The sequence below is a fragment of the uncultured Williamsia sp. genome, assembly GCF_947494875.1.
Lineage (GTDB): Bacteria > Actinomycetota > Actinomycetes > Mycobacteriales > Mycobacteriaceae > Williamsia_A.
This window is the reverse complement of record NZ_CANLWM010000002.1, coordinates 570858-628528: the sequence shown is the minus strand read 5'-3', so window position 1 is coordinate 628528 and position 57671 is coordinate 570858. Positions and strand designations below refer to the sequence as shown.

The 57671-nt window shown below is 69.4% G+C and carries 56 protein-coding genes and 1 pseudogene (2 of these 57 cut by a window edge); 34 read left to right on the top strand and 23 right to left on the bottom strand.

Going from position 1 to position 57671, the window contains the following annotated elements:
• The 6 genes in view from Q1A98_RS08110 to Q1A98_RS08085 are tightly spaced (at most 44 nt apart) and all read right to left on the bottom strand, a layout consistent with a single transcriptional unit that may run on beyond the window.
• A protein-coding gene (locus Q1A98_RS08110; protein ID WP_299571776.1) for a cytochrome P450 crosses the window boundary here: on the bottom strand, positions 1-544 show its beginning. The gene continues 710 nt to the left of window position 1, outside the view; 544 of the gene's 1254 nt are visible here — the first part of the coding sequence; it begins with the start codon at positions 542-544; its stop codon lies beyond the left edge, outside the window.
• A 20-nt stretch (positions 545-564) separates the two neighbouring features.
• Complete coding sequence (locus tag Q1A98_RS08105; RefSeq protein WP_299571774.1) at positions 565-1203, bottom strand: PaaI family thioesterase; 639 nt, start codon at positions 1201-1203, stop codon at positions 565-567.
• Positions 1200-1598, bottom strand: coding sequence for a carboxymuconolactone decarboxylase family protein (locus Q1A98_RS08100; RefSeq protein ID WP_299571773.1), 399 nt, complete (start codon positions 1596-1598; stop codon positions 1200-1202). The genes Q1A98_RS08105 and Q1A98_RS08100 overlap by 4 nt, the downstream gene beginning before the upstream one ends.
• Positions 1595-2524 carry an NAD(P)-dependent oxidoreductase gene (locus tag Q1A98_RS08095; protein WP_299571771.1) on the bottom strand — a complete coding sequence of 310 codons (930 nt, stop codon included), beginning with the start codon at positions 2522-2524 and terminating at the stop codon, positions 1595-1597. Before Q1A98_RS08095 ends, Q1A98_RS08100 begins: the two co-directional genes overlap by 4 nt.
• Positions 2521-3258 carry an SDR family oxidoreductase gene (locus tag Q1A98_RS08090; protein WP_299571770.1) on the bottom strand — a complete coding sequence of 246 codons (738 nt, stop codon included), beginning with the start codon at positions 3256-3258 and terminating at the stop codon, positions 2521-2523. Before Q1A98_RS08090 ends, Q1A98_RS08095 begins: the two co-directional genes overlap by 4 nt.
• Positions 3259-3302: 44 nt before the next feature.
• Entirely contained in the window at positions 3303-4805 is a 1503-nt protein-coding gene (locus Q1A98_RS08085; RefSeq protein ID WP_299571768.1) for an aldehyde dehydrogenase, read from the bottom strand.
• Positions 4806-4869: 64 nt separating this feature from the next.
• Here Q1A98_RS08085 and Q1A98_RS08080 point away from each other — a divergent pair, with 64 nt between their 5' ends.
• Genes Q1A98_RS08080 through Q1A98_RS08040 form a run of 9 tightly spaced genes read left to right on the top strand, consistent with a single transcriptional unit; the run spans position 4870 to position 13434 of the window.
• Entirely contained in the window at positions 4870-5457 is a 588-nt protein-coding gene (locus tag Q1A98_RS08080) for a TetR/AcrR family transcriptional regulator (RefSeq protein ID WP_299571766.1), read from the top strand.
• A gap of 32 nt (positions 5458-5489) precedes the next feature.
• Positions 5490-6701 carry a cytochrome P450 gene (locus Q1A98_RS08075; protein ID WP_299571871.1) on the top strand — a complete coding sequence of 404 codons (1212 nt, stop codon included), beginning with the start codon at positions 5490-5492 and terminating at the stop codon, positions 6699-6701.
• Positions 6701-7513: an SDR family oxidoreductase gene (locus Q1A98_RS08070; protein WP_299571762.1), complete on the top strand. Its 813-nt coding sequence runs from the start codon at positions 6701-6703 to the stop codon at positions 7511-7513. Before Q1A98_RS08075 ends, Q1A98_RS08070 begins: the two co-directional genes overlap by 1 nt.
• Entirely contained in the window at positions 7510-8865 is a 1356-nt protein-coding gene (locus tag Q1A98_RS08065; protein ID WP_299571760.1) for a cytochrome P450, read from the top strand. The genes Q1A98_RS08070 and Q1A98_RS08065 overlap by 4 nt, the downstream gene beginning before the upstream one ends.
• Positions 8862-9056, top strand: coding sequence for a ferredoxin (locus tag Q1A98_RS08060; RefSeq protein ID WP_299571759.1), 195 nt, complete (start codon positions 8862-8864; stop codon positions 9054-9056). Before Q1A98_RS08065 ends, Q1A98_RS08060 begins: the two co-directional genes overlap by 4 nt.
• 39 nt (positions 9057-9095) lie before the next feature.
• On the top strand, positions 9096-9647 hold the full coding sequence (locus Q1A98_RS08055; protein ID WP_299571758.1) for a nuclear transport factor 2 family protein: 552 nt from the start codon (positions 9096-9098) through the stop codon (positions 9645-9647).
• A gap of 4 nt (positions 9648-9651) precedes the next feature.
• A complete protein-coding gene (locus Q1A98_RS08050; RefSeq protein ID WP_299571756.1) occupies positions 9652-10905 on the top strand; it encodes a hypothetical protein in 1254 nt (417 codons plus the stop codon).
• A gap of 10 nt (positions 10906-10915) precedes the next feature.
• A complete protein-coding gene (locus tag Q1A98_RS08045) occupies positions 10916-12544 on the top strand; it encodes an AMP-binding protein (protein ID WP_299571754.1) in 1629 nt (542 codons plus the stop codon).
• A complete protein-coding gene (locus Q1A98_RS08040; RefSeq protein ID WP_299571751.1) occupies positions 12541-13434 on the top strand; it encodes an SDR family oxidoreductase in 894 nt (297 codons plus the stop codon). The genes Q1A98_RS08045 and Q1A98_RS08040 overlap by 4 nt, the downstream gene beginning before the upstream one ends.
• A 19-nt stretch (positions 13435-13453) precedes the next feature.
• Here the strand turns inward: Q1A98_RS08040 and Q1A98_RS08035 are convergent, their stop codons facing one another.
• From Q1A98_RS08035 to Q1A98_RS08025, 3 genes are all read right to left on the bottom strand, one after another.
• Positions 13454-13897: a nuclear transport factor 2 family protein gene (locus tag Q1A98_RS08035; RefSeq protein ID WP_299571748.1), complete on the bottom strand. Its 444-nt coding sequence runs from the start codon at positions 13895-13897 to the stop codon at positions 13454-13456.
• A complete protein-coding gene (locus Q1A98_RS08030) occupies positions 13897-15084 on the bottom strand; it encodes a cytochrome P450 (RefSeq protein ID WP_299571746.1) in 1188 nt (395 codons plus the stop codon). The genes Q1A98_RS08035 and Q1A98_RS08030 overlap by 1 nt, the downstream gene beginning before the upstream one ends.
• Before the next feature lie 159 nt (positions 15085-15243).
• A complete protein-coding gene (locus Q1A98_RS08025; protein ID WP_299571745.1) occupies positions 15244-16419 on the bottom strand; it encodes an aromatic ring-hydroxylating dioxygenase subunit alpha in 1176 nt (391 codons plus the stop codon).
• A gap of 70 nt (positions 16420-16489) precedes the next feature.
• On the opposite strand from Q1A98_RS08025, the gene Q1A98_RS08020 reads away from it, so the two are divergent.
• Entirely contained in the window at positions 16490-17086 is a 597-nt protein-coding gene (locus Q1A98_RS08020) for a TetR/AcrR family transcriptional regulator (RefSeq protein WP_299571743.1), read from the top strand.
• Here the strand turns inward: Q1A98_RS08020 and Q1A98_RS08015 are convergent.
• Positions 17029-17688: a TetR/AcrR family transcriptional regulator gene (locus tag Q1A98_RS08015; protein ID WP_299571742.1), complete on the bottom strand. Its 660-nt coding sequence runs from the start codon at positions 17686-17688 to the stop codon at positions 17029-17031. The genes Q1A98_RS08020 and Q1A98_RS08015 overlap by 58 nt on opposite strands.
• A 104-nt stretch (positions 17689-17792) precedes the next feature.
• Here Q1A98_RS08015 and Q1A98_RS08010 point away from each other — a divergent pair, with 104 nt between their 5' ends.
• Positions 17793-18815 carry a Rieske 2Fe-2S domain-containing protein gene (locus Q1A98_RS08010; RefSeq protein WP_299571740.1) on the top strand — a complete coding sequence of 341 codons (1023 nt, stop codon included), beginning with the start codon at positions 17793-17795 and terminating at the stop codon, positions 18813-18815.
• A 14-nt stretch (positions 18816-18829) separates the two neighbouring features.
• Positions 18830-19918 carry a dihydrodipicolinate reductase gene (locus Q1A98_RS08005; RefSeq protein ID WP_299571739.1) on the top strand — a complete coding sequence of 363 codons (1089 nt, stop codon included), beginning with the start codon at positions 18830-18832 and terminating at the stop codon, positions 19916-19918.
• A gap of 8 nt (positions 19919-19926) precedes the next feature.
• Here Q1A98_RS08005 and Q1A98_RS08000 read toward each other — a convergent pair whose 3' ends face one another.
• From Q1A98_RS08000 to Q1A98_RS07990, 3 genes are all read right to left on the bottom strand, one after another.
• On the bottom strand, positions 19927-21090 hold the full coding sequence (locus Q1A98_RS08000) for a DUF6297 family protein (protein ID WP_299571736.1): 1164 nt from the start codon (positions 21088-21090) through the stop codon (positions 19927-19929).
• Complete coding sequence (locus Q1A98_RS07995) at positions 21087-21698, bottom strand: ATP-binding cassette domain-containing protein (RefSeq protein WP_299571733.1); 612 nt, start codon at positions 21696-21698, stop codon at positions 21087-21089. The genes Q1A98_RS08000 and Q1A98_RS07995 overlap by 4 nt, the downstream gene beginning before the upstream one ends.
• A gap of 80 nt (positions 21699-21778) precedes the next feature.
• Positions 21779-22129, bottom strand: coding sequence for a hypothetical protein (locus Q1A98_RS07990; RefSeq protein WP_299571729.1), 351 nt, complete (start codon positions 22127-22129; stop codon positions 21779-21781).
• Between the two features lie 52 nt (positions 22130-22181).
• Here Q1A98_RS07990 and Q1A98_RS07985 point away from each other — a divergent pair, with 52 nt between their 5' ends.
• From Q1A98_RS07985 to Q1A98_RS07945, 9 genes are all read left to right on the top strand, one after another.
• On the top strand, positions 22182-23108 hold the full coding sequence (locus tag Q1A98_RS07985) for a hotdog domain-containing protein (RefSeq protein ID WP_299571728.1): 927 nt from the start codon (positions 22182-22184) through the stop codon (positions 23106-23108).
• A gap of 195 nt (positions 23109-23303) precedes the next feature.
• A complete protein-coding gene (locus Q1A98_RS07980) occupies positions 23304-24110 on the top strand; it encodes a TIGR03084 family metal-binding protein (protein ID WP_299571725.1) in 807 nt (268 codons plus the stop codon).
• Entirely contained in the window at positions 24107-25837 is a 1731-nt protein-coding gene (locus Q1A98_RS07975; protein ID WP_299571723.1) for an acyclic terpene utilization AtuA family protein, read from the top strand. Before Q1A98_RS07980 ends, Q1A98_RS07975 begins: the two co-directional genes overlap by 4 nt.
• Positions 25834-26994, top strand: coding sequence for an acyl-CoA dehydrogenase family protein (locus Q1A98_RS07970; protein WP_299571721.1), 1161 nt, complete (start codon positions 25834-25836; stop codon positions 26992-26994). Before Q1A98_RS07975 ends, Q1A98_RS07970 begins: the two co-directional genes overlap by 4 nt.
• Positions 26991-28589, top strand: a complete 1599-nt coding sequence (locus Q1A98_RS07965; protein WP_299571719.1) for an acyl-CoA carboxylase subunit beta — start codon at positions 26991-26993, stop codon at positions 28587-28589. The genes Q1A98_RS07970 and Q1A98_RS07965 overlap by 4 nt, the downstream gene beginning before the upstream one ends.
• A gap of 8 nt (positions 28590-28597) precedes the next feature.
• Positions 28598-30589 carry a biotin carboxylase N-terminal domain-containing protein gene (locus tag Q1A98_RS07960; RefSeq protein WP_299571716.1) on the top strand — a complete coding sequence of 664 codons (1992 nt, stop codon included), beginning with the start codon at positions 28598-28600 and terminating at the stop codon, positions 30587-30589.
• Positions 30586-31785: an acyl-CoA dehydrogenase gene (locus tag Q1A98_RS07955; RefSeq protein WP_299571713.1), complete on the top strand. Its 1200-nt coding sequence runs from the start codon at positions 30586-30588 to the stop codon at positions 31783-31785. Before Q1A98_RS07960 ends, Q1A98_RS07955 begins: the two co-directional genes overlap by 4 nt.
• Positions 31786-31790: 5 nt before the next feature.
• Positions 31791-32585, top strand: a complete 795-nt coding sequence (locus Q1A98_RS07950) for an enoyl-CoA hydratase family protein (RefSeq protein WP_299571710.1) — start codon at positions 31791-31793, stop codon at positions 32583-32585.
• Positions 32582-33178 (top strand): TetR/AcrR family transcriptional regulator, encoded by a 597-nt coding sequence (locus Q1A98_RS07945; protein WP_299571708.1) that lies wholly within the window; start codon positions 32582-32584, stop codon positions 33176-33178. Before Q1A98_RS07950 ends, Q1A98_RS07945 begins: the two co-directional genes overlap by 4 nt.
• Before the next feature lie 208 nt (positions 33179-33386).
• Here Q1A98_RS07945 and Q1A98_RS07940 read toward each other — a convergent pair whose 3' ends face one another.
• The 7 genes and pseudogenes from Q1A98_RS07940 to Q1A98_RS07910 form a co-directional block, all read right to left on the bottom strand.
• Entirely contained in the window at positions 33387-33836 is a 450-nt protein-coding gene (locus Q1A98_RS07940) for a nuclear transport factor 2 family protein (protein WP_299571706.1), read from the bottom strand.
• Positions 33826-35612: pseudogene (locus Q1A98_RS07935) on the bottom strand (amidohydrolase family protein). The gene Q1A98_RS07940 and the pseudogene Q1A98_RS07935 overlap by 11 nt, the downstream one beginning before the upstream one ends.
• A 57-nt stretch (positions 35613-35669) precedes the next feature.
• Entirely contained in the window at positions 35670-36059 is a 390-nt protein-coding gene (locus tag Q1A98_RS07930) for a DUF427 domain-containing protein (RefSeq protein WP_299571703.1), read from the bottom strand.
• Between the two features lie 16 nt (positions 36060-36075).
• Positions 36076-36846, bottom strand: coding sequence for a phytanoyl-CoA dioxygenase family protein (locus Q1A98_RS07925; RefSeq protein ID WP_299571702.1), 771 nt, complete (start codon positions 36844-36846; stop codon positions 36076-36078).
• A gap of 50 nt (positions 36847-36896) precedes the next feature.
• Positions 36897-37994, bottom strand: a complete 1098-nt coding sequence (locus tag Q1A98_RS07920) for a glycosyltransferase (protein WP_299571701.1) — start codon at positions 37992-37994, stop codon at positions 36897-36899.
• 36 nt (positions 37995-38030) lie between these two features.
• A complete protein-coding gene (locus Q1A98_RS07915; protein WP_299571700.1) occupies positions 38031-39077 on the bottom strand; it encodes an alpha/beta fold hydrolase in 1047 nt (348 codons plus the stop codon).
• A gap of 47 nt (positions 39078-39124) precedes the next feature.
• Entirely contained in the window at positions 39125-40096 is a 972-nt protein-coding gene (locus Q1A98_RS07910; RefSeq protein WP_299571697.1) for a DMT family transporter, read from the bottom strand.
• A 436-nt stretch (positions 40097-40532) separates the two neighbouring features.
• Between Q1A98_RS07910 and rpsL the strand changes: the two genes are divergently transcribed.
• From rpsL to tuf, 4 genes are all read left to right on the top strand, one after another.
• Positions 40533-40907, top strand: coding sequence for a 30S ribosomal protein S12 (gene rpsL / locus Q1A98_RS07905; protein WP_214242689.1), 375 nt, complete (start codon positions 40533-40535; stop codon positions 40905-40907).
• Entirely contained in the window at positions 40907-41377 is a 471-nt protein-coding gene (gene rpsG, locus Q1A98_RS07900; RefSeq protein ID WP_299571695.1) for a 30S ribosomal protein S7, read from the top strand. Before rpsL ends, rpsG begins: the two co-directional genes overlap by 1 nt.
• Before the next feature lie 84 nt (positions 41378-41461).
• Positions 41462-43567 carry an elongation factor G gene (gene fusA / locus Q1A98_RS07895; RefSeq protein WP_299571692.1) on the top strand — a complete coding sequence of 702 codons (2106 nt, stop codon included), beginning with the start codon at positions 41462-41464 and terminating at the stop codon, positions 43565-43567.
• 111 nt (positions 43568-43678) lie between these two features.
• Positions 43679-44869: an elongation factor Tu gene (gene tuf / locus Q1A98_RS07890; protein WP_299571689.1), complete on the top strand. Its 1191-nt coding sequence runs from the start codon at positions 43679-43681 to the stop codon at positions 44867-44869.
• 82 nt (positions 44870-44951) lie between these two features.
• On the opposite strand, the gene Q1A98_RS07885 is transcribed toward tuf, so the two are convergent.
• Both Q1A98_RS07885 and Q1A98_RS07880 read right to left on the bottom strand, forming a co-directional pair.
• Positions 44952-45203 (bottom strand): hypothetical protein, encoded by a 252-nt coding sequence (locus tag Q1A98_RS07885; RefSeq protein ID WP_299571687.1) that lies wholly within the window; start codon positions 45201-45203, stop codon positions 44952-44954.
• Between the two features lie 11 nt (positions 45204-45214).
• Positions 45215-45856: an HNH endonuclease family protein gene (locus tag Q1A98_RS07880; protein ID WP_299571684.1), complete on the bottom strand. Its 642-nt coding sequence runs from the start codon at positions 45854-45856 to the stop codon at positions 45215-45217.
• Positions 45857-46013: 157 nt separating this feature from the next.
• Here Q1A98_RS07880 and Q1A98_RS07875 point away from each other — a divergent pair, with 157 nt between their 5' ends.
• The 6 genes from Q1A98_RS07875 (at position 46014) to Q1A98_RS07850 (ending at position 52089) form a co-directional block, all read left to right on the top strand.
• A complete protein-coding gene (locus tag Q1A98_RS07875; RefSeq protein ID WP_299571681.1) occupies positions 46014-47540 on the top strand; it encodes a carboxylesterase family protein in 1527 nt (508 codons plus the stop codon).
• A 111-nt stretch (positions 47541-47651) separates the two neighbouring features.
• Positions 47652-48137, top strand: coding sequence for a GNAT family N-acetyltransferase (locus tag Q1A98_RS07870; protein ID WP_299571678.1), 486 nt, complete (start codon positions 47652-47654; stop codon positions 48135-48137).
• Between the two features lie 55 nt (positions 48138-48192).
• Complete coding sequence (locus Q1A98_RS07865) at positions 48193-49170, top strand: o-succinylbenzoate synthase (RefSeq protein WP_299571676.1); 978 nt, start codon at positions 48193-48195, stop codon at positions 49168-49170.
• A gap of 66 nt (positions 49171-49236) precedes the next feature.
• A complete protein-coding gene (locus Q1A98_RS07860) occupies positions 49237-50574 on the top strand; it encodes a cytochrome P450 (protein ID WP_299571674.1) in 1338 nt (445 codons plus the stop codon).
• Positions 50571-51155 carry a TetR/AcrR family transcriptional regulator gene (locus Q1A98_RS07855; protein WP_299571671.1) on the top strand — a complete coding sequence of 195 codons (585 nt, stop codon included), beginning with the start codon at positions 50571-50573 and terminating at the stop codon, positions 51153-51155. Before Q1A98_RS07860 ends, Q1A98_RS07855 begins: the two co-directional genes overlap by 4 nt.
• Positions 51156-51204: 49 nt before the next feature.
• A complete protein-coding gene (locus Q1A98_RS07850) occupies positions 51205-52089 on the top strand; it encodes an SDR family oxidoreductase (RefSeq protein WP_299571668.1) in 885 nt (294 codons plus the stop codon).
• Positions 52090-52161: 72 nt separating this feature from the next.
• Here Q1A98_RS07850 and Q1A98_RS07845 read toward each other — a convergent pair whose 3' ends face one another.
• A complete protein-coding gene (locus tag Q1A98_RS07845; protein WP_299571666.1) occupies positions 52162-52515 on the bottom strand; it encodes a LuxR C-terminal-related transcriptional regulator in 354 nt (117 codons plus the stop codon).
• A 207-nt stretch (positions 52516-52722) separates the two neighbouring features.
• Here Q1A98_RS07845 and Q1A98_RS07840 point away from each other — a divergent pair, with 207 nt between their 5' ends.
• From Q1A98_RS07840 to Q1A98_RS07830, 3 genes are all read left to right on the top strand, one after another.
• The gene (locus tag Q1A98_RS07840; RefSeq protein ID WP_299571664.1) at positions 52723-56568 is read left to right on the top strand and encodes a hypothetical protein; all 3846 of its coding nucleotides are present in this window, start codon (positions 52723-52725) and stop codon (positions 56566-56568) included.
• A gap of 79 nt (positions 56569-56647) precedes the next feature.
• Positions 56648-57229 (top strand): hypothetical protein, encoded by a 582-nt coding sequence (locus Q1A98_RS07835; protein WP_299571662.1) that lies wholly within the window; start codon positions 56648-56650, stop codon positions 57227-57229.
• Positions 57226-57671, top strand: partial view of a hypothetical protein gene (locus Q1A98_RS07830; protein WP_299571661.1) — the 5' portion only. The gene runs 175 nt beyond the window's last position; 446 of the gene's 621 nt are visible here — the first part of the coding sequence; the start codon lies at positions 57226-57228; its stop codon lies beyond the right edge, outside the window. Before Q1A98_RS07835 ends, Q1A98_RS07830 begins: the two co-directional genes overlap by 4 nt.

Genomic DNA, 57671 nt, shown 5'->3' with positions numbered 1-57671 from the left:
CGAACAGCTTCTCGCGGTCGGCCTCGGGGACACCGATCAGGTCGGCGATCGCCGACAGCGGCAGGTCGACGGCGACGTCGTGCACGAAGTTGCCGGTGCCGGCGGCGACCGCCTTCCCGACGATCGCCCGCGCGCGCTCGGCGAGGATCTCGTGCAGCGCGTTCACCGCGCGGGGCGTGAAGAGCCGCGACACCACCTTCCGGAGTCGCGTGTGCTCGGGCGGATCGTGGTTGATCAGAAGCGCTTTGGTGTACTCGAGCAGCTCGGGTGTCATCACGTCCGGCACCCGCATGACGGCGCCCTGGGTGTTGTTCGACCAGTCGACACTGTTCTTCGAGATCGCCCGGATGTCGGCGTGCCGCGTGACGACCCAGTAGCCGTCGTCCTGGAACGGGGTGCTGCCGGGTTCCTGGTCGATCCAGAAGATCTTCCCCGTCGCCCGCATCTGCGCGAGTTCGTCGACGGGCAGGCCCTGTTCGAGGAGTCCGGGATCGGTGAGATCCCAGCCGGCGCCGAACGGGCACCGCGTGGGTAGATCGGTCACGAGGGTTCCTTTCTGGGGGATCAGGTCGCGGTGGGCTCGGTCGGCCGGGCCCAGCGGGGGATGACGAAGACCGCGTCTGCCTCCACGCAGACGTCGTCGCCGGAGGAGAGCGTTCCGCTCACGAACTTCTTGGGGCCGCTGATGCGGTCGGTCCGGGCGCGCAGATGCACCGTGCCCAACGGCGCTGCGGCGACATATCGGAGCGTGATGCTGCCCGTGAACGACGGCGTCCCGTCCGCGCCGGCCGCCTCACCCAGCAGATGGTCGAGCAGCAGGGCGCTGACGCCGCCGTGGACGAGGCCGGGCGGCCCCTCGTAGGCGGCTCCGAGATTCACCTCGGAGCACCGCGAGCCGTCGTCCGCGACGTCCACCCGCATGGGAGGCGCGACGGCGTTGCGCACACCCACGGCGGGGTTGCCCCAGGGCATCCCCGTCCGTGTCCGCGTGTACTCGACGCCGTACGGGCCGTCGCGCTGTACGCGACGCAGCCGCTCCGTGACCGCTCGGACGGATTCGGCGGCGTCGGCGATCTCCGAGTCCGGCACCTCGGTCCGGATGACGGCGTCGAGGAGGTCCCGCACGGCGTCGGTGAGCGGTTCGACGACCTCGCGACGCCGGGTCATCTCGGCGTCGTCGATGTCCACGAACCGGAAGCTCACGAGTCCTTCTTCTCGGCGTCCCGCAGTTTCCTCCGGTGGTCGGATATCGCCTTGCCGACCGCGAACTCGACCTTCGTGCCCAGCGGCCACCCGATGTAATAGGTGAGGAAGAGGGCGATCTCGCGCAACTGGTCCGCGTCGACCTCGCCGTTGGAGAGCGCGGCCCCGGCCTGCAGGGCGACCACGTCGTCGAGGCCCGCCGCACCGAGCGCACCGAACAGCAGCAGTCGGCGGTCGCGGTCACTGAGGCCCTCGCGGGTCCACACCTCGCCGAAGAGCTGGTCGGCGGTGTGGGCGAACTGGTCGCCGGGCCCGTCGCTGACGTCGAACCCGTAGACCTCGGACATGCGCGCGAGCCCCCGTGCGCGACGCTCCTGCGGTGTGGGGTCGGTCATGTCGGCGACTCCTCGGTGCTCTCCGCGCGGGCTGTGGTCGCGATGGGCCCGGGTCCGATGCCCAGCGCGTCGCCGATGCCGTCGAGGGCGATACGCCCCATCGGGAGGTCGACGCCGAGCTGCTCGGCGAGCTGCAGGGCCAGCGAGACATCCTTCTCGGCGAGTCCCCGCGTGTGTTCGAAGTACGGGACCAGGAAGTCGTCGGCGGCCATCGGTGCTGCGGTGTCGCGCACAATGATCGCGCTCACCCCTCCGGTGATGGAGTCCGTCTGCCGGACGACCTTGCCCAGCTTCTTCACGCTGATCCCCGCGGCCTCGGCGAGGCGGGAGGCCTCGGCGGCGGCGGTGAACGAGATGAAGTGCAACAGGTTGCGCGCCAGCTTCATCCGGGTTCCCTGGCCGACCTCGCCGGCGTACATCACCATGTCCGAGGCGAGGGAGAGGACGGGCCTGATGCCATCGAACACGTCGCGATCGGCGCCGACCATGAACACGAGTCGGCCCTGCTCGGCGGCGGACGATCCACCCGACACCGGCGCGTCGACGAACGCGAGTCCATGCTCGGCACAGAGGCGGCCCAGCTCCTCGGCGGTCTCCGGCGAGATCGTCGAGTGCACTGCGACGACAGTGCCGGGGCGGGCGGTCTCCAGGATCCCACCGGGTCCGGCGATGACCGAGCGCACCTGGTCGTCGTCGACGACTGTGATGGACACGAGGGCGGCGTCAGCGGCGACCTCGGCTGCGGACGACACGGCGCGCGCGCCGGCCGCGACGGCCTTCTCGGTCGCCTCGGGCCGCGCGTCGCAGACGACGAGTCCACCGGGCCAGGCCGTGAACCGTTGTGCGATGGGGGCTCCCATGTTGCCCAGTCCGATGAACCCCACCGGGGTGTCGTCGCCGAGGACGACGCGGTCGACGTCGCTCATGAGCGGATGATCTGTCCGCCGTCGACGTTGAGGATCTGACCGGTGATCCACGATGCGTCGTCGGACAGGAGGAACAGCAGGGCGCCGGCCATGTCGTCCGGGGTGCCCATCCGCGAGAGCGGCAGCTTCTTCACCATGTCGTCGACCATGCTGCCCGGCGTCGTCGTCTTGGTCGCCTCGGTGTCGGTGGGTCCCGGCGCGATCGCGTTGACCCGGATGCCCTGACCGCCGAGCTCGGTGGCGAGCTGCTGTGTGAGGCCGTTGATGCCGACCTTGGCCAGACCGTAGAAGCCGCTGTACAGCCATGCGGCGGTGGAGGACTGGTTGACGATGGCCGATCCACGGGACATGTGCGGGTACACCGCGCGGGTGACGTTCAGCGCTCCGTCGAGGTTCACGCTCATGAACTTCTTGTAGTAGTCCCACGGGACGGTGATGAGGAAGTCGAGCTTCATCCCCCCGTAGATGGCCGCGTTGTTGACCAGGTGGTCGATCCGGCCGTGCTGCTCCACGACGGACTTCGCGAGCTGCTCGGCGGACTCGGGATCGGAGACGTCGCAGTGCACGTAGGTCCCGCCGAGGTCGGCCGCGACCTTACCGCCCGCCTCGTCGGCGACATCGGCGACGACGACGCTCGCGCCCTCCGCGGCCAGGCGCCGCGCGTACACCTCACCGATCCCCCCGGCTGCGCCCGTCACGATGACGACCTTGTCGGTGAAACGCTGTTCTGTCACTGGTTGATCTCCTCGATCTGCGGGTGTGGGAAGCGGTTGACGGATCAGGACTTCGGGGTCGCGACGGACTTCGTCTCGAGGTACTCCTCGAACCCGGCGACCCCCATCTCGCGTCCGACGCCCGACGCCTTGTAGCCCCCGAAGGGCACGTCGGCCGAGTACCAGACCCCACCGTTCACACCCATGGTCCCGGTGCGCACACCGTCGACGACGTGCTGGATGCGATCCGGATCGGTCCCGTAGACCATCCCGGACAGGCCATAGGGGGAGTCGTTCGCGATGCGGATCGCGTCGTCGTCCCCGTCGTGCGGGATGACCACCAGGACGGGTCCGAAGATCTCCTCGCGCGCGGCACGAGAGCTGTTGTCCAGTCCCGAGATCAGTGTCGGTTCGATGAAGAACCCCTTCTCGCGCCCGGCGGGGCGTCCGCCCCCGACCTCGACGGTGCCCCCCTCGGCGACCGCGAGGTCGATGTAGGACTGCACGCGGTCGCGCTGCACCGCCGAGATCAGGGGGCCGCACATGGTCCCGGCGTTGCGCGGGTCGTCCGGGACGATGCCGGACATCGCGTCCCGCGCCGCTGTGACGGCCTGGTCGTGGCTCTCGCGCGGCACGAGCAGTCGTGTCGTGATCGCGCAGCCCTGGCCCGCGTGGATCGAGACGGAGATACCTGCCATGGCGCACGCGCCGGCGACGTCGGCGTCGTCGAGCACGATGAACGCCGACTTGCCGCCGAGCTCGAGGAACACCTTCTTGAGGGTGGCCGAGGCCGCCTCCATCACCTTCCGGCCCGTGTCGGTCGAACCGGTGAAGGACACGAGGTCGACGCGGGGGTCGGTGCACAGTTGCGCACCGAGTTGATGATCGGTGGAGGTGACGACGTTCAGGACGCCGGCGGGGATGTCGGTCTCGCGGGCCGCGATCGCACCGACGACCGCCGCGCACCACGGGGTGTCGGGCGCGGGCTTGAGCACGACGGTGCACCCGGCGGCCAGGGCGGGCCCGATCTTGGCGAAGTTGATCTGATGGGGGAAGTTCCACGGGGTGATGGCACCGACGACGCCGACCGCCTCGCGCTGCGTGTACCGCGTGGTCGGCATGCCCATCGGCGACGCCTCGCCGAGGTCGGTCCGCCACGCGTAGCTCTCGGCCAGGTCGGCGAAATACCCGAGGTCGGCGATCGGGCCTTCGAGTTGCGGCCCGCTGGTGAGCATCCTGGGTGCACCCACCTCGGCGATGGTGATGTCGCGGAGTTCCTCGATGTGGCCCTGCAACGCATCTCGGAGCTGCCGGAGACAGCGGGCACGGAACGCGTGGTCCGTCGACCAGGTGGTGGTGTCGAACGCGGTGCGCGCGGCCCCGATGGCGGCGTCCATGTCGTCGGCGGTCGCGTCGGCGGCGTGTCCGACGACCTCCTCGGTGGTCGGGTCGACGACGGGGAACGTGCCACCGGATCCCGGGACGAGGTGGCCGTCGATCAGGAGCGCGGACACCCCGTCGGACACCAGGTCGGTTGACCGCTCGGACTGCTCGGTTGCGGAGGACATGGCCTCGACTCCATTCTGGACACGTGTCTGGACTGGTGCTCAAACGTAGTGCTAGCGTGGGCCCATGTCCAGCCCCTCGTCCCACGAGTCGACGCGCCGTCGATTGACCGACCAGCAGGCCGAGACCGTCCGTCGACTGACCGAGGCAGCGCGAGAAGTCCTGCACGAGGACGGTTTCGAGTCGATGACGGTCCGCATGGTCGCCAAGCGCGCCGGCGTCGCGCCTGCCACCGCCTACACGTACTTCAGCTCCAAGAACCACCTCGTCGCCGAGCTGTTCTGGCGGATGTTGGTGTCGTCGGTCCCCGAGCCCGACCACTCTCTCGACATCACCGAGCGTGCCGCCGTGGTGCTGCGGGACGTGGCGTTGGTGGTCGCCGGCGAAGAGCAGCTCGCCGGTGCGGTCACGGTCGCACTGCTCGGATCCGATCCGGATGTCGCGCACCTGCGCATCCGGGTGGGCGGCTTCATCCGTGAGCGGCTGGCGTCGGCACTGGGCCTCTCGGTCGACACCGACGACGAGCGCGTCGAGTTGCTCGAGATGCTGTACTCCGGCGCGCTGGTCCGCGCCGGCATGGGGTACCAGACCTACTCCGACATCGCCGACCGTCTGGCCGGAGCGGCGAAGCTGCTGTTGGAGGAGCATCGGTGACCGCGGGCACCGAGGCGGCCGGGGTGCCGGGGATGCAGGACCGGGTCCCGTTCGACCCCTACGACTACGCCTTCCACGACGACCCGTACCCGACGTACACGCGGCTTCGAGCCGAGGCGCCCGTCTTCTACAACAGCGAGCTCGACTTCTGGGCGTTCAGCAAGCACGACGACGTGCGGACGGCTTTCCGCGACGCGCAGCGGCTCTCGAACAGCTGGGGTGTGTCGATGGACCCGTCGGCCTACGGCCCGGACGCCCATCTGTCGATGTCGTTCCTCGCCATGGACGACCCGAAGCACATGCGGATCCGCAAGCTGGTCTCGAAGGGCTTCACGCCCGCACGCGTCAACCATCTCGCGGACCGCGTCAAGCAGATCACCCACCAGCACTGGGACAGGTGTCTGCAGATGGGCGAGTTCGACTACGTCGCCGAATTCGCCGGTCTCCTCCCGATGGACGTCGTCTCGGAGCTGCTGCTCGTCCCCGTCGCCGACCGCGCTCGGCTGCGGGAACTCTCCGATGCGCTGATCCACCGCGACGAGGGCGTGTTCGACGTGCCGGAGGCCGCCGTGTCCGCCTACTTCGAGTTGGTGACGTACTACTCCGAGCTCATCGCCGAGCGCAGAGACGATCTCGGCGACGACCTCGTGTCAGCGTTGATCCGCGCGGAGATCGTCGACGAGGAGACAGGTCAGCCGACGTCGCTCACCGAGGGCGAGATCATCGGCTTCATGATCCTGATGATCGTCGCCGGCAACGAGACGACCACCAAGCTGCTCGCCAACGCGGCCTACTGGGCCTATCGCAACCCCGACGAACTGGCCACGGTGCTGGCCGACAGCGACACGGTCCCGCAGTGGACAGAGGAGACGCTGCGCTACGACAACTCGACGCAGATGGTGTTGCGGCGTGTGATGGAAGACGTCGATTACGGCGGTTACACCATCCCGGCCGGCCAGCGCGTGCTGTTGCTGGTCGGGTCGGCGAACCGCGACGAGGACGTGTTCGACGCCCCGGAGGAGTACCGCATCGGCCGCGACAGCTCGCAGACGCTCACCAGTTTCGGTCTGGGCACGCACTTCTGCCTCGGCGCGCACCTCGCACGCCTCGAGGCGAACGTCGCACTCGCCGAGGTCGTGAAGTCCCTGCGGTCGTTCGACCTCGACCTCGACCGCGCCGAACGCTTCCACTCGATCAACGTCCGCGGATTCGCGGCGTTGCCGATGACGGTGACGGCGCGCTGATGCCACGCTTCGGACCTCACCCCGACCGCCGACCCGTCCTCATCGCCGGCGGGTCATCCGGTATCGGTGCGGCGACCGGTGTGATGCTCGCGGCCGCAGGCTATCCGGTGGCCCTCGGCGCCCGTCGACTCGAGAGATGTCAGGAGTACGTCGACCAGATCGTGGACGCCGGCGGTGAGGCCGTCGCGGTGTCCCTGGATGTCACCGACCCCGCCTCCGTCGACGATTGCGTCCTGAAGGCGGAGGCCGCCCTCGGGGAGATCGAAGTCGTCGTCTCGGGCGCCGGCGACATGTCGCCGGGGCGCACCTACGAGGTGTCGACCGACGAGTTCGCCGCCCAGGTGAACATCCACCTGACCGGAGCGCAGCGCCTCTACCGCCGCATCGTCCCCGAGATGATGGCCCGTCTCCGAGGTGATTTCGTCTTCATCTCCTCGGACATCGCCGCCGACACGCGTCCGCACATGGGCTCGTACGCCGCGGCCAAGGCGGGCCTCGAGGCGTTCGCGCACACCGCGCAGATGGAGGTCGAGGGGTCAGGCGTGCGAGTCAGCCTCGTCCGCCCCGGACAGACGCTCACCGGCATGGGGATGAACGTCGATCCCGAGACCACGACCGCGATGCTGACCGATTGGGGCCCTTTCGGTTTCGCCCGCCACGGCAACTTCATGAAGCCGGAGCACCTGGCCACGGCGATCACCGCCGTGGTCGGGATGCCGCGCGGCGCGCACATGCGTCTGGTGGAGGTGGAAGCAGAGGCCCCCCTGCCGCGTACCCCACGTTCTGCGACCGATACAGGAGAGACCCGATGACACTCACGAAGCCGGCACGCGTCTCCGGCGGAGAAGGCGAGCACGGCCACCTCGACGAGTTGGCCACCGATCCCATCGGCCTGTTCTGGCGTGTCCGCGAGGAATGCGGCGACGTCGGGATGTTCCAGCTGGCCGACCGTGAGGTCGTGTTGGTGACCGGTGCGGTGGCCAACGAGGAGTTCTTTCGCGCACCCGAAGAGGATCTGGACCAGGCCGCCGCCTACCCGTTCATGACGCCCGTCTTCGGTGAGGGCGTGGTCTTCGACGCCAGCCCCGAGGAGCGGTCGTCGGCGATCCACAACTCCGCACTGAAGGCCGCGCACATGCAGGGCCACGCGGTGACCATCCCCGAGGAGGTCGAGCGGATCATCGCCGGCTGGGGTGACCGGGGCGAGATCGATCTGCTCGAGTTCTTCTCCGAGCTGACGCTGTACACCTCGTCGTCGTGCCTCATCGGGCGCAAGTTCCGCGAGCAGTTGAGCGGTCACATCGCCCATCTCTTCCACGATCTGGAGAAGGGCACCGATCCGATCGCCTACGTCGACTACCACGCCGACATCGAGAGCTTCCGTAAGCGCGACGAGTCCCGGGCAGAACTCCAGGAGTTCATCCAGGGCATCATGAACGACCGCATCGCCAATCCTCCAAAGAGCAAGGAGGATCGGGACCTCATGGACGTGTTGGTGTCGGTCGGTTTCGACGCCAACACCATCACGGGCATGTTCATCTCGATGATGTTCGCCGGACACCACACGACGTCCGGCACGGCTGCCTGGACCCTCATCGAGTTGCTGCGCAACCCTGACTACATGGCACAGGTCTACGAGGAGCTCGACGAGATCTACGGGGACACCCCCGAGGGTGAGCGCCCGGAGTACACCTTCGCCCACACGCGTCAGATGCCGAAGGTCGAGGCGGCACTGAAGGAATCGCTGCGCCTGCACCCGCCGCTCATCATCCTCATGCGTGTGGTGCAGAACGACATCCACATCGAGGACGTGGAGATCTCCGCCGGTCAGTCGATCGCGGTGTCGCCGGCCATCTCGAACCGGCTGCCCGAGGACTTCCCGGACCCGGACACGTTCGACCCCGATCGGTACCAGAAGCCGCGCCAGGAGGATCTGGCGAACCGATGGACCTGGATCCCGTTCGGCGCGGGTCGCCACCGTTGTGTCGGTGCGCAGTTCGCGATGATGCAACTGAAGGCGATCTTCTCGGTTCTCATGCAGAACTACGAGTTCGAGATGTCGCAGCCGTCGGAGTCCTATCGGAACGACCACTCCAAGATGGTCGTGCAGCTGCAGCAGCCGTGCCGTGTGAAGTACCGTCGTCGTTCCCGGGGGCGGAAGTGACGAGGGTCGAGGTCGACCTCGACATCTGCCAGGGGCACGGGGTCTGTGAGATGGAGGCCCCCGAGGTCTTCAAGGCGCACCGCGACCACGTAAAACTGCTGCAGACCGAGATCGACGAGGCCGCACGCGAGGACGTCGAGCGCGCCGTCACCTACTGCCCGACGGCGGCTCTCCGCCTCGTCGAAGAATGAGATCGCCCCACGACAACGAAGTGAAAGGTGCTTCATCGCATGGCTTTCGATCGCGCTGAGATGGACGAGATGGTCGAACGGTGGTTGCAGGCCAACCGTGACGCCGAGAAGGCCGGGAACTGGCGTCCGCTTGCGGAGTTCTACGCCGAGGACGCGACCTACGGCTGGAACTACGGCCCGAAGGACGACTTCATGGCCGTTGGTCGGGGCGAGATCCGCGACATCGCGATCGGTCTGGAGATGGACGGACTCGACGGCTGGACCTACCCGTACCAGTCCTGGGTGATCGACTCGACGACCGGTGACATGATCGGCTTCTGGAAGCAGATGTACGACGGGTACCGCCCGGACGGCACGCAGTACGGTCTCGAAGGCATCCAGGGGAGCTGGTTCAAGTACGGCGGGAACTTCCAGTTCGCCTGGCAACGCGACTTCTTCGACTACGGCAACGTCATCGCCCTCTTCATGGAGATGATGACGAACGGTGACCTGTCCGAGGGCATGAAGGGCCGCATGGACCGGGTGGCGAACGCGAAGGAACCTCTGCCGGGGTGGTACCCGCTCGGCCAGACCCCGGTCCCGTTCTGGTGACCCGGTGACCTACGGCGAGCTGACGCGGGAGCACCTCGCGATCCTGCTCCCCGAGCTCCTCCTCTCGGGACAGTTGATCGATCGCAGCGGGATGGCCCACGTCATCGGTGCGTTCGGGCGCGAGGAGATGGCCCAGGTCGCGATCGAGGAGTGGATGGCGGCGAGCCCGGTCTACACCGCGCGCATGCGCGCGGCGATGGGCGTCGCCGGGAACACCGTGCCGGACATGTTCAAGTGCCTCCAGCTCGACATCGGTGCGCCGCCTCAGTTCATGGACTTCCGCTACGAGGTCGTCGACGACCACACCGGCAGGTTCGTGCTCGACCACTGCGGCGCACTTCTCGACGTGGAGCCCCTCGGAGACGACTACGTGACGTCGATGTGTCACACCATCGAGGACCCGACGTTCGACGCGACCGCGGTGGCGACCAACAGGAAGGCCCGGATCCGTCCGGTTCACCGGCCCCCGCGCCGTCCCGCGGACCGGACGCCCCACTGCGAGTGGACCGTCACCATCGACGAGAGCCGCGAGGACCTCGAGCTGCCGGAGTACACGGCGGCCATGTTCGACACGGCGGCAGCGTCTCTCGTGCTCTCGGAGATCGATCACGACGAGCCCGGGTGGACCGACTACTCCGGTGACCTGGTCGACGACCTGCAGTTCCGCGACTGGGCCCGGAGCACGTTGGTGCGCACCGCGGAGGAGGTGGCGCTGCAGCACCAGCTCCTGGCGCTCGGGTACATCTGGGCGGTTCGTCGCCGGACAGACGAGGCCGGCGTGGACAAGCTGGTCCGCAAGCAGCTGACCGGCATCTGTGGGCTCGCGGCCGATCGCGTCCGCGCCGCCCTCGACCTCCCCCGCGACGCCGAGGGTCTCGCCCGTCTGTTCGCGCTGCACCCCGTGTTCGGTCCGAGCCAGTACGTCGGCCTCGACGCCGCTGCTTCCGGTGATCGATCGGTGACGGTGCGTGTCCCGCAGAGCGGCCCCGCCGTCGACGATGCGGGATGGGTGACGTTCATCGACCCCGACCATCTCGCGCCGCTCCAGGCGATCGCGACCGCCGTCGACCCGCACTGGCTGATCGACGGCGCGCGCGTCGCGGACGGCGTGCTCGTCGTCGACATCGTCTGGGGTGACGAGGAACTGGCCGAGTCCGGGGAGGTCGCCGTCGCCCGGTTCAGCGGCGGTGCGACGTTCGAGTTCACCGATCGTGGGTCACCGCGACCGCTGATCCCCATCACCCCCGTCGGGACCTAGGAGGTCAGCCGTGGCGCAGAATCTGGCCGACCTCTTCGAGCACGCCGTCGACGCCGTGCCCGACCGCGTCGCGGTCATCGACGCGGGGACGTCGTACACCTTCGCCGCGGTCGAGGACCGTGCGAATCGGATGGCGCGTCTGCTCGCCGAACACGGCGTGGGTGCAGGCGATCACGTCGGCGTGCACATGCACAACGACGTCGACGCGCTCGTCGCGTTCCTGGCGTCCTACAAGGTGCGCGCCGCGGCGGTGAACGTCAACCACCGCTACCGGGTGGAGGAGGCGCGACACGTCTACTCCGACGCCGGGGTGACCGCGGTCGTGACCCAGCCCGACCACGCCGACGTCGCCCACGCGGCGGCGATCGGCGTCGGTGCGACGGTGCTGGTGACCGGACCCGACCTCGATGCCACCCTCGCGTCGTTCCCGTCCGACCGCGCCGCCGTCGAGCGACGCGACGACGACCGGTTCCTCATGTACACCGGCGGTACGACGGGTGCCCCCAAGGGCGTGATCTGGCACCACTCCGACATCTGGCGGGTGCTCGGCGGCGGCATCGACTTCTACTCCGGAGAGCTCCTCGCCGACGAGTGGCAGCAGTCGCGGGCCGCCGCGGAATCCGCGGCCGCCGGTGCGACACAGGGGATGCGGTTCCTCATGCTGCCGCCGCTGATCCATGTGTCCGGCCTGCTGCCGTCGCTGGGGGCGCTGTTCTCCGGCAACACCGTGATGTACGAGCCGCGGTTCGACGCGCCGTCGGTCTGGGATGTCGTGGCCCGACAGGAGGCGAACATCCTGGTGATCACCGGTGACGCCATGGCACTGCCGCTGATCGAGGAACTGCGCCGTCGTGCCGACGACGGCCGCCCGGTCGTGGTGCCGTCGCTGCTGGCGATCAGTTCCGGTGCCGCACTGTTCTCGCCGGCGTTGAAGGCGCAGATGCTGGAACTGCTGCCCACCGCGGCGATCAGCGACTCGATCGGGTCGTCCGAGACCGGATTCGGTGGGATCACCGTGTACTCCGCCGGGGACACCTCGTTCGCGGCCACGGCGTACAGCGGCGGACCGCGGGTGCCCGCCGGGCGCGGCGCGACGGTCATCGACGATGACGGCGCCCCCGTCGAGGCGCCGGGGGAGGGCTGGTTCGCGAAGACCGGGTACCTCCCGGTCGGATACCTCAACGATCCGGAGAAGACCGCGACCATCTTCCGCGACCACGACGGCGTCCGCATGGTCGTGAGCGGGGATCGCGCACGCATCGACTCCGACGGCACGATCACGCTGTTGGGCCGAGGGTCCCAGGTGGTGAACACCGGTGGTGAGAAGGTGTTCGTCGAGGAGGTCGAGGGGCACCTCAAGTCCCATCCGACGGTCGTCGACGCCACGGTCGTCGGTGTCCCCGACGACCGCTTCGGCCATCGCGTGGCCGCCGTCGTGAGTGTCTCCGGACCCGACCCCGACTTCGTCGATCTCGAGTCGCACCTGCGGGACCGGTTGGCCGGGTACAAGATCCCGTGCGCGTACTGGGTCGTCGACGCGGTGGTGCGGACACCCAGCGGCAAACCGGACTACCGCTGGGCCAACGACGTCGCCGCGACGTCGGCGCCGACGCACGACCGACTCCACCCCGCTACGTGACGGACGACCCAGACGTCCTGTCGGGACAGGTGTTCGCCGTCGCCGGGTCCAGTCGCGGTATAGGTGCCGCTCTGGTGGTGCGTCTCGCGGAACTCGGCGCGGCCGTCGTCGTGAACGGCCGCGATCGCTACGTCGTCGAGCAGACCGTGTCGATCGTCCGGGCTGCCGGTGGCCGAGCGGAGCCGGTGGTCGGCAGTGCCTCCGACGCCGCGGTGGCGCACGCGCTGGTGCGCACCGCGGTCGAGTCGTTCGGTCGCCTCGACGGCGTGGCGAACTGTGCGGGAGTCGCAGAGCCACCGGCATCGTCGGTGCTCACGATGGACTCCGAGGTGTTCGCCGACGTCGTCGCGAGCCACCTCACCAGTGCCTTTGAGGTGACGCGCGCCGCGGCGCCCGTCCTCGCCGAGGGTGGTGGCGGATCGATCGTCCTCAGCGGTTCCGCTGCGGCACTGGGCATGTTCGGCGGGTCCGCCTATCCCGCGGCGAAGGCCGGCGTGACGAGCCTCGCGCTCGCGGCGGCCGCGGACCTGCGACACCTCGGGGTGCGCGTGAACGTCGTCATGCCCGGGGCGCGGACGCGGCTGTCGACGGGGGAGGACTACCACCGCCACATCGACGGTCTCCGGGACCGCGGGATCCTCGACGCCGGGACCCACGCCGCCGCAGCAGATCCTGCCCCCGCCGAGTACGTGACGAGCGCGTACGCGTATCTCCTGTCCCGGGCCTCCGCGCCGCTCACCGGCGAGGTGTTCAGCGCCGCAGGGAACTTCCTGGGGCGGTACGCCCCGGCCGAGCTGCAACTGCTGGCCTACGCCGACCACGACGACACCCCACCGATGACACTCGCCCAGGTGGGCGATGCGATGGCGGCGGTGTCCGGACCACGGTGACCGATCACGCGTTCGGCGATCACCCCTGCTCCCGCGGGGCACGGAGATGGCGAGATGTGTCACCGACGTAGGTGACGTCGCCGTAGTCGCGGCTCGCGAAACGCCAGGCGCCGTCGTCGACCGTCATCGCGTCGTGGTGGCGCCCGACCATGACGACGCACGCTCCGTCGGGACCCGCCTGCAGCACGGTGAATTGCGATCGGACCGTGGCGTGGGATCCGTCAGCGACGTCGATGACGGGCTGCGCGATGACATGTCGGGTCCGAGGCGTCCCGTCGGGATGGATCATCACGGCACTCCGCAGGAATTCCTCGACGAAGTCGCGACCGGACCCGATCACCCTGCCCGACACGAGGATCTGCGCCCGGTCGAGCAGCGTGGCGACTCCGCCGAGGTCCCCGGCATCCAGACGACGTGCGTAGTCGTGCAGCAGAGACGTGATGCCCGAGACAGGCGGAGGCACTATGCGCCGACCTGCACCGGCAGGCGTCGGAGACGGCGCACGAGCAGGCTGCGTTCCCAGTCGGGGTCCGCGGTGTCGACGGTGAAGCCGTTCGGGGTGCGGTCGAGAAGATGGTCGATCGCGACCCGACCCTCCAGGCGTGCCAGGGCGGCTCCCACGCACAGGTGCAAGCCTTTGCCGAACGCCATGTGCGAACGACGCGCGGCGGGATCGAGGTCGATCTCGTCGGGTCGGTCGAAGTTCGCGGGGTCGCGGTTCGCCGCACCCCACATGAGGTAGAGATGCGACCCCGCGGGCAGGGCGACGTCCCCGAGGGTGGTGTCGGCGACGACGTGGCGGTAGTGCCCCCGGAACGGCGACTCCAGACGCAGTGCCTCCTCGATGAACACCGGTACGAGATCGCGGTCGTCGCGGATCGCCTGCACCACATCCGGATTGCGTCCCAGGAGGTACACCGCGTTGCCGAGAAGGCTCACCGTCGACTCCGCGCCCGCCGCGACCAGTTGCACCCCGATGATCACCGCGGTGCCCTGGTCGAGGTCCCCGGCGTCGACGAGCCGGGCGAGGTCGCCGAGCACGTTCTCGCCCGGGTTCGCCACGGCGGCGTCGAAGGCCTGCGACAGATACACGGTGAGCTCGCCGACCTCCCTCCTGGCCGACTCGAGCTGGGCCGGGGTGACGACACCGTCGAGCAGGACCGTCGCGGCGAAGGACCATCGCACGAGATCGTCGATGTCGTAGGTGGGGAACCCGAGGAGTTCTGCCACCACGGCCATGGGCAGACGCTGCGCGATGGCGGACATCCAGTCGAGACGGCCGTCGACGACGCCGTCGGACCACAGGCGCTCCAGGGTCTGACTGATGAACGGCTCCAGGGCGCGGACGCGCTTGGCGACCAGAGACGGCATGACCAGGGCACGGTGAGCCTTGTGGTCGGGATCGTCGGCGGTGGCAAGGACATGGATCGGCGAACCGAGCTCGGCGATCGGGTACTCCTCGACCGTCCCGTCCTCGTTCCACACCATCGTCGCCGTGAGGTTCGACGAGAAATTGTCTGTGCGGGCGACCGCGTCGGCCAGCAGATCCCACGCGGTGACGGCGAAGAACGACGAGTCACCGATACGGCTCACGGGTGCGGTCCGGGTGAGCTCGAGGAGTTCGGGGTAGGGATCGGAGAGATCGAACACCCCACCAGAGTGGACCTCGTGGCGCCGCCCGTTCAACGATGACGCCGATGTCGACACGGGCCATCTCGTCGGAGCAGGCGGGCCCCCTCACGTCAGGGCTCTGACCAGCGGTGACGCCCCCCGACACCACGCGCCGAGTCTCACGATGAGATCGGCACGTCAGGCGAGGGAGATGCCGAGGGCCCCCGACAGCACCCGGACCATGTTCTGCACGCCGATCTCGTTGCGGCCCAGCAGCATGTGGTCGTGTTGTCCGCGCTGTGCACCCTGGCTGCACTGCGGCAGCATGGTGAAGTCCTCGTCGCGGACCGCCGCGTGCACCTGGGCGAAGATGCCGTCGTAGAGTTCGCGCTGCTCGTCGGTCGTCGCCGGGTACTTCGCCATCCAACTATGCCGGATGCGGCACCTGCCCGCGGCCCCGTCGGGGAGGATGTCGATCACCTCCACGCCCACCGGACTGTTCGCCAGGATGAGGTTGGGGTAGATCCAGTAGATCAGGCCCATCTGCGAGGTCGGGTCCCAGTGCTGCGCATCGGGCTCTGTGCCCTCGAGGGCGGTGATCCAGGTGAACGGGAAGCCGATCCGATGGTGTTTCCCGAAGGCGTCGTAGACATGCGTGTTCGCGATCGTGTTCTGTCCGATGACGCTGTCTCCGTGGACGAACGGGAAGTGGTATCCCTCGGCGAACGCCTCGAGCGCACCCTTCCAGTTCACGTCCGAGTCGAGGAACCGCTCGTCGTGGTACTGGTACGCCCCGAAGTCGAACTGCTCCAGTTCGGGTCCGATGCTGCCGAGATGGGCGTCGAGGTCGAGTTCGGCGCCGGCGGTGAGGACCGCCCACACCCACCCGTGCCGCTCCTCGCTGGGCAGTTCGACGAGCCCGTAGGAGTCGAGGTCGACGTCGTCGAAACCGGCCCGCCCGGGAACCCCCTTGAGGCGACCGCGGTTGTCGTAGACCCAGGCGTGATACGGGCAGGTGAACCGGCGCGCGTTGCCCGCGCCGCAGGCCGGCATCGCTCCGCGGTGACGGCAGTAGTTCAGGAAGACGTGCGCGGTGCCGTCGCGGTCACGGGTGATGAGCAGCGAGTCGCCGATGACCTCGCGGACGACGTAGTCGTCGACGACGGGGATCTGCGCCGACGCGAGCACGGCCAGGGGCGTGCGACGCAGGATCGTCGTCTGTTCGATGTCGGTCAGCTTGTCGTCGGAGTAATAGCTCAGCGGCACACGCATGGTCGTCGGGGCCATGTCCGTCGTCCCCGCGAGCGCGAGATCGAGTCCGCGGCGCGTCAGATCGGGGCCGAGGGGAGTCGTGGAGCCGAGCGTGGACGTCATGATCGTGACCATACACTGGCGCGCCGTACTGTCTACCCGTTTTGGCTCCGTTCACTGGTTGACTGATTCGATGCGGACTCACGGCTGGGGTGGTGACACCCCGGCATCAGACGACGAGGCTGTCGAGCGGATCCTGCGTGTGACCGGCGAGCTCATCGATTCCGGCGCGGCGAGTCCGTCGATCCTCCAGGTGGCCAAAGCGCTCGGGGTCACGCGGCAAACCGTCTACCGGTACTTCGCCGGTACCGACGAGCTCGTGCGCGCGGCCGCCGAACGCGCTGCCGAGCAGCTCGTCCGCGACCTCGCCGCGGCGACGAGCGGGATCACGGACGTGTCCGAGGCCGTCGTCGAGGCCATCGCGCGGACGGTGGAGATGCTGAGGGCCAACAGGCGTTTCGCACTTCTCTTCACCGGTGGCGATGCGGTCGCCGCCGTCACGTCGCCACGGGCCGTGGCACTGGGCCGGTCCATCGTCGACGGCTACGGCATCGACTGGACCGGGTGGACCGACACCGACCGCGACGAGCTGGTGGAACACATGCTGCGGACGGTGCAGTCGTTCCTCGTCGACCCCGGTGACCCCCCGCGCGACGGCGCAGAACTGCGCCGCTACCTCCGGCGGTGGGCAGGTGCCGGGGTGGGTCGGGCCACGCCCGGGTCGAGGTAGGCGACGATCGCGTTCGTGAGTCCGACGCGTGCGAGGTCGAGATCGTTGTAGGAGCCGAGCTGCCGCTCGGAGACGATGCCGCGCATGGCGCCCGGGATGAAGGCGGCCACCTCGGCCAGGCGGTCGGGGTCGACGCCGAGTCCGGCGAAGGCGCGTCGACACGTGTCGAGCCACGCCTCGCGCCAGGACGCGAATTCGGCTGCGGTGAGCGGGAACAGACGCTCGAATTCGTCGCGGTCACGAGGCATCGCCGCGCGCAGTGTCTCGATGGCGCGGGAGTCGGTGCCCGACAGGCCGTCGTAGAGGTTGTCGACGATCGTCGCGACGCGTTCGCGCAGCGTCGCGCCCGGTGCCGACTTGGCGGGGAGGTCCCCGCGACGTTCCGCGGTGTACCGCAGCACCGCTGCCCAGAGGCCGTCGATGTCCCCGAACTGGTACTTGATGGCACCCCATGTCGCGCCGGCGTCCTTGGCGATCCGGTTGCCCGACACCGACCCGGGGTCGCCTGTCGCCAGGGCGTGCAGCGCCGCGTCGAGCATCGATTCGCGCGTCGCCTGGCCGCGCTTGTTCGCGCGGCGTTCCGCCACACCGGTCTCGACCATGACCGAAGGGTACTGGTCAGGCTGTTTCGCAGACACCTCTGTCTTTTTTTCACAGAACCCTCTACGGTCGGAGACGTCGCCCGAGGGACAGCGGAAGGACAGCGATGGCGAAGACGCCCCTGCCGATGAGGCCGACCGGATGGTTCCAGGTCGCGTGGTCGGCCGAGATCGCTGTCGGCGCCGTGCACCGCATGCACTACTTCGACACCGAGATGGTCGCGTGGCGGTCGGCCACGGGACAGGTGACCGTCATGGACGCCTACTGTGAACACCTGGGTGCCCACCTGGGATTCGGCGGCACCGTCGACGGGGAGATCGTCCGGTGCCCCTTCCACGGATGGGAATGGAACACCGAGGGGCGCAACGTCTGTGTGCCCTACGAGAAGCGTCCGAACAAGGGTCGGAAGATCCGGACCTACCCGGTCGAGGAACACAGCGAGTCGATCTTCATCTGGCACGACGAGCAGCGCCGGGATCCCTACTTCGGCGTCGCCGCGGCGCTCACCGGGTTCGACGACGGGAAGAGCGAGGCCGACTACTACCCCGCGTACGGCCACAGCACCCTGTACGAGCCCGGCGTCGAGATCCACCCGCAGTACGTGATGGAGAACGGGGTCGATTTCGCGCATTTCACATACGTGCACGACACCCCGCTGGTCCCGGAGTTCACCCGACACGACTTCGACGCACCGGTGTCCTACGTCGACTTCACCGTCGCCTTCGACGATGTGCCCGCCGACGAGATCAACAGCGGTGTCCAGGCGATCAACTCGGGGATCGGCGTCGCGTGCACCAAGAGCTGGGGGATGATCGACAACAGGACTCTCACCGCGGTCACCCCTATCGACGCGACCACGTCCGACGTGCGGTTCACCACCTGGATCGGCCGCAAGCCCGGTGACGACAGCCCGGAACCAACCAGTCGGGCACTCCGGCACGCCGCGGGTGTCATCGAACAGTTCAGCAACGACGTCCACATCTGGAAGCACCAGCGCTACTCCGACCCGCCGGCTCTGTCCCCGAAGGAGTTCGCCGGCTTCACCGCCATCCGACGCTGGGCGACGCAGTTCTACCCCGACGACTTCGATCCCGTCGCCGCCGCCGCCCGCGCGCACACCACCCGCTGACCGAGAGGCTCACCATGACAACACCATCGACACCCATCCGCGTCTTCCAGGTGGCCACCGGCAACGTCGGCTCCGAGATGATCAAGCGGATCGCCACACACCGCGATCTCGAACTCGTCGGCGTGCACTGCTATTCGCCGAACAAGGTTGGTCAGGACGCGGGTGTGCTCGCCGGCCTCGAACCCAACGGGGTGATCGCGACCGGCAGCATCGACGAGATCATCGCCGCGAAACCGGATGTCGTGACGTTCCACGGCGTCTTCCCGGACGAGGATCTGTACGTGCCGGTCCTCGAGGCGGGTATCGACGTCGTCACCACCGCCGACTTCATCACCGGGCACCACCGCAACGCCAACCACAGCCATCCGTCGGGCAGGCCGATCACCGAGGTCCTCGACGCCGCCTGCCAGAAGGGCGGATCCACCTTCTACGGCACGGGCATGAACCCGGGCCTCGCGCAGATCCTCGGCATCGTCCACACCGCCGACGTCGCCGAGATCGAGAACATCACCGTCACCGAGTCCGTCGACGTCTCCTGCCACCACTCCGTCGAGACGTGGAAAGAGGTCGGCTACGGGCGCCCCGTCGACGACCCGACCATCCCCGACTCGTTGTACAAGTACACCGCCGTGTTCGAGGACAGTGTGCGGCTCATGGCCGACGCCTTCGATCTCCCGCTCGACGAGGTCGCGTTCTCCTACGAACTCGGTGCCTGCACGAAGGACGTCGACCTCGGCTGGTACCAGATGCCGAAGGGATCACTGGGGGCGAACTACATCAAGTACCAGGGGATCGTCGACGGGGTGCCGCGCGTCGAGACCCACCTCGAGTGGCAGATGACGCCGCACACCGATCCTGCGTGGGACATCAAGGGCTGCTACATCACCCACATCAAGGGTGACCCGAACATCTACAGCAAGCACATGATCTTCCCCAAGCCCGGCGTTCGACTCGACGACCCGAGCGATTTCGCGTCGATCGGCATGACGGTGACCGGCCTGCCGGCCATCAACTCGATCCGATCGGTGCACGAGGCCCGGCCCGGGATCATCACCAGCGCGGACCTCCCGCTGCGGGCGTTCGCGGGACGGTTCCAGCGCTGAGGTCGTGATCACATCAGGCAGGCCACCACCGCCACGACGACGACGGCGATGTGGCCGCGCAGCAGTGCCAGCAACAGCAGAGGTTGTGCCACACCGCCCTGACCGGTGACGTACACCGGTGCGTCCCAGGGCAACTCGGGACGCGTCGTGCGGCGCAGCGCGGCGACGACGACCCCGATCGCGATCACCGCCCAGGCGAGGGGAGACACCCCGCTGACGGTCATCGTCGCGGCGACCGTCCACGCAACGACCGCGGTGGCCGGGATGACGCTGTGCGCGAGCACCATCTGTGCATCCGACACCGCCAGCGACCGGCGCAGGGCGGGCGTGGTGGTCACCGTCCGGAGGCCTGACGCCACCGCACCGGCGGCGCGGTAGCCGAGCAGAGCAAGGACCGCAGGTGCGCCGGCGGACACCGACGTCGTGAGTCCGAGGGCCGCTGTGAGGGCGACGACCGCCGCCCACGCCAGGAGATCGCCTGGGCGTCGGCGGAGACGGACGACGTCGGCACGGAACATCGACCACACGACCGACGTGCTCGCGACCGCTCGGCTCGGCGACACGGAGTGTCCAGCGCACCAGCGAACCCGGCGCGCGTGCTCGACGAACTCGGTGTCGGCGGTCATCAGGAGAAGCGTCCCTGCGGCGGCCAGACCGTCGACCGGTGACACGACGCGGCGGTGCCACCGACCGATCGGACGCACGGCACCACCCGGCGACAGGCGCGCGCTGCGACGCATCTGTGCGAGCAAGGCTGTTCCGACGATCACCGCCGCGACGACCGCTCCGACCACTGCGCTCATGCCGACACCGAGCGATCCCACGCCGGGCGACGACCGCGCGAGAGCACCCACGATCAGCCCGACCGCGGCGCCCGAGACGACGATGACACCGAGGACCCGGACGAGCGCGGCGCCCAGGGCCGGTTCGCGGTGGGCTGGGCCGACGAGCGACCACCGCATCCGGGCGGTGGACACGCGCACCGGGCCCCACCACCACGCCGGGACACCGACGACACCTGCGGCCACGGCCCCGGCCCAGACGGCGACACCGATCAGTCCGCCCGAGACGGTGATCACGCCACCGAGAGCGTCGGGCCCGAGCACGTTCCAGAGCACTCCCGCACCGATCACCACCGCGAGGAGGACGCCGGGGATGTCGTCGCGGGTCATCGGCCGATCTCCACGGTGATCGGCCCCAGGTCGGCGACGATGTCCGGTCGGTGGGTGGCGAGCGCGACGATCGATCCCCCGTCACGTGCGACGTCGACGAGATGTGTGAGCCACGAACGACCTTCGACATCCAGTCCGGTCTCGGGTTCGTCGAGGACGACGAGCGCCGTTCCGGGCAGGAACGCCGCACAGAGATCGAACCGGGCCCACTGTCCGGTGGAGAGGGTGTGCGGGAAACGGTCGGCGAGATGGTCGATGCCCGCGTCGCCCAGCAGCTCGGCGCCGGCGCGGGGACCGCGTCGCCAGGTCGTCGACAGCAACTCCAGGTGTTCGGCGACGGTCAGTTCCGCGAACACGGCGTCATCCCCCAGATGGGCGGAGACGAGGCGGCGGAAGTCGGGGTCGGTCTCGTCGGCGAGGACACCGTCGAGAGTGATGGTGCCGCCGGCGACGGTTCGCAGGCCGGCGATGCACTGCAGGAGCGTCGATTTGCCGCTGCCGTTGCGGCCGGTGACCGCGAGCACGGTGCCCGAGTCGAGGGAGAGGGTGAGGTCGGTGACGAGGGACAGGTCGTCGATCGCGATGTCGACGTGGTCGAGAAACAGCACGGGTGTACTCCAGAATGCGGTGACGGCCGTCGGGCCGCCGGGTGGACGAGGGGCGCGGTGCGGCGGCCTCGTCGGTGTGATCAGGCCGTCGCGACGACGACACCCGGTGCGCGGGTGCGGCGGACGGTCGAGACGGCGCGGAGTGCGATCCGTGGTGTGTGCGGTTCGGGTGCGGCGGGCCGGGGGAGCGGTGGCGGCGGTGCCGGGCGACGCACGAGGATCGCCAGTCGAGCGACCAGGGCAGCGCGTGTCGTCGGGTGGCTCAGGACGACGAGGCCGACGGCCACGGTCGCGGACGCGGCCACCGCGCCCGGGGTGAGGGGACCGGCGAGCAGGATCGCCGACCACCACGACAGCGTCACGAGGAGAGCGGACGCCATGCCGTCGGCGCGCAGGAGCGACACCGCGCCGGGATGTGGTGTCCGACTCATTCGCACCTCCTCGCGTCCGGTCGTCGTCGTTGCTGCTGGTAAGCATCCTGGCATGACCCGAGCCGATTCCGCCTCCCTGACGATCGGAGACGATCCCCTCACCGTCTTCGGCGTGGGTGGCGAGCCGCCGACGGCCCCGGCCACACGGATGCGTCAGCGTCTCGGCGGACTGCTCGTCGACCACCGGGGTCGGATCGACATCGCGGCGTGGGCCGTCCTCGTCGACTCCGCGGCCGGGGCACCGTTCGTCGCCCAGACGCCGGCCGACCAGGGGGTGGTCCAGGCGAGTCTGGTCTTCGCCACCACCGGACTCGGGCTCGCGCCCGAGGGCGTGCTCGACGCGGTCGCGACGCTGCGGCACGACGGGGGATCGTTCGGGCTCACCTCCATCGACGTCGCCGCCGGCGACGACCTGGTCGCCACGGTGCTCGCCCGCAGCGCGCGGACAGGTCGGGTGTTCGACGACGTACTGCGGGAACGGCTCTCGGGTGCGGCAGCAGCGGACGGTCCGCGCGGGTGGCCGGTACCCGCGCGCCTCGCCGCGGACGCCACTCCGCCCCCGGCGATCGACCCGGTGCTGACCGGCGAGCAGATCGTCGCCGCGATCGTCGACGGCAGGATGGCCGCGGGACCCGTCGCCGACGTGCTCGGCCTGACGCCCACCGCCGGCGGGGCACTGTTCCGCCCGGCTCCGTGGATGGCGAACGCACTCGGGTCGATGCACGGCGGTGTGGTCGCGGCCGTCGTGGCGCAGGCGTGTTCGTGGGCCGGGCAGTCGCGGACCGGTGCCGGGCAGGACTACCGGCTCGCCGACCTGTCCGTCGACTTCTTCCGCTCGCCGCCCGTCGACGTCGACGAGATGACCATCGCGACCCGCTTCGTCCGCGTCGGCCGACGGGTCGTGTCCATCGCGGCCGACCTCCGTGCCCCCGACGACACCCTCGTCGTCCAGGGCTCCGCGGCCGTCCACCTCACCTGACCCAGGCGTCGACTGGGCGCTCGGACGCGTCGAGTGGGCGTTCGGAGCGATCGAGTGGGCGGCTCGGGGGCGGTCACGTGCCTACCGCCCATTCGACGCCTCCTGCCGCCCACTCGACGGGTGGTGGGGCGAGGCCTGGGAATAAAACAAGCAAGCGTGCTTGCTTTTTTGACTTCGCGATGGTGTGGTCGACTCATGACGGTTCTCCGTGACCTCGTCGAGGACATGACCGCCGAGGCGGGCGCGCTCGACGAGCTGGTGTCCGGACTCGATGACGATCAGTGGCGCACACCCACCCCGGCGGAGGGGTGGACGATCGCCGACCAGATCGGCCACCTCGCCTGGACCGATCACGTCGCGACGGTCTCCGCGACCGATCCCGACCGGTTCGCGGTGGTCCTCGCCGAGGGCGCCGCCGATCCCAGCACCTTCATCGACGACGCCGCGCGGGAGGTCGCGGGACGCCCCGACCTCCTCGAGTACTGGCGCCGCACCACTGCGCGCCTCGCGCAGTCGTTGCTCGCGGTGCCCGACGGCACGAAGCTCGCCTGGTTCGGGCCGCCGATGTCCGCGGCGTCCATGGCGACCGCCCGGATCATGGAGACCTGGGCGCACGGGCAGGACGTCGCCGACGCCCTCGGCGTTGCGGTGACGCCGACCGACCGGTTGAAGGCGGTGGCGCACATCGGGGTCCGCACCCGCGACTTCGCCTACGTCCTGCGTGGGAAGACACCGCCCGTCGCCCCGTTCCGCATCGAACTCGTCGCCCCGTCCGGTGACGAATGGGTCTGGGGGCTCGAGGACGCGACAGACCGCATCTCCGGGAGTGCGCTGGACTTCTGCCTGCTCGTCACCCAACGTCGGGCGCCGCAGGACCTCGGCCTCACCGTCGTCGGTGACGACGCCGCCGAGTGGGTCGACATCGCCCAGTGTTTCGCCGGCGCACCAGGACCGGGTCGCGCCCCGCGCTCAGCTGTCGACTCCGCGGCGACGGCCCGATGACCGCGCCGACGTCGCCGGTCCGCATCGGCAACGCGTCCGGGTTCTACGGCGACCGGTTCGCCGCGGTCCGCGAGATGCTCGAGGGCGGCGAACTCGACTACCTCACCGGCGACTACCTCGCCGAGCTGACCATGCTCATCCTCGGTCGAGACAAGATGAAGCACCCCGACCGCGGTTACGCGTCGACCTTCCTGCGCCAGATGCGGGAGAACCTGGCGGTCGCCCACGAGCGCGGGGTGCGCATCGTCACCAACGCCGGCGGACTGAACCCGGCCGGGCTCGCCGAGCAGATCCGTTCTCTCGCCGACGAACTCGGGATCGACGTGCGCGTCGCCCACGTCGACGGCGACGACCTCGTCGACCGGGCCGGCGACCTCGGTCTCGGCACGCCGCTGACCGCCAACGCCTACCTCGGTGGATTCGGGATCGCCGCTGCGCTCGACGCCGGCGCCGATGTCGTCGTCACCGGTCGCGTCACCGACGCATCGCTGGTCGTCGGACCCGCCGTCCATCACTTCGGCTGGGCCCCCACCGATCTCGACCCGCTCGCCGGTGCGGTGGTCGCGGGTCACGTCATCGAGTGCGGCACCCAGGCGACCGGGGGCAACTACGCGTTCTTCGGCGAGATCGCCGATCTCACCCACCCCGGGTTCCCGCTCGCGGAGGTCGCAGCCGACGGCTCGTCGGTGATCACCAAACACGCGGGCACCGGCGGTGCGGTGACCGTCGGGACCGTGACGGCGCAGCTGCTGTACGAGATCGGCGGGCCCCGCTACCTCGGACCGGACGTCACCACCCGGATGGACTCGGTCCGCCTCCAGCAGGTCGGAGCCGACCGCGTCGCGATCAGCGGCGTCCGCGGCGAGGCGCCGCCGACGACCACGAAGGTGTCGCTGAACTTCCTGGCCGGGTTCCGCAACGAGGTCACGATGATCCTCACCGGCCTCGACATCGACGACAAGGCGGCACTGGCCCGCGAGCAGTTCGAGTCGTCGCTGCCGACGAAGCCGGACTCGATCACGTGGGAGCTCAGCCGGCTCGATCGCCCCGACGCCCCCACCGAGGCGCAGGCGAGTGCGCTGCTGCGCGTCGTCGGACGCAGCCGCGAGCCGGAGCCCGTCGGCCGCGGCTTCTCCGCGGCAGCAGTCGAACTCGCGCTGGCGAGCTACCCCGGATTCAGCCTGACGGCTCCGCCGGCCGCGGGGACACCGTTCGGTGTGTTCGAGCCAGGACACGTCGACGCCGACCTCGTCCACCACCGTGTGACCCAGCCGGACGGCACTGTCGTGACCGTCCCGCCGAGCCCCGTCCGCGGCGACCTGCCGGCACTCGACCCCGATCCCGCCCCGGGTGGGCGCGACTGGGGTCCGACGGTCCGCGCCCCCCTGGGACACGTCGCCGGTGCCCGCAGCGGTGACAAGGGCGGCAGTGCCAACATCGGCGTCTGGGTCCGCGACGAGGAGCAGTTCGACTGGCTCGACGCGACGCTCACCGTCGACGCGCTGCGCGAACTCCTCCCGGAGACCTCGGACCTGACCGTCACCCGGCACCGCCTGCCCAACCTGCTCGCGGTCAACTTCGTCATCGAGGGAATCCTCGGACGCGGCGTCGCCGACAACGTCCGATTCGACCCCCAGGCCAAAGGGCTCGGAGAGTGGCTGCGCTCCCGGGTCGTCGACATCCCCGTCGCGTTCGGGGCCCACACAGGAACCGAGGACACCGTATGACCCTGGCCACCGCCACCTGGGAGACCGACGAACGACGCGAACTGCGGTCCACGGTCGCCGCTTTCGTCGAACGCCACATCCTGCCCTTCCAGGACTCCTGGGAGGCCGACGGTCTGATCCCGCGCGAGGTGCACAAGGAGGCCGCCGCGCTCGGGTTGTTGGGCATCGGGTTCGACGAGGCGGTCGGGGGGAGCGGCGGTGATCTGGTCGACGCCACCATCGTCGGCGAGGCGCTGCACGAGGCCGGTGCCGCCGGGGGCGTCTACGCATCGGTGTTCACCCACGGCATCGCGCTGCCGCACCTGGCAGCGGCCGCGAATCCCGACCAGATCGAGCGGTGGGTCCGTCCGACCCTGGCCGGGGAGATGATCGGCAGCCTGGCCATCACCGAGCCCGGCGGCGGCAGCGACGTCGGCCACCTGCGCACCACCGCGGTCCGCGACGGTGACCACTACGTCGTCAACGGGTCCAAGACCTACATCACCTCCGCGGTGCGTGCCGACTTCGTCGTCGCCGCGGTCCGTACCGGTGGACCCGGTGCGTCCGGCGTCTCGCTGCTGGTGATCCCGACCGACACACCGGGGTTCACCGTCACCCGCAAACTCGACAAGATGGGTTGGCGTTGCTCGGACACCGCCGAGCTCGGCTTCACCGACGTGCGTGTGCCCGTCGAGAACCTCGTCGGCGCCGAGAACAGCGGGTTCGTGCAGATCGCTCTCGGGTTCGTCACCGAGCGTGCGGGGTTGGCCACCCAGGCGTACGCGAGTGCGCAGCGCTGCCTCGACCTCACGCTGACGTGGGTGCGGGAGCGGGAGACATTCGGCAAGCCGCTCATCGCCCGACAGTCCGTGCAGGACACGGTGACCGAGATGGCCCGCAAGGTCGACGTCGCGCGCACCTACACCCGCGCCGTCGTCGAGCGGCGCGTCCGCACCGGCGACGACCTCATCGCGGAGGTCTGTTTCGCCAAGAACACGGCCGTCGAGGCAGGGGAGTGGGTCGCCAACGCCGCGGTGCAGCTGTTCGGTGGTCTCGGGTACATGACGGGCACCGAGGTCGAGCGGCAGTATCGGGACATGCGGATCCTCGGCATCGGCGGCGGCACCACGGAGATCCTCACCGGTCTCGCCGCGAAGCGGCTCGGGTTCCAGGCATGACGGCTCTGCGGTCCACGGTCGACGCGACCGACCCGGCGTTCACCGACAACGCGTCGACGATGACCGAGAAGCTCGCCGGACTCGAGGCCGAGTTCGCGAAGGCGCTGGCCGGCGGCGGTGAGAAGTACGTCGAGCGCCACCACAAGCGGGGCAAGCTCCTGGCCCGCGAACGCATCGAGCTCCTCGTCGACCGCGACACCGCATTCCTCGAGTTGTGCCCGCTGGCCGCCTACGGCTCCGACTTCGCCGTCGGCGCGTCGATGGTCGTCGGCATCGGGGTGGTGTCCGGCGTCGAGTGCATGATCGTCGCCAACGACCCCACCGTCCGCGGCGGCACGTCGAACCCGTGGACTCTGCGCAAGGGGTTCCGCGCCAACGAGATCGCGATGGCCAACCGCCTGCCGTGCATCTCGCTGGTGGAGTCCGGCGGCGCCGACCTGCCCACGCAGAAGGACGTCTTCATCCCCGGTGGGCGCATGTTCCGCGACATCACGCAGCTGTCTGCGGCCGGGATCCCGACGATCGCGCTGGTCTTCGGCAACTCCACCGCGGGCGGCGCCTACGTGCCCGGCATGAGCGACCACACCGTGATGATCGAGAACCAGTCGAAGGTGTTCCTCGGCGGACCGCCTCTCGTGAAGATGGCCACCGGGGAGGACAGCGACGACGAATCCCTCGGTGGTGCGGCCATGCACGCCCGGCGGAGCGGTCTGGCCGACTACTTCGCCCGCGACGAGCAGGACGCCATCCGCATCGGTCGGCGCATCGTCGCCCGCCTGAACTGGCGCAAGAAGGGTCCGGGCCCGGTCGCCCCGGTCGTCGAACCGCGCTACGACACCGAGGAACTGCTGGGCATCGTGCCCGGCGACCTGAAGATCCCGTTCGACCCACGCGACGTCATCGCCCGCGTCGTCGACGACAGCGACTTCGACGAGTTCAAAGCCGAGTACGGCTCCTCGCTGTGCACCGGCTGGGCACGGATCCACGGCTATCCCGTCGGTGTCCTCGCCAACGCGCAGGGCGTGCTGTTCAGCGCCGAGTCGCAGAAGGCCACCCAGTTCATCCAGCTGGCGAACCGCTCGAACACCCCACTGCTTTTCCTGCACAACACCACCGGGTACATGGTGGGCAAGGAGTACGAGCAGGGAGGCATCGTCAAGCACGGCTCGATGATGATCAACGCGGTGTCGAACTCGACGGTCCCGCACATCTCGGTCCTCGTCGGGGCGAGCTACGGCGCCGGTCACTACGGCATGTGCGGACGTGCGTTCGACCCGCGGTTCCTGTTCGCCTGGCCCAGTGCGAAATCCGCCGTCATGGGAGCCCAGCAGCTGTCCGGTGTCATCGCGATGGTGTCGCGGACGGCGACCGAAGCGCGCGGTGGCACCGTCGACGCCGAGGCGGAGGCGGGGATGCGCGCGATGATCGAGGCCCAGATCGAGGAGCAGTCGCTCCCGGCGTTCCTGTCGGGCATGCTCTACGACGACGGGGTCATCGATCCTCGTGACACCCGCACCATCCTGGGGATCGCGTTGTCGGCCATCGATTCCGCGCCGGTCGAGGGGACGTCGAACTTCGGCGTCTTCCGGATGTGAGGACGCCTGTGATCACCACCGTGCTCGTCGCCAACCGGGGTGAGATCGCCCGTCGCGTCTTCGCGACCTGCGCCCGGCTGGGCATCGGCACCGTCGCCGTGTTCTCCGATCCGGACGCCGGTGCGCCCCACGTCACCGAGGCCGACCGGGCGGTACGACTGCCCGGGAAGACGTCGGCGGAGACGTATCTCGACATCGACGCGATCATCGCCGCCGCCCGCGCCTCGGGTGCGGACGCGATCCACCCCGGGTACGGATTCCTCTCGGAGAACGCCGCGTTCGCGCAGGCCGTCGTCGACGCGGGCCTCACCTGGATCGGACCCCCGGCCGCCGCGATCACGGCGATGGGCTCGAAGGTGAACGCCAAGGCGCTCATGGCCGACTCCGACGTACCGATCCTCGGCGACCTCGACCCCGCATCGATCGACGCCTCGGACCTCCCTGTGCTGGTGAAGGCCTCGGCCGGTGGTGGCGGGCGTGGCATGCGCGTCGTCCGTGACATCGACCGTCTCACCGAGGAGGTCGAGGGCGCCGCCCGCGAGGCGGCGTCGGCCTTCGGTGACCCGACCGTCTTCTGTGAGCCTTACGTCGAGCGGGGCCATCACATCGAGGTGCAGGTCCTCGCCGACACCCACGGCACGGTGTGGGCCGTGGGCGAGCGGGAGTGTTCCATCCAGCGTCGGCACCAGAAGATCGTCGAGGAGGCGCCCGCGCCACTCGTCGAGAGGATCGGCGGCGACCTGCGCGATCGGCTCTACGCCGCAGCGCGGTCGGCGGCATCGGCCATCGACTACGTCGGGGCGGGAACCGTCGAGTTCCTCGCCGACGGTGCCGGCCGGTTCTACTTCCTCGAGATGAACACCCGCCTGCAGGTGGAACACCCGGTCACCGAGGCCACCACCGGTCTGGACCTCGTGGAGTGGCAGCTGCGCATCGCCGACGGCGAAGCGCTCGACACCGCACCGCCCGCGACGCGCGGGCATGCGATCGAGGTCCGCCTGTACGCGGAGGATCCCGCGAACGACTGGGCCCCGCAGTCCGGCACCGTCCACCACGTCGACATCCCGGCCGACGTGCGGTTCGCCGGACTCGATCGGCCGGGGGTCCGCGTCGACTCCGGCATCGCCGACGGCAGCGAGATCTCCGTCTTCTACGACCCGATGCTCGCCAAGGTCATCACCTGGGCACCGACCCGTCGCCGCGCCGCGACGATGCTCGCGAACGCCCTCGTGCGGTCGCGGCTGCACGGTCCCGCGACCAATCGCGATCTGCTGGTGCGCATCCTGCGCGACGAGCAGTTCGCGAGCGGCGACACCGACACCGGCTATCTCGACCAGGTCGGCCTCGACGTGCTCGCCCGCCCGCTGCTCGACTCCGACACGGCCCGCACGGCCGCGGCCGCAGCTGCCCTCGCGTGCTGTGCACGAGAACGCTCCGCGGCGGCGGTGCAGCGGGCCGTCCCCGCCGGGTGGCGCAACCTGACCTCGGCGCCGCAGACCCGCACCTTCGTCGACGCCGACGGCGACGAGGTGACCGTCCGCTATCGCGCGACGCGCACCGGCATCGATCTGCCCGAGGACCCCGCGATCACGGTGGTGTCGAGCGCCGCCGACCTCGTCGTCCTCGAGGTCGACGGCGTCGCCGTCCCGCACAGCGTCGCCGCCTACCCCGATGCCGACGGAGTGGCGACGATCCACGTCGACACCCCGGCCGGCTCGCTGGCATTGGCGGAGGCGCCGCGTTTCGTCGACCCGACCGCGGTGGGGGCGCCTGGTTCGCTGCTCGCCCCGATGCCGGGGGCGGTGGTCCGCGTGGCCGTCGCCGTCGGCGACCGCGTCGTGCAGGGACAGCCAGTGCTGTGGCTGGAGGCGATGAAGATGGAACACACGGTGCACGCCCCGGCCGACGGCGTCGTGACCGAGCTCGCAGTGTCGGCCGGACATCAATTGGCGGTGGGTGATGTACTCGCCGTGATCAGTGAAGAGGAAGTGACCGCATGACCGCGACATCGGAGCGTCCCACCACCGAGGCACCCGTCAACCCGTTCGTCGAGACCCCCGAGCGTGCCGCGCTGCGCGCCTCGGTGGCCGCACTGGCCGCGCGGTTCGGACCCGACTACTTCCAGAAGTGCGCCCGCGAGGGACGCAAGACCGACGAGCTGTGGGCCGAGGCCGGCAAGCTCGGCTTCCTGGGCGTCAACCTGCCCGAGGAGTACGGCGGCGGCGGCGCGGGAATGTACGAGCTCTCGATCGTCATGGAGGAACTCGCCGCGTCGGGGACAGGCCTGCTGATGATGGTCGTGTCGCCGGCCATCTGCGGCAACATCATCGCGCGCTTCGGCACCGACGAGCAGCGGCAGCGCTGGCTCCCGGGCCTCGCAGACGGCACCATCACCATGGCGTTCGGCATCACCGAGCCCGAGGCGGGGTCCAACTCGCACCAGATCACCACCACGGCACGCCGCGACGGCGACGAGTGGTTGCTCAGCGGTCGCAAGGTGTGGATCTCCGGCGTCGACCAGGCGGAGGCCGTGCTGATCGTCGCGCGCACCGAGGACGCGAAGACCGGCAAACTCAAGCCTGCGCTGTTCATCGTCCCGACCGATGCGCCGAACTTCGAGTACCGGCAGATCGAGATGGAACTCATCAACCCGGAGAAGCAGTTCCAGCTGTTCCTCGACGATGTCCGCCTGCCGTCGGACGCACTCGTCGGGTCCGAGGACGCGGCTCTGAGCCAGCTGTTCGCGGGACTGAACCCGGAGCGGATCATGGCCGCCGCGTCGGCGATCGGCATGGCGCGGTTCGCGCTCGGCAAGGCCGTCGACTACGTCACCACCCGTACGGTGTGGAAGACCCCGATCGGTGCTCACCAGGCGATCGCACACCCGTTGGCGCAGGGCAAGATCGAGCTCGAGATGGCCAAGCTGATGATGCAGAAGGCCGCCTCGTACTACGACGCCGGCGACGACTGGGGCGCCGCCGAGCCCGCCAACATGGCGAAGTACGCGGCGGCCGAGGCGTGCGTGAAGATCGTCGACCAGGCCGTGCAGTCCATGGGCGGCAACGGGTTGTCGACCGAGTACGGCGTCGCGCCGCTGCTCAACCTGTGCCGCATCGCCCGCGTCGCACCGGTGAGCCGTGAGATGGTGCTCAACTTCGTCGCGCAGACCAGCCTCGGCCTGCCGAAGTCGTACTGAGCCCGATGGCCGACGCCGACACCGTCGTCACCCGCTCCGACTCCGGGGGAGTCGCGACGATCACCCTGGACTCGCCGTCGAACCGGAACGCGTTGTCGCCGACGCTGACCGGTCAGCTGCGAGCCCACCTCGCGGCGGTCGACGGTGACCCCTCGGTGCGGTCGGTGGTGCTCACCCACACCGGTGGGACCTTCTGTGCCGGAGCGGATCTGTCCGCCGCGATGGCGTCCGGGCTCTCGCCGGAGGAGGCGTCGGCGGCGGGGACGGAGGCGATGACCGCGATCCTGCGGGCCATCATCACGTCGTCGAAACCGGTGATCGCACAGATCGACGGGCACGTCCGCGCCGGTGGGCTCGGGATCGTCGGGGCCTGCGACATCGTCGTCGTGGGTCCGTCGACCACGTTCGCGCTCACCGAGGCGCGTCTCGGGCTGGCGCCGTCGATGATCTCGCTGACGCTCCTGCCGAAGATGGACTCCCGCGCCGCGAGCCGGTACTTCCTCACCGGCGAGAAGTTCGGGCCCGCCGAGGCGCAGGCGATGGGGCTCGTCACCGTCGCCGTCGACGACGCGGACGCCGTCGGTCAGACCGTCGACGGCCTCACCGCGAACATCGCCAAAGCCTCACCGCAGGGTCTGCGGGAGTCGAAGAAGGTCGTCAACACCCTCACCGCAGAACTCTTCGAGCGGCTTGCCGATCAACGTCGGGACGAGTCCGCCGCGCTCTTCGCCTCCGACGAGGCGCGGGAGGGGATGACGGCCTTCCTCCAGCGTCGTGAGCCCTCGTGGGTGTCGGGATGACAGGCGTGCGTGAACCGCAACAGAGCCGGTCGCGGGCGACTCGCAAACGTCTGCTCGACGCCACGATCGACATGTTGGCGGCCGAGGGCTGGTCGGCGACGACCGTCGCGCTCGTCGCCGAGCGTGCCGGAGTGTCGAGAGGTGCTGCGCAGCACCACTTCCCGACGCGGGAAAGTCTCATCACCGCCGCTCTCGAGGCGACGTTCGACGAGTTGACCGCACGGGCGTCCGCCGTCGACGACACCATCCCGGACGGGCCCGGTCGCGTCGAGGCAGTCGTCACCCGGGCGGTCGACGTCTACACCGGCCTGCATTTCAAGGCCGCGTTGCAGGTGTGGAGCGCGGCGGCGTCGGATCCCGCTCTGCGCGAGATGATCCTGCCGTTGGAGCAGCGATTCGGCTCCGCGGCCCATCGGATGACCGTCGAGTCGCTCGCCGGCGTCGACGCACCGCCGCACGTGCACCGTCTCGTCCAGGCCACACTCGACATGGCCCGCGGACTCGGCCTGGCCGACACGCTCTCCGACGACTCCGCCCGCCGCAAACAGGTCGTCGCGACCTGGTCCGAGGTCCTCACCGCAGCCCTGCGCTGACCTCGGATCACCTCCCCGAGCGTGCAGCAGATCTCCTCGACCGTGCACTCGATCTTCTCGACCGTGCGCTCGATTTCCTCGATCGTGCAGACGATCTCGTCGTCCGTACGGAGGTGCACGCTCGGCGGGATCTACCGCACGTTCGGCGGAATCTGGTGCACGCTCGGCGAACGTGCTCAGGGTGTCCGGGCGGGGGTGACGGGCTCCGTCAGACGAGACCGGTGGCGTCGAAGATCCAGGACGTGTCCGCCTGGGCGAGGTCTTCCAGCCACGTCGGGGGCGCGGTGTTCGCGAGACCGCCGAAGTCCCAGTAGTCCTTCCACAGCGTCACCTTGCCGTCGCGAACACGATGGACCGACACGAACGGCAGCTCGGCGGTTTCGCCCGTGGTCCACGCCCAGGACTCGGAGTGCTCGTACATGACGACCTCACCGTCGGCGACCAGCGTTCCCGGATGGTTCCGATAGGCCGCCAACGGCGCGATGCCGACCTGCAACCGCTTCACGATGTCGAGAGGTCCTCGCGCGGCGAGCGTCGGCCCGACGGGCATGTCGACGTAGATGCAGTCGTCCGCGAGATGTGTTGCCAGACGGTCCCAGTCGCGGTCGGACAGTGCCGCCCACAGCCCGGTGACGGCGTCCCGCGGTTCAGACGACATCCGCGACCGTTCGTACCGGGCGGGCCGCGTGAGTCCGCCGACCGGCCCGCAGGAAGTGCCCGGTGCGTTCGGCGCCGACCACGTCCGTCGGCACACCGTCGCGCACCACGGTCTCCCCGCCGACCAACACCGCGTCGATCGCCCCGTCGTTGCGGTTGACCATGCGGGGCAGCCCGCCGAACGCCTCGACGGGGCTCTCGTGGTACTCCTCGAGCCGCTCGTCCAGCGCCGCCGGGTTCACCACGACGAGATCCGCGCGGTCGCCGACGCGGAGATGCCCGGCGTCGATGTCGTAGAAATCGGCCAGTTCCCCGGTGAGGCGGTGCACCGCCTGTTCGACGGTGAGGAACTCGCGGCCCGCCCGATGCTCGTCGCGGACGTGCCGGAGCAGCCGCAGGCCGAAGTTGTAGAACGCCATGTTCCGCAGGTGCGCACCCGCGTCGGAGAACCCCATCTGGATGCCCGGCTCGCGGGCCATCTGCCGCAGGATCTCGGGACGGTGGTTGGAGATCGTGGTACGCCACCGGAGATCCCGGCCGTGGTCGACGACGAGGTCGAGGAACGCGTCGACCGGATGCAGTCCGCCGCGATCCCGGCCCACCTCACCGAAGCTCTTCCCGACGACGGAGGCGTCGGGGCACGCGACGATCTCGGCGTCGAACAGGTCGCGATGCCAGACCCGCGGCCCGTACCTCTTCTCGTAGTCCTTCCGGAAGCGTCGGCGGTAGCCCTCGTCGCGGATCAGCGAGTCACGGGCCACGTCGTCACGCAGGTGCAAGGCCGCTGCACCCGAACCGAACTCCTCGAAGATGACGAGATCGATCCCGTCGGCGTACACCTCGAACGGCACGGGCAGGTGCTGCCATCGGAAGTCGCCGCCGAAGCGGTTCACGAACCCGGCCAGCGGACCCATGATGCGCACGGCCTGTGGGTTGGCCTTGATGTCAGCGGCCGACAGCAGGCTGGTCCTCAGCGTCGGCCGCCCGATGCCGAGCGACTGCAGCGCCTGCGACACCACGTTCCACGGGTGCGTGATGTCCGGGCCCGACTGCAGCACCCGGCCGGCCCGTCGGACGAGGTTCTTGAGTGGCCGCAGCTCGCGTGACCGGGCGTAGGTCGACGGCAGTGTGCGCGACCGGCTGTCTCGCCGTCGAGCTTGTCGAAGAGGAGCTGCTGCGACGACAGGCCGACGAACCCGGCGTCGAGGGCATCGGCGAGCCATCGCTCCATCTGCGCGAGTTCGGCGCGGGTGGGTTTCTCGTCGGATCGGGTGGAGCGGTCGAGTCCCATGACGGCGGCGCGCATGTCCGAGTGACCGAGGAACGCGGCGATGTTGGGCCCGAGGGGTCGCGCCTCGAGCGCGTGGATGTACTGCTCGCAGCACCGCCAGTCCTTGTTGCGGTCGACCGCGGCGATGACGTGCTCGCGCGGGATGGCCTCGACGCGACCGAACAGGTCACCGGCGTCGATGCCGTCGACATGCACCGTCGACAGTGAGCACGACCCGAGGAACACCGTCGTCACGCCGTGACGCAACGACTCCGACAGTCCCGGGGCGTCGAGCACCTCGATGTCGTAGTGGGTGTGGATGTCCACCATCCCGGGCATGACCCAACGGCCCCGCGCGTCGATCACGTGCGGGCAGCCGGTCACGTCCAGTGGCTCCGCGCTCACCTCGACGACGACCCCGTCGCGGACGCCGATGTCGCACACGGCAGGTGACGCCCCGGTTCCGTCGAACCAGAGGCCACCGCGGACGATTGTGTCGTAGCTCACATGTCCACGGGACCACCCGGCGAGAGGGATGTCAAGACGTCTGTCTGGACACCTGTCTCATCCCGCGTCGACGGTCACCCGGTCGGGGTAGAACGCGACGTGGCCGCGGATGTCGGCGACGGCGGGGAAGGGATCGGTGTAGGTCCACACCCCGTCGGTCACCGAGTCGTCGCCGACGGCGATGTCGAAGTAGGACGCCTCGCCCTTGTACGGGCAGTACGTCGTCGTCTCCGACGTCCGGAGGACCGCGGGGTCGACGTCGTCCAGCGGGACGTACTGCACGGCGTCGTACCCCGCTTCACGCAGTGTCACCGCGCTGTCGGTCTCGGCGATCACCGTGTCGCCGACGCGGACGGTGACGTGCCTGTCGGTCGGTTCGACGGTGATCGGGTGGTCGGGTCCGGGGACGAGATGTTCACGCTGCATGACGAGACGAACGTCGCGCATCCCCGCGACGTTCCCGTCAGCGCAGGGCGTCGACGATTGCCCGCTCGACCGGTGAGGTCGGCTGCGCCAGGTCGAACTGCTCGCGCAGCATGATCCCGGGTTGGCTCATGAACCGCGGCCGACCGCGCCGGTTCACCTGGGCCGCGTGCACGAGGAACGGATGGCAGAGGAACACGTCGCCGGCGCGGCCGGTCGCGAGCGTCTCGTGGCGGGCGGGGTCGTCGAGGACCCCCGCCCGCGCCATCTCCGCGCAGACCGTGAACATGTCGGTGCCGTCCTCGTCGTAGGGCTCCAGGAACCGCGGCACGTCGGCGTGCGACCCGATGCGGATGCGGGTCGGCGCGTCGTCCTCGTCGACGTCGGAGATCAGGAACAGCGCCAGCAGTCCCCGATCACGCGACGACACCGACACGCGATACCCGGAGCCGTCGGGTGCCGGGAAGCTCGCGTCGAAGTGCCAGCCGGTGTCGTTCGAGTCGCGCCCGACGGGGAAGCGGATCGGGACGGTGCCGAGTTCGACCCGCTGGATCCAGCGGCCGGGCCCGATCAGGGCGTCGTACGCCTCACCCAGGGCGGGTGCCGCGGCCGCGCGTGCGAACGCCGGCGTCATCGGGCTGTTCGTCCATCGCACCGGCTCGGTCCAGGTCGACGGGTCGTCCGGTGACTCGGGGATGGCATCCCAGAGCTCGTCACGGCACCGGTCGATCGTCGTGCGGTCCACGGCACCGCGTAGCACGACGAACCCGTCGCGGACGAAGGCCTCGATGTCGGTGTCGGAGAGTGTCATCGCAGCCGAGTGTGGCCGTGGCCTCGGCTGCCCGCCAGTGATTTTGCCGCTCAGCCCACCGTCGAGGCGGCGAGCGCGGGCAGGTCGGCGGCGACGTCCTCGGGCGACGGCATGGCCGCGATCTCCGAGGCGACGTCGGCACACGCCGAGCGAACCGGGCTGTCGGACATCAACAGTCGTCCGACGGCGTCGGCGATGCCCGTGTCGGAGACATCGGAGGACAGCACCTGCTCACCCACACCGCGGGCGACGACCGCCTCGGCGTTGCGGAACTGGTCGGCGCCCTGCGGCACCACCACGTGTGGAACGCCGGCGGCGCACGCCCCCAGCGTCGTCCCGGCACCCCCGTGGTGGACGACGAGTGCGGCGCGGTCGATGACGGCCGCCTGCGGCACCCATGAGGCCACCTCGACGAGGTCGGAGTGGCCGACCAGCGTCGCGGCGTCGATCGTCGGTCCGGCCGCCACGAGGATCCGACGGTCACCGGTGTCGATCGCACGGACCATCGCATCGAGGACGTCGGCGCTCCCGAACTCCGTCCCGAGCGTGACGTAGACCAGGGGGAGCGTCGGATCCCCCTCGACGATCTGTGGGAGCGGTCCGTCGGCGGTCGCCGACACCGGGCGGAGCGGTCGACAACCGGGCAGGTCCAGCACCTCGCGGTCCTGCATCGACGGAGGGTAGATGTCGAGGTGGGGCAGCTCGACAGCGTTGTGCCCGAACGTGATCCCGCGCCCGATGCCGTGTCGCACACACGGCACGCCGGCGTCCGCAGCGGCCTGCATCGCGCCGATGTTGCCCGCCTCCGCGACGACGAGATCCGGTCGGTCGCGGCCGATCACGTCGAGGAGGTCGGCGCGGTAGGTGTCGGGGAGGATCTCACCGAAGGCGCGCTGGATCGCTTCCTGGATGTCGGGGATCCGTGCGCGGTCGGCCGGCGCCACGTCTGCCAGGCCCAGTCGCACGAACGCGTCGCGGATCGGGATCCCGGCCGCGGCGACGGTCAGGCCTGCCGCGGACAGTGTGGGCGCCATCGTGGCCGTGGTCGCGAACACCACGTCGTGTCCGGCGTCCGAGGCCGCGCACGCGAGCGGGACGAGCGGCAGGGTGTGCCCGTAGGAACCCAGGGACGAGAACAGCACACGCATGACGAGAAGATTAGCCGGACTAAGCGACGGGGCGTGTCAGTCGGGCGTGTATCCCGGTCGGGCCAGCAACTCGCGGAGTCCCTCGTCGATGAAGTCCGTGTCGACGGGGTTCGCGCCGCCTCCGGCGAAGTGTCCCCACACGCCGGGGATGACGCGCACCTCGCCGTTCTCGATGTACTGGCTCGCCCACTGCTCGTCCTCGGGTGGGAAGTACAGGTCCTTCTCGGCGGGCATCGCGAGGAGCGGACAGCGGATCGAGCCCAGGGCCGCCGTCACGTCGCCGTCGAATCCCGGTGTGTTGCCCACGTTCCCGGCGTGCCAGGTCCGCAGCATCGCGATCAGGTTGTTCGGGTCACGCCCGTCGCGGAAGAAGTTCTCCCAGAACCCGTAGAGGAAGTCGTCGAGCGAGGTGAAGCCGAGCTGCCTCCACGTCTCGTCCCAGTAGAACGCCTGCGAGTACCCCCAGCCGGAGTAGACCCGCGCGAAGGCCCGCAGTCCCTTCACGGGCCACCTGTCCGGGGCGTAGTCGCCCTCGGCGAACACCGCATCCGCCGTGAGCGCGGCGATCAGCGACTCCAGGAACACCTTGTTGTGCGGTGACGTGATGCTCGACCCGCAGAACGGAGCCGCGCGCTGCACCATCTCCGGGTGGCTGACCGCCCACTGGTAGGTCTGGCCGGCGCCCATCGACCACCCGGTGACGAGGGAGATGGAGCTGATCCCGAACTTCTCGGTCACCAACCGGTACTGGGCCTCCACCTGGTCGTGGAACGTGACCGCAGGGAAGCGTGGGCCGTCGTGGGGCGACGGGGTGTTCGACGGGGAGCTGGACAACCCGTTGCCGAGCATGTTCGGGATGACGATGAACCGCTCTGCGGGGTCGAGCGCACGCCCGGGTCCGATGAGCCACTCGTTGTCGGTGTGCCAGCCCGAGTACCACGTGGGGTAGACCACGACGTTGGACTTGTCGTCGGCGAGGGTCCCGTACGTCTTGTAGGCCAACGTCGCCCCGCGCAGCGTGATCCCGCTCTGCAGCGTGACGTCGCCGAGGTCGAAGTGGTCGGCGTCGGTGGGTGCGGGCATGGTGGGCCTCTCGTTCGCCGATCGCCCGGATGCGACCTGTTCGGACCCTAACGGCCGCCGACGGTCCCGGCTCGGTCTCGCGCCGACGCGTGGGCCTCCCGCAGTCCCATCGCGGTCACGGTCGCCGCGACCACGGCCAGACCCGTCCACTGTGACCACGTCAGGGTGCTCCCGAGCACCAGCACGCCGACGACCGCCGCGGTGGCGGGGAAGGCGAGTTCGGCGAGCGTCGCGCGCGACGCCGGCGTCGACTGCAGCGCCCGGTAGTACAGCGCGAGGGCGAGCAGGCCCGGGATCAGGGCGAGCAGCACGAGCCCCACGGCGTCGCCCCACGTCGGCAGGATCGGCGCACCGGTCACCCCGACGACCCCGAAGGCGCCGACGGTGCCGAACGCCAGGCGCAGGGTCGTCAGGTCGCGCGGGGACAGCGACGGCGACACCAACCGGCCGAGCACCGTCCCCGCCGCCCACAGCGCCGCCGCGCCGAGTGCGAGCAGTGCGGGTTCGAGTTCGGCGACGCGGAGGTGCAGCGGATCGGCGAACGCGAGCAGCCAGGCGCCGACGAGCGCCGGGATCACGTACAGCCCGAAGCGGGGTCGGAGTCGTTCACCGAGGATCAGCACTGCGAGCGCGATGGCCAGGACCGGCTGCAGCTTCTGCAGCACCAACGGCGTGATGAAGTCGCCGCCGGCACCGGCGATCGCGAACGCGCGGGTGAACAGAGCCGTCGCGACGGCCGATGCCCCGACTCCGATGACGACGACCGCGGCCGCGTCGCGCAGCCCCAGCCGGAGGAACGCCCGCGTCGCCGACGGGAGGAACGGCGCCAGCACGGCGATCGGGATGATGTGTTCCCACAGCACGACGGTGCCGGCCGCGAGGTCGGTGGCGAGCGGTTTGCGCAGCAGCCCGTCGAGGCCCCACAGCGCTGCGGAGATCGCGACCAACCAGGTCGCATCCCGCCGGCCGGGCGGGGTGGCCGACCGGTCGGGGCGGGTGACGATGACCGTCTCGCTCACGTGGTTCCCCCGGTTTCTGGGTCGGTCTGGGTCGTCGGGCGTGACAGCGCTGTCGCCAGGGGGAACACCGCGGGGACGTCGTACGTTCCACTGTCGGCCGAGCGCACCGTGAACTGCCCCGTCAAGGATTTTGACCGCATGAAATGCGGTCGGTAGAGTCGAGCGCTGGTGTCCGACGCAGGTCGGGCAAGTCCGCGTGCCCGCAGTCGTCCACGGAATCCACCGAGGGCGGGAGTGTGCCCCGGGCTGAGGTGACATCCGGTCGCGGGCGAGCATGACACGCCCGACAACGGGGTGAGAAAACAACGACTGACCAGAGCTTTCGAGCCTGGTGGGGCGATCTGTGGAGTCACGTGCCGACGATGTCGGCGGTGACTGCCCGGAGCACCAACCACAGAGACCGACGAACAACGCCGACACAGAGGATGAATTTTCAGTGCCAACGATCAACCAGCTGGTCCGCAAGGGCCGTCACGACAAGACGGCCAAACAGAAGACGGCAGCCCTGAAGGGCAGCCCGCAGCGCCGCGGGGTCTGCACCCGCGTCTACACCACGACGCCGAAGAAGCCGAACTCCGCGCTGCGCAAGGTCGCGCGTGTGCGTCTGACCAGCTCGGTCGAGGTCACCGCCTACATCCCCGGTGAGGGCCACAACCTGCAGGAGCACTCGATGGTGCTCGTCCGCGGCGGTCGTGTGAAGGACCTGCCCGGTGTCCGCTACAAGGTGATCCGTGGATCGCTCGACACCCAGGGCGTCAAGGGCCGCAAGCAGGCCCGCAGCCGCTACGGCGCGAAGAAGGAGAAGGGCTGATGCCACGTAAGGGACCCGCTCCGAAGCGTCCGCTCATCAACGACCCGGTCTACGGGTCGCCGCTGGTCACCCAGCTGGTGAACAAGATCCTGCTCGACGGCAAAAAGTCGACGGCCGAGCGCATCGTCTACCAGGCGCTCGAGCAGGCGCGGGAGAAGACCGGCACCGATCCGGTCATCACCCTCAAGCGCGCGCTCGACAACGTCCGCCCGGCCCTTGAGGTGAAGAGCCGCCGCGTCGGTGGCGCCACCTACCAGGTGCCCGTCGAGGTCAAGCCGAACCGTGCCAACACCCTGGCGCTGCGCTGGCTGGTGACGTTCAGCCGCCAGCGTCGTGAGAAGACGATGGTCGAGCGCCTGGCCAACGAACTGCTCGACGCGAGCAACGGCCTCGGTGCCGCGGTGAAGCGTCGTGAGGACACCCACAAGATGGCCGAGGCCAACCGGGCGTTCGCGCACTACCGCTGGTGACGACGTCGGTCCGCGGACGGACGACGTAGTCCGCCCGCGGACCACACACCACACACCCTCAACGCGAAAGAGCGAGGAAAAGACGTGGCACAGGACGTGCTGACCGACCTGAACAAGGTCCGCAACATCGGCATCATGGCCCACATCGATGCCGGCAAGACCACGACGACCGAGCGCATCCTCTTCTACACCGGTATCTCGTACAAGATCGGTGAGGTCCACGACGGCGCCGCCACGATGGACTGGATGGAGCAGGAGCAGGAGCGTGGCATCACGATCACCTCCGCCGCCACCACGTGCTTCTGGAACGACAACCAGATCAACATCATCGACACCCCGGGCCACGTCGACTTCACCGTCGAGGTCGAGCGCTCGCTGCGCGTCCTCGACGGCGCCGTCGCGGTGTTCGACGGCAAGGAGGGCGTCGAGCCCCAGTCGGAGCAGGTGTGGCGTCAGGCCGACAAGTACGACGTGCCGCGTATCTGCTTCGTCAACAAGATGGACAAGCTGGGTGCGGACTTCTACTTCACCGTGCAGACCATCAAGGACCGCCTCGGTGCGCGTCCGCTGGTGATCCAGCTGCCGATCGGTGCCGAGAACGACTTCGAGGGCATCGTCGACCTCGTCGAGATGAAGGCCAAGGTCTGGTCGGGCGAGACCAAGCTGGGCGAGAAGTACGACGTCCAGGACATCCCCGCCGACCTGCAGGAGCAGGCCGAGCAGTACCGCCAGGAACTGCTCGAGGCCGTCGCCGAGTCCGACGAGGAGCTGCTCGAGAAGTTCTTCGGCGGTGAGGAGCTCTCGGTCGAGGAGATCAAGGGCGCCATCCGCAAGATGACGGTCAACTCCGAGATCTACCCCGTGCTGTGTGGCTCGGCGTTCAAGAACAAGGGCGTGCAGCCCATGCTCGACGCCGTCATCGACTACCTGCCGTCCCCGCTGGACGTCGAGTCGGTGCAGGGCCACGCGGTGGGCGACGAGGAGAAGATCCTCACCCGCAAGCCGTCGGCCGACGAGCCGTTCGCGGCGCTGGCGTTCAAGATCGCCTCGCACCCGTTCTTCGGCAAGCTGACCTACGTCCGCGTGTACTCGGGCAAGGTCGACTCCGGCGCCCAGGTCATCAACTCGACCAAGGGCAAGAAGGAGCGTCTGGGCAAGCTCTTCCAGATGCACTCGAACAAGGAGAACGCGGTCCCGACCGCCTCCGCCGGACACATCTACGCCGTGATCGGACTGAAGGACACCACCACCGGTGACACCCTGTGCGATCCGCAGGACCAGGTGATCCTGGAGTCGATGAGCTTCCCGGACCCGGTCATCCAGGTCTCCATCGAGCCGAAGACCAAGTCGGACCAGGAGAAGCTGGGCACCGCGATCCAGAAGCTCGCCGAAGAGGACCCGACCTTCTCGGTCAAGCTCGACGAGGACACCGGCCAGACCGTCATCGGCGGTATGGGCGAGCTGCACCTCGACATCCTCGTGGACCGCATGAAGCGCGAGTTCAAGGTCGAGGCCAACGTCGGCAAGCCGCAGGTGGCCTACCGCGAGACGATCCGCAAGACCGTCGAGAAGCACGAGTTCACCCACAAGAAGCAGACGGGTGGCTCCGGCCAGTTCGCGAAGGTCATCGTCAAGCTCGAGCCGCTCACCGATGCCGAGGACGGCGCGACCTACGAGTTCGCCAACGAGGTCACCGGTGGTCGCGTCCCGCGCGAGTACATCCCGTCGGTCGACGCGGGTGCACAGGACGCCATGCAGTACGGCGTGCTCGCCGGCTACCCGCTGGTGAACCTCAAGCTGACGCTGCTCGACGGTGCGTACCACGACGTCGACTCGTCGGAGATGGCGTTCAAGATCGCCGGCTCGCAGGCGCTCAAGGAGGCCGCGCGGATGGCGGGGCCCGTCATCCTCGAGCCCCTCATGGCTGTCGAGGTCATCACGCCCGAGGACTACATGGGCGACGTGATCGGCGACCTCAACTCCCGCCGTGGCCAGATCCAGGCCATGGAGGAGCGCAGCGGTGCGCGTGTCGTCAAGGCACTGGTGCCGCTGTCGGAGATGTTCGGCTACATCGGAGACCTCCGGTCGAAGACCCAGGGCCGAGCGAACTACTCCATGGTGTTCGACTCGTACGCCGAGGTTCCGGCGAACGTGTCGAAGGAGATCATCGCCAAGGCAACGGGCGAGTAATCACCGCTGCCGGGGCGCGATCCCTCGCACCACGGCGACAACGTAAGAGAGAAATCCCAGTCCCTCACCGGGATCCCCCCGGTGTAGGCAACAGTCCAGGAGGACACACAAGTGGGCAAGGCGAAGTTCGAGCGGACCAAGCCGCACGTGAACATCGGCACCATCGGTCACGTCGACCACGGCAAGACCACGCTGACCGCGGCGATCACCAAGGTTCTGCACGACAAGTACCCGGACCTCAACCAGAGCTTTGCGTTCGATCAGATCGACAAGGCGCCTGAGGAGAAGGCCCGCGGCATCACGATCAACATCTCGCACGTCGAGTACCAGACCGAGAAGCGTCACTACGCGCACGTCGACGCCCCCGGTCACGCCGACTACATCAAGAACATGATCACCGGTGCCGCCCAGATGGACGGCGCGATCCTGGTCGTGGCGGCCACCGACGGCCCGATGCCCCAGACGCGTGAGCACGTGCTGCTCGCCCGTCAGGTCGGCGTGCCCTACATCCTGGTCGCGCTGAACAAGGCCGACATGGTCGACGACGAGGAGATCATCGAGCTCGTCGAGATGGAGGTCCGCGAGCTGCTGGCCGCCCAGGACTTCGACGAGGACGCGCCGGTGGTCAAGGTGTCCGCGCTCAAGGCCCTCGAGGGTGACGAGAAGTGGGGCGAGTCGATCGCCGAGCTGATGGCCGCCGTCGACGAGTCGGTCCCGGACCCGGTCCGCGAGACCGAGAAGCCGTTCCTCATGCCCGTCGAGGACGTCTTCACCATCACCGGTCGTGGCACCGTCGTCACCGGTCGTGTGGAGCGCGGCTCGGTCAACGTGAACGAGGACGTCGAGATCGTCGGCATCCGCGAGAAGTCGACCAAGACCACGGTCACCGGTATCGAGATGTTCCACAAGCTGCTCGACTCGGCCGAGGCGGGCGACAACGCCGGTCTGCTGCTGCGTGGCCTCAAGCGTGAGGACGTGGAGCGTGGCCAGGTCATCGTGAAGCCGGGCACCACGACCCCGCACACGGAGTTCGAGGGCCAGGCGTACATCCTGTCGAAGGACGAGGGTGGTCGTCACACCCCGTTCTTCAACAACTACCGTCCGCAGTTCTACTTCCGCACCACGGACGTGACCGGCGTCGTGACCCTCCCCGAGGGCACCGAGATGGTCATGCCGGGCGACAACACCGAGATGAGCGTCAAGCTCATCCAGCCGGTCGCCATGGACGAGGGCCTGCGCTTCGCGATCCGCGAGGGTGGCCGCACCGTCGGTGCCGGCCGCGTCACCAAGATCAACAAGTGACATCTGCTCGTTGATCTGACTCCCCGAGTCACACACGAACGCCCGATCCCCCTGAGGGGATCGGGCGTTCGTCGTCGGTGGGTCAGCTCGTCGGGGTGGTGAACCGCTCGACGATCTCGCGGTGGAACGCGTCCAACTCGTCGGCGCTCGTGAGGTCGCGGTCGAGGTCGCTGACGCGATACCACTCGGCGGCGTCCTCGTACCGGACACGAACGGTGGCGTGGGCGGATCCGTCGCAGGCGCAGACGATCTCGACCGACCCGGTGATGACACCGACCTCGTCGGTCATGACGGCGCCGGGAGTGACGGTGGTGACGGTGGACAGTTCGGGCATCGTGGTGCTCCTCAGCAGGCGTCGAGTGCGGCGGACAGGGCGGACTTCTCGGACGACTGGAGGCTCAGGCCCCAGGCGTCCTTCGACCCGATCCACATCCGGGCGTAGGTGCAGCGGTAGGAGGTGACGGTCGGCTGCCACGTCGACGGGTCCTGGTCGCCCTTCGAGCGGTTGGAGCTCGCGGACACCGCGATGAGCTGGGAGTGCTGCAGGTCGTTGGCGAACGCCTGTCGCCGGGACGTCGTCCACGACGCCGCGCCGGAGCGCCACGCCTCGGCGAGCGGGACGACGTGGTCGATGTCGACGTCGGCCGCAGCGGTGAGCGTCGCGCCGTCGTAGGGGGAGTACCAGCGGCCTGCGGTGGGGTAGCAGTCGCTTCCGGTCGTGACGCCGGTGCCGTCGCGCTTCAGCACGGTCTCGCGGGTGTCACACGTGCCGGACTGAGAGATCCAATGGGGGAACTGGTCACGGGAGTAGCCGGACATCGATCCCTCGGTCGCGACGGTGAGACCGGCCAGCATCGACCGGGCCGTCGACGCCGACGGGATGTCGGGTGGCGTCGCACCGGCGGGGCCGGCTGCGAGAACCGTTGCGAGCGTGGACAACACGAAGACGAGGGCAGCGAGGATTCGCACCCGTGACGGCGTGGACATGATGTGTGGCTTCCTTTTCTCGACCCCCGTCGTCCCCCGTGAGGCGGACGCTAGTGACGGGTGATGGCTGCCTCGTGACGACAGAAGGAATGCTGCGCGAACTAAACAAGTGCGGTTGTGGGTCTCGGGTCGTGCGCCGCGTGGCACGCTGGTCGACATGACTGACGAGCACGACGGTGTGCAGGTGCGGACCACAGCCGGATCCCTGCGAGGCACGCGGGTCGCGGTGGGGGACAGCACGGTCCACGCGTTCCTGAACATCCCCTACGCCGCGCCGTTGGTCGGGGCCGCCCGTTTCGCCGCGCCCGGTCCGGTCGAAGGATGGGACGGCGACCGCGACGCGACCGCGCACGGCCCGACGCCACCGCAGACGCCGTACGTCGCCCCGTTCTCCGACCTGCTGCCGTCGATGATCGTCCCGGGCGACGAGTCACTGAACCTCTCGGTGTGGACCCCGGACCCGACCGCCGGGGGACTGCCGGTGATGGTGTGGATCCACGGCGGCGCGTTCGTGCGTGGCGCGCACAGCATCCCGACCTACGACGGCGGCGCGTTCGCTCGCGATGGTGTGGTGATGGTCGGCATCAACTACCGGCTCGGCGCGCTGGGGTTCCTCAGCCTGCCCGGTGCGCCGGACAACCGCGGCCTGCTGGACCAGCTCGCCGCCCTGCGCTGGGTCCAGGACAACATCGCCGCGTTCGGGGGCGATCCTGATCGCGTCACCGTGTTCGGCGAGTCGGCCGGCGGGATGAGCATCGCCTCGCTGCTGGCGTCGCCGCTGTCGGTGGGACTGTTCCGTCGCGCGATCGTCCAGAGCGGCAACGGCGTCGCCGCCGCGGAGGTCGCCGACGCGCGTCTGGTCACCGCCGACTTCACGGAGCGGTTCAGCCTGCCGCCCACCGTCTCCGGTGTCGCGCAACTCGACGACGCGACCCTCCTGCAGGCACAGACCGACCAGGCCGTCGCGCTGATGGGCGACCCGTCACCGAACCGGTGGGGCCGAACCGTCGCGTCGCGCGGCCTCGGCATCATGGCGCTGTTCCCGACGATCGACGGCACGGTGCTCGAACAGCTCCCGATAGACGCGCTCCGCGCCGGAGCCGGGAGCGGCGTCGACGTCCTGGCCGGCACGACCCGCGACGAGTTCCGCTTCTTCCTCGTGCCGACCGGCGTCGCCGGCGGGATCACCGAGGAGGTGTTGCCGATGGCGTTCGCACGATTCGGGATGGACCCGGAGGCGGCTGCGGTCTACTCCGCCAACCGCCCGGGGGCGACGCCCGGCGACGTGTTGTGCGCCGCGTTGACCGACCACGCGTTCCGCTCCGGTACCGCCGACGTCGTCGATGCGGTCGCTGCGCGGGACGGGCAGAGCGCCTGGCAGTACGAGTTCGCATGGCCGACCGAGGTGCGGGATCTGCGCTCGGCGCACGCTCTCGAGTTGCCGTTCGTCTTCGACACGGTCGCGGCCACCATGGCGATGACCGGCCCCAACCCCCCGACCGGTCTCGCCGACGACATCCACGGCGCCTGGGTGCGCTTCGCGACCACCGGTGATCCCGGGTGGGACGCGGTTCGGCCCGGCTCGCCGCGTCCGGTGCGGACGTTCGGGGACAAGGACCTCGCGGCCGACGCTGTCGTCCACGACCCACGCGCCGACGAACTCCCGCTCACCGGCGTCCGCTGACCTGCATCCGTGGTGATCTTTCCCGCTCAGCGGCAAAAATCGCTACGGATTCCTGGATCGACGCGAAATACGATCGACGTCGGGTCTGGCGCGGTCGTACGGTTCCCGGTCGTGACGATCAGGCGACTCACCGGCGACGACTGGGCGGAGTACCGCGCATTCCGGATCGCCGCTGCGATCGAATCGCCCCACGCGTTCGGGGCCACCCCCGAGGAGATGGCGGCTCGCCCCGATCGGTCGTGGCGCTCGCTCCTGGAGGCGCACCGCGATCCGGACGGCATCGCTCTCGTCGCCCATGGCGACACGCGGTGGATCGGCTCGATGCGCGCGCACGTCGAGTGCGGTGTCGCCTGGGTCTACAGCGTCTACGTCGTTCCCGAGGCACGTCGATCGGGTGTGGCAGCGGAGCTGATGACGGTCTTGGTCGCGTGGTCGGAGCAGCACACGCCGTCGGCGATGCTCCACGTCGGCGAGACGAACGAGCGTGCGCGGCGTCTCTACGAACAGTTCGGCTTCGCGCCGACCGGCGTCACCGTGCAGAACCCCGCCTATCCGTCGAACACCGAACTGGAGATGCGCGTCGACTTCGATCGGTAGCAGTTCGTCTCGCCCGGCGACACGAACTGCTACGGATCTGTGCCACGGTGGGGCGGTGAGCATCCCGAGCGTCGACGACATCCTGGCGACAGCGCAGGTGGTCGCGCTGCCGATGCGAGAGCGGTTCCGCGGCATCACGACCCGTGAGGTGATGGTGTTTCGCGGGCCGGCCGGGTGGGGAGAGTTCGGGCCGTTCCCCGAGTACGACGACGCCGAGGCGGCGTGGTGGCTGGCCGCCGGCATCGAGGCGGCGTGGGTCGGACCTCCGTCGGCTGTCCGCGACGAGGTCGAGGTCAACGCGACCGTGCCGGCCGTTCCTGCCGCCGACGTCGCGGCCATCCTCGACCGCTTCCCGGGTGCGACGACGGCCAAGGTGAAGGTCGCCGAACCCGGGGACTCCCTGGACGACGAGGTGCTGCGCGTCGCTGCCGTTCGTGAGCGCATCCCGAACGTGCGTGTCGACGCGAACGGGAAATGGACGCCGTCGCAGGCCATCTCGGCGATCCGCGCCCTCGGCGACCTGCAGTACGCGGAGCAACCGTGCGCCACCGTCGAGGAACTGGCGACCGTGCGTGCAGCTGTCGACACCCCCATCGCCGCGGACGAGAGCATCCGTCGCGCCGAGGACCCGTTGCGGGTGGTCCGGGCCGGGGCGGCGGATGTGGCCGTGGTGAAGGTGGCCCCCCTCGGTGGCATGCGACGGGTCCTGGCGATCGCGGCCGACATCGATCTCGACATCGTCGTCTCGAGCGCGCTCGACTCCGCCGTCGGCATGGCAGCCGGTGTCGCGTGCGCCGCGGCGCTGCCCGGCGACATCCTCGCGTGCGGCCTCGGCACGGGAACCATGTTCACGCGCGACGTCGCCACACCGTTCGTCCCGGTGGGTGGGCGGGTCCGACCGCGCACGGTCGAGCCTGACGACGACCTGCCGGTCGCCGACGCCGACCGCACCCGCTGGTGGCGGGAGCGACTGGCCAGGACCCACGCCCTGCTCCCGGCCGGTCACCCGGCGGCGGAGTGGATTCGAATGTGATCTGGTAGACACCGCGCGCCTTCAAAGATACGATTCTTCGTATCTGTTCCAATGGAGGTGCATGACATGACGGCGACGACGTTTCGAGCTCCGACCGACAGCGGCCTGAAAGAGGTCCCGCTGCAGAAGAAGAACGGCGTTCTGGCCGTCCTGCAGATGCGCCACGACCCCTTCGGGTTCCAGCGCAAGCGCCTGGCCGAGTTCGGCAAGATCTCCGCACTGAAGATGTTCGGCCGGGACTGGGTCGTCGCGTCGGGTCCCGAGGCCACCGAACAGGTGCTCATGAACAAGGACAAAGCGTTCGCCAACGGTCCGGCGTGGACCTTCCTGATCGGCCCGTTCTTCAACCGCGGTGTGATGCTGCTCGACTTCGACGAGCACCGCAGCCACCGGCTGATCCTGCAGCAGGGCTTCAACCCGGCGGTGTTGAAGAAGTACATGGCGCTGATGCAGCCGATGATCGCGGCGCGGATGGAGACCTTCCCGACGGGGAAGATCTCGTTGTTCGACGAGTTCAAGGCGCTGACGCTCGACGTCGCGCTCGAGGTGTTCCTCGGCCTGGAGCTGCCCAAGGCCGAAGCCGACCGCATCAACAAGGCGTTCCTGGAGACCGTGCAGGCCGGCGTCGCGGTCATCCGCAAGCCGATCCCGGGCACCCGGTGGGGCAAGGGGATCCGGTCGCGCAAGATCCTCGAGGACTTCTTCTACTCGCACATCCCGGCCAAGCGGGCGACCAAGACCGACGACCTGTTCTCGGTGCTGTGTCACGCGGAGAGCGAGGAGGGCAAGACCTTCTCCGACGCGGACATCGTCAACCACATGATCTTCGTGCTCATGGCCGCGCACGACACGTCGACCATCACGATGACCCAGATGTGTTACCGGATGGCGAAGTCGCCGGAGTGGCAGCGTCGTGCGCGCGAGCAGTCGCTGGCGATGGACTCCGAACTCACCTACGACGACCTGGGCTCGCTCACCGAGCTGGACCTGATCCTCAAGGAGTCGCTGCGCATGTGCACCCCGGTGCCGGCGCACCCGCGCGCCGCGGTGAAGGACACCCAGCTCCAGGGGTACTTCATCCCCAAGGGCACGTTCGTGTCGCTGACGGCGCTCAACGACCACTACGACCCCGAGATCTACAGCGATCCCTGGCGTTTCGACCCGGAGCGGTTCGGTCCCGACCGCGCCGAGGACAAGAAGCACCGCATGGCATGGCATCCGTTCGGCGGTGGCGTGCACAAGTGCATCGGCCTGTACTTCGGGCAGATGGAGATCAAGACGATCATGCATCAGCTGTTGCGCAACTACGAGTGGTCGGTGCCCGACGACTACGAGCTGCCGATGAACTACAGCTCCCTGCCCATCCCCAAGGACGGCTTCCCCGTCACCCTCCGGAAGCTGTGAGCCGCAAGACCCGCAACACCGACGACCCGGAGGCGCAGGAGGAGGCCATCCTCTCCGCCGCGGCGCAGGAGTTCACCGAGGTCGGCGTCCGCAAGGCCTCGGTCGACGAGATCGCGCGTCGTGCGGAGGTGTCGCGCAGCACGCTCTACCGACGGTTCCCGAACAAGGAGTCGTTGCTGGTCGCGGTGGCCACCCGCCTCTACAAGGACGGGATGAACCAGATGGAGCAGGCCATCGTCGGGCTGACCCCGCCGGAGGCGATCGCCGAGGCATTCGCCGTCGGGGCGCAGCTGATCCTCAAGGACCCGCTGATGCACCGGCTCGTCGTCGACGACCTCGAGATGAAGGGCATCACCTCGTCGTCGGTGACCTCGATGTTCATCGACGCCGTCACCGCCCGCACCGTGCGGGCGCTGCGCGGAGTCGGTGCCGTCCGACCCGACCCCGACCTCACCGACGCCGTCGAGATCATCGTCCGCCTGGTCATCTCGCAACTCGAGGTCCCCGGGTCGGAGGAGAAGCAGGAACCCGACTACGTCCGCGCCTTCGCGGCCAAACATCTGTCCCCCATGGTGTGGTGACACGCCCCGCGCACACCTCACCGCTCGAAAGAACAACCAGGAGTACCCCATGAGCCCGAAGACCGGCATCCTGTCGCGCGTGCGCGGCAGGCGTGCGACCGCCCAGCGCCCCGACGTGCGGGGACTGACCATCGCCATCACGGGCGCCGCCCGCGGCATCGGCCTCGAGACCGCCAAGACCCTGCGCGACGCCGGCGCGACCGTCGTCATCGGCGACATCGACGACGAGGCGGTCGGCAAGGCAGCCGCCGACCTCGGCCACGAGGGCTTCGTCCTCGACGTGACCGACCCCGACTCGTTCGAGAACTTCCTCGACGAGGTCGAGAAGGTCGCCGGACCGATCGACGTCCTCATCAACAACGCCGGCATCATGCCGACCGGGCCGCTGCTGAACTACGACCTCAACGTCATCAAGCGGAACTTCGACATCGACCTGCTGGGCGTCGTCATCGGCACCCAGTGCGCGGCGAAGCGGATGATCGCCCGCGGTGGCGGTCAGGTCATCAACATCGGCTCGGTGGCCGGACGTCTCCCGGTGCCGGGTCTGACGATCTACAACGGAGCGAAGGCCGGCGTCATCACCTTCTCCGAGGCGGCCGACGTCGAGCTGGCGCCGCAGGGTGTCCGCGTGAAGACGGTCAACCCGACCTTCACGCGCACCGCGCTGATCTCGGGGATCGCGACGAACAAGTTCGTGCAGACCGTCGGGCCCGAGGACGTGGCCCGCGAGGTGCACAACAGCATCCTCGGCTCGACGACGCACATCACCGTGCCGCGGTCGATGGCGTGGGTGCACGCGAACCCGATCATGGCCCCTGGCCTGAAGCGGTCGCTGGGGCGTCTCACGGGGATGAACAGCATGTTCCTCAGCTACGACGACGCCGAGCGCGCCGAGTACCTCAAGCGGGTGAACTGCACACCGGTCGCCAAGTAGCGCCGACCCGCACACACGACGAGACCCCGCCGGCCGATGCCGACGGGGTCTCGTCGTGTCAGGGTCGCGCGCTCACCACTCGTCGAGGCGGGTGTAGCCGTCCTGGATGGCGCGGGCGAACAGGTTCGCCTTCGAGCGGGCGGGTCGGCCGACCGCGGTGTACTTCGCCCGGATCCGGGTCAGGTGCGTGTTGACCGTGGAGGCGGTGATGTAGAGGGCCGCGGCGGCCTCGGCCTTGGACTCGGCGGCGAGCCACGCGAGCAGGACCTCGACCTCACGACGGGACAGCGACGGACGCTCGACGGCGGGGGGCGCCGGCGGGGCGGGCGGCGCCGGGACGACCCGGAGCGCCGACGGTCGACGCGTCGGGTGGGTGTGCGCGGGGGCGGCCGACGACAGTCGGACGTAGGGCGAGACAACCGGCATATGGGGGGCCACGGACATGGGTACGATTTCCTCCGGTCGGGGGACCTGTGCGTGCCTGCTCGCGAGCTGAACAGGCGTGCGATGTAAGAACTATCTCCGGCGGGGCGCGCGTGCTCCAGCGGTGGCGGCCCGTACGGCCAGGTCCGTACGGAGGTCCGTACGTCGTACAACCGGAGGACGGGCGAAAGCCCAGGTGGAGGGGTTGTCGTGCGGCCGGAGACAGTCGAGACGCGTGAGGAGTTCGCGCGCGCCCTGACCGAGCAGAAATCGATGGCGGGGCTCACGATCCGTGAGATCGCGGGCAGATCCAACGCCAGCGCGGCGACGGTCGGCGGGTGGTTCTCCGGGCAACACGCGCCCCAGTCACAGATGGAGGACGCGCTGCGTCGCGTGCTCGAGGCGATCGGCGTCGAGACGCGCGAGCACGACGAGTGGCTCGAGGCGGCCGCCCGCGCACGCCGCCAGGCGCCGCGCAACGGTGCCCTCGCGACGTCCCCGTACCGCGGGTTCACGCCGTTCGAGGTCGACGACCACGCGGTGTTCTTCGGCCGTGCCGACGTCACCGACCTCGTGATCGAGACCGTCCTCGAACAGGCGGAGCGGCCCACCGCGATCGTCACCGGGATCGACCGGCTGCCCGTCGTCACCCTCGTCGGGCCCTCGGGGGCCGGCAAGTCGTCGGTGCTGCGGGCGGGACTGCTCGCCCAGATCGGCCGCGAGGGCCCGTTCGAGGAGTGGCGATACATCCTCTTCACGCCGGGCGTCGATCCCGTCGAGTCCTTCCGGTCGGCCGTGGCGTCGTTGCCCGAGGGTGACGGACCCGTGCTCATCGCCGTCGACCAGTTCGAGGAGATGTACACGGTCAACGACACCGAGAGGCGACGGGACCTGATCGTCGCGCTGGCGGAGTTCACCGCGTCGCGCCGGGAGCTGACGTTCGGGGTCATCACCATCCGCGCCGACTACTACGGCGTCCTCGCCGAGAACCCGCGCGCCGCCCGCGCCCTGCAGAACGCGACGGTGCTGGTCCCGGCCCTCGATCACGGGCAGCTCCACGACGTGATCGTCGGGCCCGCGGCGGTCAAGGGGCTCACCGTCTCCGACGACCTCGTCGACCTGCTCATCGCCGACCTCCGTCCGGGGCTCACCGCAGCCGGTCTGGGCAGTGCCCTGCCGCTGCTGTCACACGCACTGCTGTCGACGTGGACGCGCTCGAACAAGCGGACGCTCACCGTCGCCGACTACGTCGCGACCGGCCGGATCCGCGGCGCCGTCGAGCAGACCGCCGAACGCGTCTACGGCGAGCTCGACTACGCCGAGAAGATGGTGGCCCGTCGCCAGCTCCTGGCGATGACCATGGTCGACGACGACAGCACCTCTCGCCGCCGGGCGCCCCTGGGCGAGCTGGGGGTCCCGCCGCCGGACAAGCCGGACGCCAAGCGTGACGTCCGTGAGCGCCGTGCGGCCGGGGTGCTGGACCGGTTCGCCGCCGCGCGCCTGGTGTCGGTGTCGGAGACGCACGCCGAGATCGCGCACGAGGCGTTGCTGTCGGCATGGCCGCGACTGATGCGCTGGATCGACGAGGACCGCGACCAACTCCTCATCGCCCGTCGCCTGCAGGCGGCGGTCGAGCTCTGGGTCGACGGCGACGAGGCACCCGAACTGCTGCCCCTCGGCGGCCGCCTCGACCTCTTCACCGAGTTCGCCGACTCCCCGGAGAACGCGACACGCATCACCGCCGAGCAGCGGAGATACCTCGACCGCGCCGTGGCACGGCGCGACCACATCGCCGACCGCGGGAAGCGCCAGGCCCGCAGGATGCGACTGATCACCGTCGCGGCATGCCTCTTCGCCGTCGTCGCGCTGGTCGCGGCGGTGCTCGCCGTGATCGCGCGGTCGGATGCCGTCTCCCAACGCAACGCCGCGGAGCGCAGTCGACTCGACGCGACGTCGGCGCGTCTGGCGAACGTCGCCGACGAGCAGCGGACGCGCAACCCGGCGCTGGCGTTGCAGCTGGCGCTGGTCGCCTACAAGCTCTCGCCGACCATCGAGGCGCGCTCGGCCCTGCTCGACCTGACGTCCGGCCCCATCCCGGCCCGTCGCGCCACCGCCGGAGGCGGCGTCGGACTGGCGGTGTCGCCCGACGGGACGTTCGTCGCAGCCGCCTCGTCGGACCACCGCGTGCGACTGTTCCGACTCACCCCGACGGGCCTCTCCCCGTCCGTCGCCACGGTCGGCACGGCCAGCGACGACCAACGGCTGGTCGGCGTGAAGTTCTCCCCGGACGGGTCGACGCTGTGGGCGGTGGGCACCGATGGCCTCGCGGCCTGGGACGTGCGCGACCCGACGACGCCCCGTGCGCTCTCGGACGTACCGCGCGTGACGACGTCGGTCACCGACGTCGCCGTCGATCCCACCGGTCGGCTGATCGCTCTCGCCCAGGACGGGCCCGGCGTCGTGGTCTTCCGTCGTGACGGACAGGACCGCTGGGTGCCGCTCGCCGTCCCGCCCTCCTTCGTCGGATCGGCCACCATGGTCGCCTTCAGTCGGGACGGGCGGATCCTCGCGAGCGCCAGCGCGCTCCAGCGTGTCGACATCAGCGCCGTCGAGCCAGATCGCATCCGGCCCCTGTCGACGATCCCGCTGCCGGGCTCGGCGAACGTCAGCGCCGACGACGGCGACTTCTCTCCGCGGACCGGCGAGCTCGCCCTGGCGCTGAAGAGTCGCGACATCAAGACCTACTCGATGGCCGACCCGACGCGGCCGACACTCACCGCGGACTACACCGACTTCGGGAGCTATGTGAACGGCGTCGCCTACAGCGACGACGGCACCCATCTGGTCGGATCGAGCAGCGACGACACCGCCCGGGTCTACGACCTCGTGAACGGGACCCCGCCGCAGGCGCTCCGCGTCGGGAACACGGTGTCGCAGGCCGACTTCGCGGGGAACAATGTCGTCACCTCGGGCGGCGACGGGTCGGTCGCGGTGTGGCCGCCGCGTCAGTACTCCGTACGGGCCGGGCCGAAGAACACTTTCCAGTTCGCGTTCCAGGCCGACGGCCCCCGGTTCACGGTCAGCAACTCCGACGCGAACGGTGGGTTCTCGCAGTGGCGGATCGACCCGACCGCCGGGCTGCAACGTGCGGGTCCGAACGTGTCCCCACCGCCCGGTGAGGCCTTCACCTCACTGGACATGACGCGGGACGCCCGTCTGGTCGCCGCGGGCACGGTCGACGGGCGCATGTATCTCGCCGACGTCTCCGATCCCACGCGGGCCGCCGTCATCTCCCCGCCCATCGACGTCACACCGGGCCGGCTCATCGAGACCGTCGCCGTCAGCGACCGCACGAAGGTGGCGGTCGCGGGGTCGACGTTGTCGTCGCAGCTCCCGGTGATCGACGTGTCGGACCCGCGCGCACCGCGCCGCACGGGTGCGGTCGACGTCGGCGACGGGATCGCGTGGACGTCGATGTCGCCCGACGACCGGACGGCGGTCGTCTCGACCGTCAACGGTTTCATCGATCTCGTCGACGTCTCCGACCCGACCGACGTCCGGGTGCTGTCGAAGACGAAGGTCTTCGAGTCGGGGGCGCTGGCGTCCCGGTTCTCGCCCGACGGCCGGCACATCGTCGCCAGTTCGGCGATCAACCAGGTGAAGCTGCTGGACATCTCGAACCGGTCCTCACCGCGCGTCGTCGCCGACCTCGTGGGCCCGACGGGCTCGGTCTACGGCGCCACGTTCTCCCGCGACGGCACGCGCGTCGCGGCGGGCGGGGCCGACGGACGTGTCTGGCTGTGGGATGTCCGCGACCCCCGCCGCCCGATCGCCTCGGAGCGTCTGCAGGCGTTCCCCGGCCGCATCTACGACGTCCAATTCGGGCCGGGCGACGACCAGGTGTTGGCCACCGGCGCGGCGGGTGTCGTCGGGTCCTGGGACACGGACGTGTCCCGGGTCGTGAACGCCGCGTGCCGCATCGACACCGACCCGATCTCCCGCGACGAGTGGAGTCTCTACGTCCCGGGCATGCCCTACCAGCCGCCGTGTGCCTGAGGCCGTCCCGATCGGTGTGACACCTACGATGTGCGGGACCGCGCGAGGGTGACGTCGACGCGGTCGACGGAGGTGAGGCGTGGGATCGGACAGGCGGCAGGCCCGTCGCGCCCTGCGCGCGGCGCAGGCGGAACTGCGGTCGGCTCGGACCGACCTCGCCCGACTCGAGGGCACCCGGACGACATCGCCTCCGCACCGGTGGTCGGTCGCCGCGCTCGTCGTGGTGCTGGCTCTGGCCGTGGCCGCCGGTGCGGTGGTCGGGCGGCGGATGACGACCACCGTCACCGGTGACGCCGAGATCCTCGCCGCGGCGCGGTCACTGGTGGTCCCGCTGCTGACCCCGGACGCGCGTGACCCTGATCGGGCTGGTCGGATCCTCGACGACGCGACAGGGGAGTTCCGCGACGAGTTCGCGCAGTCGAGTGGCTCGTGGAGTGCTGTCGTGGCCCGGCTCGGGACCCAGACCGTCGGCGCCGTCGACGGCGTCGCACTGGCCGACCGGCGCGGGAGTGACGCATCGGTTCTCGTCACCGCGGTGCTCACCACCCGCCGCACCGGAGCGGCGGCGGGGGACTCGGACCCCCGGCGGCTGCGGCTCGTCGTCGACGTCGCTCCCGACGACGGTCGCCTGAAGCTCGCCGCCGTGGGACTCCTCCCGTGACCGTGGTCCGGCGGATCGCCACCGTCTGGTCCGGCGGCGTCGGCATCCTGGTGGCGGTCGCGCTCGTCGCCCTGCTCGCGGTGGTGGTCGGTACGCCTGCGTGGTGGGTGTCGCTGCTGGTGACGTCGACCGTGGCTGCGGCCGTGGCCATCTGGGTGATCCGGGTGGTGCGGCCATCGGACGGTGTCGTCGCCGCGGCGGTGTGCCTCGTCGTGGTCGCGGCGGCCGGAGGACTGCTCGGGGCCGCGATCCACGCACGGTCAGACGCGCGGTCGGTGGCCGCCGCCCAGAGCGATGTCGGCAGGGTCGGTGGCCCGACCATCTGTCGGGTGATCGACCGCGGCACACCCGCGCGCGCGGCAGCCGCGGCGGCGGCTGCGACCGGTGACCTCGCCGACCGGTTGCGGTCGGGGACGACGGTTCTCGGGGCGGTCGGCGGAGA

Excerpts from the sequence above, each read along its gene's own strand:
- Q1A98_RS08100 (WP_299571773.1), bottom strand. The coding sequence starts at position 1,598 with ATGACCGACCCCACACCGCAGGAGCGTCGCGCACGGGGGCTCGCGCGC.
- Q1A98_RS08095 (WP_299571771.1), bottom strand. The coding sequence starts at position 2,524 with ATGAGCGACGTCGACCGCGTCGTCCTCGGCGACGACACCCCGGTGGGG.
- Q1A98_RS08085 (WP_299571768.1), bottom strand. The coding sequence starts at position 4,805 with ATGTCCTCCGCAACCGAGCAGTCCGAGCGGTCAACCGACCTGGTGTCC.
- Q1A98_RS08080 (WP_299571766.1), top strand. The coding sequence starts at position 4,870 with ATGTCCAGCCCCTCGTCCCACGAGTCGACGCGCCGTCGATTGACCGAC.
- Q1A98_RS08075 (WP_299571871.1), top strand. The coding sequence starts at position 5,490 with ATGCAGGACCGGGTCCCGTTCGACCCCTACGACTACGCCTTCCACGAC.
- Q1A98_RS08070 (WP_299571762.1), top strand. The coding sequence starts at position 6,701 with ATGCCACGCTTCGGACCTCACCCCGACCGCCGACCCGTCCTCATCGCC.
- Q1A98_RS08065 (WP_299571760.1), top strand. The coding sequence starts at position 7,510 with ATGACACTCACGAAGCCGGCACGCGTCTCCGGCGGAGAAGGCGAGCAC.
- Q1A98_RS08055 (WP_299571758.1), top strand. The coding sequence starts at position 9,096 with ATGGCTTTCGATCGCGCTGAGATGGACGAGATGGTCGAACGGTGGTTG.
- Q1A98_RS08025 (WP_299571745.1), bottom strand. The coding sequence starts at position 16,419 with ATGACGTCCACGCTCGGCTCCACGACTCCCCTCGGCCCCGATCTGACG.
- Q1A98_RS08020 (WP_299571743.1), top strand. The coding sequence starts at position 16,490 with ATGCGGACTCACGGCTGGGGTGGTGACACCCCGGCATCAGACGACGAG.
- Q1A98_RS08015 (WP_299571742.1), bottom strand. The coding sequence starts at position 17,688 with ATGGTCGAGACCGGTGTGGCGGAACGCCGCGCGAACAAGCGCGGCCAG.
- Q1A98_RS08010 (WP_299571740.1), top strand. The coding sequence starts at position 17,793 with ATGGCGAAGACGCCCCTGCCGATGAGGCCGACCGGATGGTTCCAGGTC.
- Q1A98_RS08005 (WP_299571739.1), top strand. The coding sequence starts at position 18,830 with ATGACAACACCATCGACACCCATCCGCGTCTTCCAGGTGGCCACCGGC.
- Q1A98_RS08000 (WP_299571736.1), bottom strand. The coding sequence starts at position 21,090 with ATGACCCGCGACGACATCCCCGGCGTCCTCCTCGCGGTGGTGATCGGT.
- Q1A98_RS07990 (WP_299571729.1), bottom strand. The coding sequence starts at position 22,129 with ATGAGTCGGACACCACATCCCGGCGCGGTGTCGCTCCTGCGCGCCGAC.
- Q1A98_RS07985 (WP_299571728.1), top strand. The coding sequence starts at position 22,182 with ATGACCCGAGCCGATTCCGCCTCCCTGACGATCGGAGACGATCCCCTC.
- Q1A98_RS07980 (WP_299571725.1), top strand. The coding sequence starts at position 23,304 with ATGACGGTTCTCCGTGACCTCGTCGAGGACATGACCGCCGAGGCGGGC.
- Q1A98_RS07975 (WP_299571723.1), top strand. The coding sequence starts at position 24,107 with ATGACCGCGCCGACGTCGCCGGTCCGCATCGGCAACGCGTCCGGGTTC.
- Q1A98_RS07970 (WP_299571721.1), top strand. The coding sequence starts at position 25,834 with ATGACCCTGGCCACCGCCACCTGGGAGACCGACGAACGACGCGAACTG.
- Q1A98_RS07965 (WP_299571719.1), top strand. The coding sequence starts at position 26,991 with ATGACGGCTCTGCGGTCCACGGTCGACGCGACCGACCCGGCGTTCACC.
- Q1A98_RS07955 (WP_299571713.1), top strand. The coding sequence starts at position 30,586 with ATGACCGCGACATCGGAGCGTCCCACCACCGAGGCACCCGTCAACCCG.
- Q1A98_RS07950 (WP_299571710.1), top strand. The coding sequence starts at position 31,791 with ATGGCCGACGCCGACACCGTCGTCACCCGCTCCGACTCCGGGGGAGTC.
- Q1A98_RS07945 (WP_299571708.1), top strand. The coding sequence starts at position 32,582 with ATGACAGGCGTGCGTGAACCGCAACAGAGCCGGTCGCGGGCGACTCGC.
- Q1A98_RS07940 (WP_299571706.1), bottom strand. The coding sequence starts at position 33,836 with ATGTCGTCTGAACCGCGGGACGCCGTCACCGGGCTGTGGGCGGCACTG.
- Q1A98_RS07930 (WP_299571703.1), bottom strand. The coding sequence starts at position 36,059 with ATGCGCGACGTTCGTCTCGTCATGCAGCGTGAACATCTCGTCCCCGGA.
- Q1A98_RS07925 (WP_299571702.1), bottom strand. The coding sequence starts at position 36,846 with ATGACACTCTCCGACACCGACATCGAGGCCTTCGTCCGCGACGGGTTC.
- Q1A98_RS07920 (WP_299571701.1), bottom strand. The coding sequence starts at position 37,994 with ATGCGTGTGCTGTTCTCGTCCCTGGGTTCCTACGGGCACACCCTGCCG.
- Q1A98_RS07915 (WP_299571700.1), bottom strand. The coding sequence starts at position 39,077 with ATGCCCGCACCCACCGACGCCGACCACTTCGACCTCGGCGACGTCACG.
- rpsG (WP_299571695.1), top strand. The coding sequence starts at position 40,907 with ATGCCACGTAAGGGACCCGCTCCGAAGCGTCCGCTCATCAACGACCCG.
- Q1A98_RS07885 (WP_299571687.1), bottom strand. The coding sequence starts at position 45,203 with ATGCCCGAACTGTCCACCGTCACCACCGTCACTCCCGGCGCCGTCATG.
- Q1A98_RS07880 (WP_299571684.1), bottom strand. The coding sequence starts at position 45,856 with ATGTCCACGCCGTCACGGGTGCGAATCCTCGCTGCCCTCGTCTTCGTG.
- Q1A98_RS07875 (WP_299571681.1), top strand. The coding sequence starts at position 46,014 with ATGACTGACGAGCACGACGGTGTGCAGGTGCGGACCACAGCCGGATCC.
- Q1A98_RS07860 (WP_299571674.1), top strand. The coding sequence starts at position 49,237 with ATGACGGCGACGACGTTTCGAGCTCCGACCGACAGCGGCCTGAAAGAG.
- Q1A98_RS07850 (WP_299571668.1), top strand. The coding sequence starts at position 51,205 with ATGAGCCCGAAGACCGGCATCCTGTCGCGCGTGCGCGGCAGGCGTGCG.
- Q1A98_RS07845 (WP_299571666.1), bottom strand. The coding sequence starts at position 52,515 with ATGCCGGTTGTCTCGCCCTACGTCCGACTGTCGTCGGCCGCCCCCGCG.